49 protein-coding genes and 1 pseudogene (1 of these 50 running past the window's edge) are annotated in these 50,772 nt (G+C 62.6%); 24 read left to right on the forward strand and 26 right to left on the reverse strand.

Annotation, left to right across the window (positions count from 1 at the left end):
- On the reverse strand, positions 1–100 hold the beginning of the coding sequence (locus RBH19_RS10205) for a hypothetical protein (RefSeq protein WP_306728745.1). The gene continues 161 nt to the left of window position 1, outside the view; the window shows 100 of its 261 coding nt (coding positions 1–100); its start codon is at positions 98–100; the stop codon falls past the left edge of the window.
- A gap of 195 nt (positions 101–295) precedes the next feature.
- Here RBH19_RS10205 and RBH19_RS10210 point away from each other — a divergent pair, with 195 nt between their 5' ends.
- Positions 296–1,024 carry a sulfite exporter TauE/SafE family protein gene (locus RBH19_RS10210; RefSeq protein WP_306728746.1) on the forward strand — a complete coding sequence of 243 codons (729 nt, stop codon included), beginning with the start codon at positions 296–298 and terminating at the stop codon, positions 1,022–1,024.
- On the opposite strand, the gene RBH19_RS10215 is transcribed toward RBH19_RS10210, so the two are convergent.
- The 5 genes and pseudogenes from RBH19_RS10215 to RBH19_RS10235 all read right to left on the reverse strand — a co-directional run bounded on the left by RBH19_RS10215 (position 972) and on the right by RBH19_RS10235 (position 8,056).
- Positions 972–1,832: a glutamine amidotransferase-related protein gene (locus RBH19_RS10215; protein ID WP_306728747.1), complete on the reverse strand. Its 861-nt coding sequence runs from the start codon at positions 1,830–1,832 to the stop codon at positions 972–974. The two genes, RBH19_RS10210 and RBH19_RS10215, sit on opposite strands and share 53 nt — an antisense overlap.
- Before the next feature lie 72 nt (positions 1,833–1,904).
- Positions 1,905–2,681: an ABC transporter permease gene (locus RBH19_RS10220; RefSeq protein ID WP_306728748.1), complete on the reverse strand. Its 777-nt coding sequence runs from the start codon at positions 2,679–2,681 to the stop codon at positions 1,905–1,907.
- Positions 2,678–3,616, reverse strand: coding sequence for an ABC transporter ATP-binding protein (locus tag RBH19_RS10225; RefSeq protein ID WP_306728749.1), 939 nt, complete (start codon positions 3,614–3,616; stop codon positions 2,678–2,680). Before RBH19_RS10225 ends, RBH19_RS10220 begins: the two co-directional genes overlap by 4 nt.
- A gap of 513 nt (positions 3,617–4,129) precedes the next feature.
- Positions 4,130–5,692 (reverse strand): annotated as a pseudogene (locus tag RBH19_RS10230) (S8 family peptidase); the annotation flags it as partial.
- A 381-nt stretch (positions 5,693–6,073) separates the two neighbouring features.
- The gene (locus tag RBH19_RS10235; protein WP_306728751.1) at positions 6,074–8,056 is read right to left on the reverse strand and encodes a S8 family serine peptidase; all 1,983 of its coding nucleotides are present in this window, start codon (positions 8,054–8,056) and stop codon (positions 6,074–6,076) included.
- Between the two features lie 563 nt (positions 8,057–8,619).
- Here RBH19_RS10235 and RBH19_RS10240 point away from each other — a divergent pair.
- On the forward strand, positions 8,620–8,862 hold the full coding sequence (locus RBH19_RS10240) for a hypothetical protein (protein ID WP_306728752.1): 243 nt from the start codon (positions 8,620–8,622) through the stop codon (positions 8,860–8,862).
- A gap of 35 nt (positions 8,863–8,897) precedes the next feature.
- On the opposite strand, the gene RBH19_RS10245 is transcribed toward RBH19_RS10240, so the two are convergent.
- The 5 genes from RBH19_RS10245 to RBH19_RS10265 form a co-directional block, all read right to left on the reverse strand.
- Positions 8,898–9,926 carry a metal-dependent hydrolase gene (locus RBH19_RS10245; RefSeq protein WP_306728753.1) on the reverse strand — a complete coding sequence of 343 codons (1,029 nt, stop codon included), beginning with the start codon at positions 9,924–9,926 and terminating at the stop codon, positions 8,898–8,900.
- Between the two features lie 14 nt (positions 9,927–9,940).
- Positions 9,941–10,543, reverse strand: coding sequence for a TetR/AcrR family transcriptional regulator (locus tag RBH19_RS10250; protein ID WP_306728754.1), 603 nt, complete (start codon positions 10,541–10,543; stop codon positions 9,941–9,943).
- Positions 10,543–10,836, reverse strand: coding sequence for a DUF3775 domain-containing protein (locus RBH19_RS10255; RefSeq protein ID WP_306728755.1), 294 nt, complete (start codon positions 10,834–10,836; stop codon positions 10,543–10,545). The genes RBH19_RS10250 and RBH19_RS10255 overlap by 1 nt, the downstream gene beginning before the upstream one ends.
- 103 nt (positions 10,837–10,939) lie before the next feature.
- The gene (locus RBH19_RS10260) at positions 10,940–13,090 is read right to left on the reverse strand and encodes a S9 family peptidase (protein WP_306728756.1); all 2,151 of its coding nucleotides are present in this window, start codon (positions 13,088–13,090) and stop codon (positions 10,940–10,942) included.
- Positions 13,091–13,113: 23 nt separating this feature from the next.
- Positions 13,114–13,623, reverse strand: a complete 510-nt coding sequence (locus RBH19_RS10265) for a PaaI family thioesterase (RefSeq protein ID WP_306728757.1) — start codon at positions 13,621–13,623, stop codon at positions 13,114–13,116.
- Positions 13,624–13,715: 92 nt separating this feature from the next.
- Here RBH19_RS10265 and RBH19_RS10270 point away from each other — a divergent pair, with 92 nt between their 5' ends.
- Complete coding sequence (locus tag RBH19_RS10270) at positions 13,716–14,198, forward strand: Mpo1-like protein (protein WP_306728758.1); 483 nt, start codon at positions 13,716–13,718, stop codon at positions 14,196–14,198.
- Positions 14,199–14,234: 36 nt separating this feature from the next.
- Here the strand turns inward: RBH19_RS10270 and RBH19_RS10275 are convergent, their stop codons facing one another.
- Together RBH19_RS10275 and RBH19_RS10280 are read right to left on the reverse strand one after the other, a co-directional pair.
- A complete protein-coding gene (locus RBH19_RS10275; RefSeq protein ID WP_306728759.1) occupies positions 14,235–15,545 on the reverse strand; it encodes a malic enzyme-like NAD(P)-binding protein in 1,311 nt (436 codons plus the stop codon).
- 208 nt (positions 15,546–15,753) lie between these two features.
- A complete protein-coding gene (locus RBH19_RS10280; RefSeq protein ID WP_306728760.1) occupies positions 15,754–16,827 on the reverse strand; it encodes an HD-GYP domain-containing protein in 1,074 nt (357 codons plus the stop codon).
- A gap of 254 nt (positions 16,828–17,081) precedes the next feature.
- On the opposite strand from RBH19_RS10280, the gene RBH19_RS10285 reads away from it, so the two are divergent.
- The 5 genes from RBH19_RS10285 to RBH19_RS10305 all read left to right on the forward strand — a co-directional run bounded on the left by RBH19_RS10285 (position 17,082) and on the right by RBH19_RS10305 (position 23,039).
- A complete protein-coding gene (locus RBH19_RS10285) occupies positions 17,082–18,248 on the forward strand; it encodes an acyl-CoA dehydrogenase family protein (RefSeq protein WP_445353979.1) in 1,167 nt (388 codons plus the stop codon).
- Positions 18,249–18,458: 210 nt separating this feature from the next.
- Positions 18,459–20,732 carry a thiamine pyrophosphate-dependent enzyme gene (locus RBH19_RS10290; protein WP_306728762.1) on the forward strand — a complete coding sequence of 758 codons (2,274 nt, stop codon included), beginning with the start codon at positions 18,459–18,461 and terminating at the stop codon, positions 20,730–20,732.
- Positions 20,733–20,782: 50 nt separating this feature from the next.
- Positions 20,783–21,289 (forward strand): GNAT family N-acetyltransferase, encoded by a 507-nt coding sequence (locus RBH19_RS10295; protein ID WP_306728763.1) that lies wholly within the window; start codon positions 20,783–20,785, stop codon positions 21,287–21,289.
- Between the two features lie 44 nt (positions 21,290–21,333).
- Entirely contained in the window at positions 21,334–21,783 is a 450-nt protein-coding gene (locus RBH19_RS10300; protein ID WP_306728764.1) for an SRPBCC family protein, read from the forward strand.
- Positions 21,784–21,833: 50 nt separating this feature from the next.
- Complete coding sequence (locus tag RBH19_RS10305; RefSeq protein WP_306728765.1) at positions 21,834–23,039, forward strand: DUF418 domain-containing protein; 1,206 nt, start codon at positions 21,834–21,836, stop codon at positions 23,037–23,039.
- Here RBH19_RS10305 and RBH19_RS10310 read toward each other — a convergent pair.
- The 3 genes from RBH19_RS10310 to RBH19_RS10320 all read right to left on the reverse strand — a co-directional run bounded on the left by RBH19_RS10310 (position 23,032) and on the right by RBH19_RS10320 (position 25,042).
- Positions 23,032–23,586: an NnrU family protein gene (locus tag RBH19_RS10310; protein ID WP_306728766.1), complete on the reverse strand. Its 555-nt coding sequence runs from the start codon at positions 23,584–23,586 to the stop codon at positions 23,032–23,034. The genes RBH19_RS10305 and RBH19_RS10310 overlap by 8 nt on opposite strands.
- A 54-nt stretch (positions 23,587–23,640) precedes the next feature.
- Positions 23,641–24,174, reverse strand: coding sequence for a putative outer membrane beta-barrel protein (locus RBH19_RS10315; protein WP_306728767.1), 534 nt, complete (start codon positions 24,172–24,174; stop codon positions 23,641–23,643).
- A gap of 76 nt (positions 24,175–24,250) precedes the next feature.
- Positions 24,251–25,042 carry a sulfite exporter TauE/SafE family protein gene (locus RBH19_RS10320; protein ID WP_306728768.1) on the reverse strand — a complete coding sequence of 264 codons (792 nt, stop codon included), beginning with the start codon at positions 25,040–25,042 and terminating at the stop codon, positions 24,251–24,253.
- Between the two features lie 183 nt (positions 25,043–25,225).
- Between RBH19_RS10320 and RBH19_RS10325 the strand changes: the two genes are divergently transcribed.
- Positions 25,226–25,657, forward strand: a complete 432-nt coding sequence (locus RBH19_RS10325; protein ID WP_306728769.1) for a DUF2914 domain-containing protein — start codon at positions 25,226–25,228, stop codon at positions 25,655–25,657.
- Between the two features lie 101 nt (positions 25,658–25,758).
- Here the strand turns inward: RBH19_RS10325 and RBH19_RS10330 are convergent, their stop codons facing one another.
- Complete coding sequence (locus RBH19_RS10330; protein WP_445353976.1) at positions 25,759–27,123, reverse strand: NAD-dependent succinate-semialdehyde dehydrogenase; 1,365 nt, start codon at positions 27,121–27,123, stop codon at positions 25,759–25,761.
- A 191-nt stretch (positions 27,124–27,314) separates the two neighbouring features.
- On the opposite strand from RBH19_RS10330, the gene RBH19_RS10335 reads away from it, so the two are divergent.
- From RBH19_RS10335 to RBH19_RS10390, 12 genes are all read left to right on the forward strand, one after another.
- A complete protein-coding gene (locus RBH19_RS10335; RefSeq protein ID WP_306728770.1) occupies positions 27,315–29,285 on the forward strand; it encodes a lytic transglycosylase domain-containing protein in 1,971 nt (656 codons plus the stop codon).
- A gap of 141 nt (positions 29,286–29,426) precedes the next feature.
- A complete protein-coding gene (locus RBH19_RS10340; RefSeq protein ID WP_306728771.1) occupies positions 29,427–30,383 on the forward strand; it encodes a complex I NDUFA9 subunit family protein in 957 nt (318 codons plus the stop codon).
- An 858-nt stretch (positions 30,384–31,241) separates the two neighbouring features.
- A complete protein-coding gene (locus RBH19_RS10345) occupies positions 31,242–32,837 on the forward strand; it encodes a putative bifunctional diguanylate cyclase/phosphodiesterase (RefSeq protein WP_306728772.1) in 1,596 nt (531 codons plus the stop codon).
- Between the two features lie 76 nt (positions 32,838–32,913).
- Complete coding sequence (locus RBH19_RS10350; protein ID WP_306728773.1) at positions 32,914–33,567, forward strand: flagellar brake protein; 654 nt, start codon at positions 32,914–32,916, stop codon at positions 33,565–33,567.
- Between the two features lie 256 nt (positions 33,568–33,823).
- Positions 33,824–35,359: a BCCT family transporter gene (locus tag RBH19_RS10355; protein ID WP_306728774.1), complete on the forward strand. Its 1,536-nt coding sequence runs from the start codon at positions 33,824–33,826 to the stop codon at positions 35,357–35,359.
- 14 nt (positions 35,360–35,373) lie between these two features.
- A complete protein-coding gene (locus tag RBH19_RS10360) occupies positions 35,374–35,823 on the forward strand; it encodes a hypothetical protein (protein ID WP_306728775.1) in 450 nt (149 codons plus the stop codon).
- Positions 35,824–35,848: 25 nt separating this feature from the next.
- Positions 35,849–37,087, forward strand: a complete 1,239-nt coding sequence (locus RBH19_RS10365) for a porin family protein (RefSeq protein WP_306728776.1) — start codon at positions 35,849–35,851, stop codon at positions 37,085–37,087.
- Positions 37,088–37,159: 72 nt separating this feature from the next.
- The gene (locus RBH19_RS10370) at positions 37,160–38,605 is read left to right on the forward strand and encodes a methyl-accepting chemotaxis protein (RefSeq protein WP_306728777.1); all 1,446 of its coding nucleotides are present in this window, start codon (positions 37,160–37,162) and stop codon (positions 38,603–38,605) included.
- A 57-nt stretch (positions 38,606–38,662) separates the two neighbouring features.
- Positions 38,663–39,334 (forward strand): SDR family oxidoreductase, encoded by a 672-nt coding sequence (locus tag RBH19_RS10375; RefSeq protein ID WP_306728778.1) that lies wholly within the window; start codon positions 38,663–38,665, stop codon positions 39,332–39,334.
- A 301-nt stretch (positions 39,335–39,635) separates the two neighbouring features.
- Positions 39,636–39,977, forward strand: coding sequence for an SET domain-containing protein (locus RBH19_RS10380; RefSeq protein WP_306728779.1), 342 nt, complete (start codon positions 39,636–39,638; stop codon positions 39,975–39,977).
- Between the two features lie 55 nt (positions 39,978–40,032).
- Positions 40,033–40,593, forward strand: coding sequence for an NADPH-dependent FMN reductase (locus RBH19_RS10385; protein ID WP_306728780.1), 561 nt, complete (start codon positions 40,033–40,035; stop codon positions 40,591–40,593).
- Between the two features lie 5 nt (positions 40,594–40,598).
- Positions 40,599–41,132, forward strand: a complete 534-nt coding sequence (locus RBH19_RS10390; protein WP_306728781.1) for a hypothetical protein — start codon at positions 40,599–40,601, stop codon at positions 41,130–41,132.
- A 65-nt stretch (positions 41,133–41,197) separates the two neighbouring features.
- Here the strand turns inward: RBH19_RS10390 and RBH19_RS10395 are convergent, their stop codons facing one another.
- The 7 genes from RBH19_RS10395 to pspA all read right to left on the reverse strand — a co-directional run bounded on the left by RBH19_RS10395 (position 41,198) and on the right by pspA (position 45,562).
- Positions 41,198–42,574 carry a KamA family radical SAM protein gene (locus RBH19_RS10395; RefSeq protein WP_306728800.1) on the reverse strand — a complete coding sequence of 459 codons (1,377 nt, stop codon included), beginning with the start codon at positions 42,572–42,574 and terminating at the stop codon, positions 41,198–41,200.
- 231 nt (positions 42,575–42,805) lie between these two features.
- On the reverse strand, positions 42,806–43,048 hold the full coding sequence (locus RBH19_RS10400; RefSeq protein WP_306728782.1) for a coiled-coil domain-containing protein: 243 nt from the start codon (positions 43,046–43,048) through the stop codon (positions 42,806–42,808).
- A gap of 48 nt (positions 43,049–43,096) precedes the next feature.
- The gene (locus tag RBH19_RS10405; protein ID WP_306728783.1) at positions 43,097–43,897 is read right to left on the reverse strand and encodes a hypothetical protein; all 801 of its coding nucleotides are present in this window, start codon (positions 43,895–43,897) and stop codon (positions 43,097–43,099) included.
- 23 nt (positions 43,898–43,920) lie between these two features.
- On the reverse strand, positions 43,921–44,328 hold the full coding sequence (gene pspC, locus RBH19_RS10410; RefSeq protein WP_306728784.1) for an envelope stress response membrane protein PspC: 408 nt from the start codon (positions 44,326–44,328) through the stop codon (positions 43,921–43,923).
- A gap of 5 nt (positions 44,329–44,333) precedes the next feature.
- Positions 44,334–44,615 carry a PspC domain-containing protein gene (locus tag RBH19_RS10415; protein ID WP_306728785.1) on the reverse strand — a complete coding sequence of 94 codons (282 nt, stop codon included), beginning with the start codon at positions 44,613–44,615 and terminating at the stop codon, positions 44,334–44,336.
- Positions 44,612–44,842: an envelope stress response membrane protein PspB gene (gene pspB / locus RBH19_RS10420; RefSeq protein WP_306728786.1), complete on the reverse strand. Its 231-nt coding sequence runs from the start codon at positions 44,840–44,842 to the stop codon at positions 44,612–44,614. The genes RBH19_RS10415 and pspB overlap by 4 nt, the downstream gene beginning before the upstream one ends.
- A 42-nt stretch (positions 44,843–44,884) precedes the next feature.
- Positions 44,885–45,562: a phage shock protein PspA gene (pspA, locus tag RBH19_RS10425; protein ID WP_306728787.1), complete on the reverse strand. Its 678-nt coding sequence runs from the start codon at positions 45,560–45,562 to the stop codon at positions 44,885–44,887.
- 168 nt (positions 45,563–45,730) lie between these two features.
- Here pspA and pspF point away from each other — a divergent pair, with 168 nt between their 5' ends.
- Positions 45,731–46,762: a phage shock protein operon transcriptional activator gene (pspF, locus tag RBH19_RS10430; RefSeq protein WP_306728788.1), complete on the forward strand. Its 1,032-nt coding sequence runs from the start codon at positions 45,731–45,733 to the stop codon at positions 46,760–46,762.
- Positions 46,763–46,921: 159 nt separating this feature from the next.
- Positions 46,922–47,482 carry a hypothetical protein gene (locus RBH19_RS10435; RefSeq protein ID WP_306728789.1) on the forward strand — a complete coding sequence of 187 codons (561 nt, stop codon included), beginning with the start codon at positions 46,922–46,924 and terminating at the stop codon, positions 47,480–47,482.
- Positions 47,483–47,589: 107 nt separating this feature from the next.
- On the opposite strand, the gene RBH19_RS10440 is transcribed toward RBH19_RS10435, so the two are convergent.
- Together RBH19_RS10440 and RBH19_RS10445 are read right to left on the reverse strand one after the other, a co-directional pair.
- Positions 47,590–48,063 (reverse strand): outer membrane beta-barrel protein, encoded by a 474-nt coding sequence (locus tag RBH19_RS10440; protein ID WP_306728790.1) that lies wholly within the window; start codon positions 48,061–48,063, stop codon positions 47,590–47,592.
- Between the two features lie 133 nt (positions 48,064–48,196).
- Positions 48,197–48,697, reverse strand: a complete 501-nt coding sequence (locus RBH19_RS10445; protein ID WP_306728791.1) for an outer membrane beta-barrel protein — start codon at positions 48,695–48,697, stop codon at positions 48,197–48,199.
- Positions 48,698–48,907: 210 nt separating this feature from the next.
- Between RBH19_RS10445 and RBH19_RS10450 the strand changes: the two genes are divergently transcribed.
- Positions 48,908–50,614, forward strand: coding sequence for an NAD-dependent malic enzyme (locus RBH19_RS10450; RefSeq protein WP_306728792.1), 1,707 nt, complete (start codon positions 48,908–48,910; stop codon positions 50,612–50,614).
- The last annotated feature ends 158 nt before the right edge of the window (positions 50,615–50,772 follow it).

Genomic DNA, 50,772 nt, shown 5'->3' on the forward strand with positions numbered 1-50,772 from the left:
AGAGGCATACACCGGTAAGCATTAGGAAAAGGCCACGACTGAACATTCTGCAGGCATCACGATCCATGTGATGGCAATCATCGTTATGCCTTTCTGACATGGTGACTCCCGTCAGCCGAATGCATCCGCCCCCCGACGAAACTGGTGGCCTATGATGCGCCAGCGGCGGGCATCAAGCAACTCCCTGATTTGCCTGACTGTTTTGGTTTTACATAAAAACATTCGCGCAAACCGCTCTTGCGTGAATCCACCCGCACGAGCGACCATCGCTTTCTTTCTGGATTGGAGACATGCTGTGGCCTTCCCCCTCTCCGGCAGCGAGTGGCTGTTGGCTTCCTTCATTGTGTTCGTCGGCGCCCTCATTCAAGGCAGTATCGGATTCGGGGTCGCCCTGCTGGGGGCGCCGCTACTGTTTCTGATTCACCCGCAACTGGTTCCGGCACCGGTAATCATCATCGGCATGAGCCTGCCCGCCCTGATCCTGGCCAGGGACTGGCGCGCCGTGGCGCCGCGCGACGTGGGCTGGGTACTGCCCGGAATGGCCGCGGGCAGCGGCCTCGCCGGTCTCCTGCTCGGGGTGATTTCGGAAGAGGCGCTCGGCCTGCTTTTCGGCAGCCTGGTGCTGATGGGCGTTGCCCTGAGCATCGGCATCCGACTGCCTCTACCGGGGCCCAGGCTGTTGCTGTCGGCCGGAACCGCTGCCGGCTTCATGGCCACCAGCACCTCGATCGGCGGACCACCCCTCGCACTGGCCTTCCAGACGGTGCACGGCCAGCGCCTGCGCGGGACGCTTTCCGCCTGCTTTCTGCCCGGTGGTGTCTTTTCCCTGCTGGCCCTGGCCTGGGCCGGCCGGTTCGGTTGGGTGGAAGTGTGGCTTGGCCTGAGTCTGTTCCCGGCGATCACTGCCGGTTTTCTGCTGTCGGGCCGCGTCAATCGGTTTCTGGATCAGGGCTGGCTGCGACCGGCACTGCTCACGGTTTCCGCGCTTGCTGCGGTGATGGCGATTGTTCGTGCTCTGCTTTGAGTGGCGGCGTGGTGGATTGGGGTGACGCCCCACGGTGGACGACTGGGTCCGTCCTGTCTCCGGAAACGGGCCACTCCGCCACGCTGGCGAGCCACTCCCGGAGCATGAATTCCGCACGCTGGTTCATCCAGTTCGCGCAGCGTCGGGTTTCCAGGCGCATGGACTCAAGGGACTGGGTGGGATGCGCATCCAGCTCATGGATGTGGCTTGCCAGCCACAGGGGCATCTGTCGCGGCCCTACCTCCGGGTGGAACTGCAGGCCCAGGGCATTACCCAGGGACAAGGCCTGAACCGGACAGGCTTCAGTATACGCCAGCCGCTCAGGGGTCGCTGGCGCGGACACCCCGTCCACACCGGAAGGCAATTCGATGGCATCCCGATGCCAGTGCAGCACGGGGACGGACTCCAGATAACGCAGACAGGACGCCTGGCCTTGCGGAGTCAATTGAATCGGTGACCAGCCCAGTTCCCGGGCCCCGTCCCGGTGAACCTGTCCACCCAGGGCCAGGGCAATCAACTGGGCCCCGAGGCAGATACCCAGGGTGGGCCGATTCGCCTCGAGACGGGCTTCAATCAGACGGCGCTGTTCACGAAGCCAGGGGAAACGCTGATCATCCAGCGCGCACATCGGCCCGCCCATGATCACCACGAGATCGGCCGCCAGTGCCGGCACGCCGGCCAGATCGTCTACCGGTGCGTCCATGCGGTCAATTCGGTAGCCCAGGTTGCGAAACAGGGGTTCCAGGGCACCCAGACCCTTGCCGGGAACCTGGCGAATGAGCAGCAACTGCGATTCAGCCCCGCTCATGAGCACCTTCTCCTTCCTGTCCATGAAAGTCGACCATCGTGCGCTCCCGGATTCCTGCGGCTGCAGCCTTCCTCATGCACGCAATCCCACGCCCCGCTTCAGCAGGAACAGTGCCGTGATGTATAGCACCACCAACAGCACGGCGATCAGCACAAAGGCCACATCCAGTCTCACGTCGGAAATGCCGTGAATACTGTATCGGAACAGGTTCACCATATACAGGATCGGATTGAACAGAGACAGCTCCCGCCAGATACCGGGAAGCAGATCCACCGTATAAAAGACGCCACCAAGATAGGTGAGTGGGGTGAGAATGAAGGTCGGGATGATGGAAATATCGTCGAATTTCTTTGCGAAAACGGCATTGATCAGCCCGGCAAGGGAAAACGCCGCGGAGGTCATGAGCACCACGGCCAGCAAGATGAAGGGGTGCTGAATACTGAGCGGCGTGAACAGCGAGGCGATGACCGCCACCAGAACCCCCACCAGCAGCCCCCGTCCCATGCCGCCGATGACATAGCCCGCGAGGATGAGTGAATTGGGCAGGGGCGAGACCAGCATTTCTTCGATGTGGCGGGCAAATTTCGCTCCGAAGAATGACGACACCACATTGCCATAGCTGTTCTGGATGATCGCCATGATGATCAGCCCCGGGGCAATGTAGGCCATGAAATCGATTCCGCCCATCTCGCCCACGCGCCGCCCGATCAACTGGCCGAAGATCACGAAATAGAGACTCATGGTGATGGCCGGCGGCACCAGTGTCTGCACCCAGATACGGATGACCCTGCTCAGTTCCTTGTGCACGATGGTGTAAAGGCCGACCAGGTTGGCGCGTGTACGGCTCATTCGGCTACCTCCCGACGTCCATCACGATCCTCATTGACCATGCGCACGAACAGCTCCTCCAGTCGATTGACCTTGTTGCGCATGCTGGTGACCTGAATACCGGCCGCGCTCAACTGTTCAAACAGACCGTTGACGGCCTTGTCGCGGTGGATTTCCACTTCGAGACACTCAGGATCAACAGCCCGTAGATCGTACCCTTCCACCTCGGGCACTTCGGGCAAGGGACGATCCAGGTTGAGCAGAAAGGTTTCCGTGCTCAACTTGTGCAGCAGACGCCGGGTGCTGGCTTTCTCAATGATCTTGCCGTGATCGATGATGGCAATATTGCGGCAGAGGTTCTCGGCCTCTTCCAGGTAATGGGTGGTGAGAATGATGGTGGTACCACGGGCATTGATGTCTTCCAGGAATCGCCACATGGATCGGCGGATCTCGATATCCACACCGGCGGTGGGTTCATCCAGAATCAACAACCTGGGCTCATGCACCAGGGCCCTTGCAATCATCAGACGCCTTTTCATGCCACCGGACAGATTTCGCGAAGGCTGATCACGCTTCTCCCACAGATCAAGCTGACGCAAATAGGTCTCCGCTCGAGGCACGGCCTGGCGTCGCGGAATGCCATAGTAGCCCGCCTGGTTGACAACGATGTCGAACACCTTCTCGAACTGATTGAAGTTGGTTTCCTGGGGCACGACGCCGATGCATGCCTTGGCGGCCTCCAGCTCACGATCCATGTCATGACCGAAAACCGAAATGCTTCCCGCTGTTTTGTTCACGAGAGAAGTCAGTATTCCGATGGCCGTCGTTTTCCCGGCACCATTCGGGCCGAGCAGCGCAAAGAAATCCCCTTCCGCAACGTCCAGATCAATACCTTGCAGCGCAACGGTGCCATTGGAGTATTGCTTGGATAGATTTCGGATGGATAAGGCGTGCATTCTGACTCACTATTGATTGATCAGAGGTTTCCGGACAACGCACACTTTAGCATGCCCTGAACAGCTTCCGGATTCGCGCTGCGGCAAGATGGCAAACAAAAAAGCCGCACCCCGAAGGGTGCGGCCTGGAACAGACAGTGAACCAACTGCCTGGTATTACGGTGTATCCATGCAGAAGGTGTAGTCACCGGAGCCAGTCCAGATCTCCAGGCGCCACACATAGTAGCCACTGTTGCCACTGTAGCTGATTTCGGCGGCTTCGGTCCCGCTGTTGGGCAGGGACGAGGCCACGTCACTCCAGCTACGGCCATTCCAGCGCATGAGATAGAGGTCGAAGATGGCATCATTCGGCGAAATCAGAATGCCGTTGTGGACACCGGCCGTGGCGTAATAGTACGTACCATTGGGCTCATAGGTACTGGTGCCACGACCGCCGCTCAGGGCACCGTTGAACTCTTCGTAACCGGCCGGGCAAGCGGCCGGCTCACTGCCACCGTCGTCGCCGGAGCCATCGTGGTTGCCCACCAGACTGACACCGGAGAAGGACTCATAGGCACGAACCATCACGTACCAGGTGCCGGCCTGCGGGTTGCTGAATTCGCAGGTTTCCTCATTGCCCCAACGGTAGGGGCGACAATCCCAGTCACTGGTGGTCGGCGGTGCACCAAAGCGCACATAAAGGTCTGCATCACCGGTGCCACCGCTGATCTGGAAGCTCAGGTTGCTGGCATTGGACGGAACCGACATGGTGAAGTGCAATTCCTGGCCAGTGCTGGCCGAGAGGTTGTTGACGGCCACGCCGTTCTGGAGCTCACCACCGGTGTCGCCACCATCATCGCCGCCGTCATCACCACCACCGTCGTCGCCACCGCCATCACCACTGGTGATGAGACTGTACAGCAACAGGTTGGGCGAGCCAGATCCGATACTGCTCAGACGGCCCTGTGTGGCGCCGTTCAGGATGGCATTCTCCACCTGACTGCGGCTGGCACCCGGGTTCTCTGCCAGATAAAGCGCCGCGACACCCGCCACATGCGGGGCAGCCATGGAAGTACCACTGATGGTGTTGGTGGCACTGTTGCTGGTATGCCAGGCGGCCGTGATGCTGGAGCCGGGTGCGAAGATATCCACGCAGCTGCCGAAGTTGGAGAAGTTCGAGCGACTATCGTTGCTGGTCGTGGAACCCACGGTGAATGCCTGAGACGCCCGTGCTGGCGAGACATTGCAGGCATTCTGGTTCTCGTTACCCGCTGCAACCACCATGGTGACGCCGGCATTGGCCGCGCCATTGACGGCATCATCCAGGGAGCTGGAGGCCCCACCACCCAGGCTCATGTTGGCAACAGCCGGTGCCTGGGCATTGGCAGCCACCCAGTCGACACCGTCGATTACGCCTGACAGGGTACCGCTACCGTTGCAATCGAGAACACGGACGGCCCAGAGGGTAGCGTTCTTGGCGACGCCATACACCTGGCCACCCACGGTACCCGCAACATGCGTACCATGACCGTTACAATCCCCTGTACCACGGCCGTCATTGATGGCGGTAAACCCTGACTGGACACGCCCACCGAATTCGTTGTGGCTGGCCCGAATCCCGGTATCCAGGATGTAGGCGTTCACGCCACTGCCGGTGTTGTCATAAGTGTAGGTATCGTTCAGCGGAAGATCACGCTGATCGATTCGATCGAGACCCCAGGTGGCCGGTGACTGGCTGTTCATCAGCTGGACGTGCCGGTCTGCCTCGATGTACGCGATCCGCGGGTCGTTGGCCAGCATGGCCAGAGCGCGCTCTTCGGCACCCTGCCCCTGGCCCATCAAGCTGTCATCCGCACTCAGGGTAAACCCGCGCACCGCGGTGCCATAGGTCGTACCCACACGGAAACCGCTTTGGCGGGCCACCTCGCGCGCAGTGGCCGCAATGGCGTGACCGCCAACCACATTGTCATTGAGAACCACAATGTAGCGGCCGGGAATGCGATCGGGATTATCCATTCCCTTGATGACAACAGAGCTGTCGATGCCGATGGCATTGGCCTGAAGACCGGACGCACCAGCCTGGGCCGCGCCAACCATGGCTGCCGACAAGAACAGGGCAGAGAGGCTGCCCCTGATCAAATGACGATGATTCATAAATCCCCCTCAGGATTCTCTATACCCCGAAACCCCCGTGGTCCGGGAATCATAAATAAAGTCGATTTCATGACCATTCGGCGTGAACTGCGTCACATTTTTCGAAAGAAATGCGCCGAATTCAGGGAAGCTCGCATTAGTTTTTAGGCCGGGCGTACCGCGAACGCCGACAGAAACGTTCGAGGCCCGATGACGCCGGGTCAGTGCTACGGAGCGACTCGCCTTTCCCCGAGGAGATAAACGTGGCAAAGCAGTCACGCAAAAAAAAAGCCGCACCCCGAAGGGTGCGGCCTTTCTTTCTTTCGGCTTTACCCGGAGCCGATCTTACGGCGTATCCATGCAGAAGGTGTAATCACCGGAGCCAGTCCAGATCTCCAGGCGCCACACATAGTAGCCACTGCTGCCGTCGTAGCTGATTTCAGCCACTTCGGTTCCACTATTGGGCAGGGAAGAAGCCACATCGGTCCAGCTGCTGCCATTCCAGCGCTGCAGATAGAGATCGAAGATGGCGTCATCCGGGGACACCAGGATGCCGTTATGGGTACCGGCGGCGCTGTAATAGTAAGTGCCATCCGGCTCGTAGGTGCTGGTACCGCGACCACCACTCAGGGCACCGGTGTACTCTTCATAGCCACTGGGGCAGGAAGTGGGATCAGAACCACCGTCATCACCACCACCATCGTCACTGGAACCGTCATGAGTGGCCGTCAGGGTCACGCCGGAGAAGGTTTCGTAGGCACGCACCATCACGTACCAGGTACCGGCCTGCGGGTTGTCGAACTCGCAGGTTTCCTCATTGCCCCAGCGATAGGGACGGCAGTCATAGTCACTGGTAGTGGGTTCAGAACCGAATTTCACATAGAGGTCGGCATCACCCGTGCCGCCGGTGATTTCCACCGTCAGCTCAGTGGCATTGGAGGGCACTTCAATGAAGAAATGCAGCTCTTCGCCAGTGCTGGCAGAAAGATCGGTCACCGGCTCGCCATTGGTGAGCTGGCCTTCCTCACTGCCGTCACCATTGTCGCCATCGTCACCACCGTCGTCGCCACCATCATCACCACCACCTTCGGTGATGAGCGTGTACAGCAGCTCATTGGGCGAACCGCTGCCGATGTTGCTCAGGCGGCCACTGGTGGCACCGTTGAGCATGGCGGATTCCACCTGCGCCGGGCTGGCGCCCGGGTTTTCCTGCAGATAGAGCGCGGCGCCACCGGCCACATGGGGAGCGGCCATGGAAGTACCGCTGATGGTGTTGGTGGCGGTGTTGCTGGTGTGCCAGGCGGCCGTGATGCTGGAGCCCGGAGCAAAAATGTCGACGCAGCTACCCCAGTTGGAGAAGCTCGAGCGACTGTCGTTGTCGGCCGTTGAACCGACGGTGAACGCCTGGTCGGCGCGCGCCGGGGAATAGTTACAGGCATCGGCACCGTCGTTACCCGCGGCCACGACCATGGTCATCCCGGCATTGGCGCCATTGTTGACCGCGTCATCGAGGGCCTGGGAGGCACCGCCACCGAGACTCAGGTTGGCCACCGCCGGGCCATTCATCTGCTGGATTGACCAGTCGATGCCATCCAGGATGGCCTGGGTGGTGGTACCACCGGAACAGCCGAAGACACGCACGGCGTACAGGGTGGCTTCCTTGGCGACACCATAGGTGGTACCGGCCGCGGAACTGGCCACGTGGGTGCCATGACCGTTGCAGTCACCGTAACCGTCACTGTCGACGGTGTTCACACCACCAGCCACGCGGCCACCGAAATCCTGGTGGGTATAGTTGATGCCGGTATCGATGATGAACACATCCACGCCGGCACCGGTGGCGTTGTAGTTGTATTCACCGTCCAGGGGCAGATCGCGCTGGTCGACACGATCCAGGCCCCAGGTGGCGTTGGTCTGGGTATTCTGCAGCCAGATCTGACGGTCGGCTTCGATGTAGTCGACCCGGGGGTCCGATGCCAGGGCCTGCAGGTCGGCATTGGATGCCATCATGCGATCGCCGGTCTGCACCACGAAACCGCGCACGGCGGTGCTGAATTCACGAGCGACACGCATGCCGACGCTATCGGCCATGGAGCGGGCGGTGTGGGCAACACTGTGGCCGGCCATGGCATCGTCCTTGAGAACGACGATGTAGCTGCCCGGCACGCGATCAGGATGATCAAGACCGTGAATCTTTCCAGCGGCATGATCAATGCCGATGCCGTGGGCGCCACCGAAATTCGGCTGCCCGCCATCAATGCCCGAGGCCGCGACCGGACTGGCCGCCAGCGCAAGCGCAATGGAACTTCCCAACAAGAACTTCTTCATCAAAACCCTCCGGAAATTTTCCGTAAGACCGCAGCCGCAAAACGGTTCATGGGTGAATGGTCAGGTATCCGCGGATACCCGGATCTTTCTCCCTCATCGACTCCCACCTCCTGGGCTCCTGCCCTGGGGTGTGCGACTTCCCTGGAGCCGACGCGACCTGCTTTGGCCACGATTTCCCGGTGAAGGCAGGCCTTCCGTTCCGGGCGACGTATTCACCCTAGGCACTGAGGGGCTGTTTCGTTGTGATCTGGTTCACAGTTTGGGACATCGCTCGGTGACGTTCCGCAACACTATCGACAAGCCAAGAGATCGATAAGATGCTGAATAAAAAGGGGGAAATCGGCCTTACGCTTTTCTGATGTTTTTTCACAACAAAAAGACCAGAGAATTCCACCCTCGTCGGGTCTTGTTTGAGCAGGAAAGGCGTGTAGGAAAATTCTGATAGTCGTGCAGGACAGGGCCGAGACCACCTTTCAATGGCTAGGCGGGCCTGAAAGTCGGAACTAGAATGGATCCACAACGGACATGAAATGGAATCTGGCTCTGCCAGGAGGGCAAGCAGGATGGATGCACGAGTCTACCGGGCCGAGTCCCACCGCAACCCGCAGGACTACTCCGAGGTGTCGGAGCTTCAGGTCCTGTCGGACATACAATACTTCCAGGATCAGCTGGCCGAGCTGCCGGTTGACGACGATCCCTACAATCGGGCCCGGCGCCACGTCTACGTCACTCTGCTGCAACAGCGCCGCCGCCTGCTGGCGGCAACAAGGGCGGGCCGACCGGCGGACTGGCCCGAGTTCAACTAGGACGAAAGCCCACAGCCCCGAAAACCGTCGGCCCCTTACCAGGGGCCGATTCGTTTTCGATACCACGCTCCATCCGGTCGCTGGCACATGGCGAATCGGAAGGGTGTGCGATCAAGACCCTCAATCCGGAATCGCAGGTCGGTGAAGACGGCACAGCGGTCGCCATCGATCACCCGCTCGCCCCAGAAATAGGGCAGGCCCGCAAACTCTCGAAAACCCTCGAATTCCGGCTGCTTCCAGGCCTGGAGGGTGAATTCCAGATCCTTGCCGAAACGCGGGTACCATTGCCATTCCAATGCCGATGGCGGCCGGAAGCTTTGCCAGTGTCGGCGGAGCACCCCGGCGTCTGCCTCCGGTCCCTGGCTGCGGCCTCGGAGAAATCCGAGGTGCGCCTCCAGGTGGCCGGTCTCCGTTTCAAGAATCAGGCGCCAGTGCAAGGGGCTGACTGGCTGGGGCATGGCATGGGCCGAGACCGGGGACTGCGGCCGCAGCGCCGCCTGCGACTCGGCCAGCTTGAGGGCGTGCAGTTTCATCACGCCCTGGAACAGCACCAGACTCACCGCCAGCCCCAGGCCGAGGCGAGCCGCCAGACGGCTGTCCCAGCGCCAGGCAAGCAAGACGCCGACCAACAGGGTCAGGGTGATCCAGGGGTCGATGATGAAGGTGGATGGGAAGGCCAGGGGATACCAGACCAGCGGGGCAAAGAGGTGGGTGCCGTAGTTGGTGATGAAATCCCCGGCAATGTGAATGCCGATACCCAGCCCGATGATGAAGGCCGCCTCACGCCAGTCACGCCGCCCACGCCAGAAACGGGCGGCCAGCCAGCCGAGCAGCAGGGCCCAGAGGGGCAGCATGAGAATGGAATGGGTGACCCCGCGGTGAAAATTCAGGTAGGTCAGGTCATCGGCGAACAGGCGGATGACCCAGTCGATGTCCGGAAACAGGGCGGCGCCGCCACCAAGCAGCAGTCTTTCACGGACACTGAACCGACCCTCGGCCGGCTGAGCCGGGGCCGTTGCCCGGGCGATGGCAGCGCCACTGAGCGCGTGAGTGAACGGGTCCATGCCTCAGTCTCGTTTCATTGTCCGGTGGATGGGGGCCGCCGGGGCCACCAGCGCCCCAGGGCAATGGCCTGGGCGAGCCGATCGCGACACCAGTCCCGGCTGCGCTGACTGCCGTGGCTGTCATCGCCGAGCCAGACCAGCAGGGTGGAGACGAAGACGGCGGTCAGGGCCGTCTCCTCGCTCGCCCGGCGCAGGAAGGTGGCGTCGCGGCCACACAGTTCACGCATCCACTGAACACTGCGACTGACCTGGAACAGAGTCGGGATCTGGATATGCAGGTGGCCCGGCTCCATGCGCACCTCCAGCATCTGGCGGAATGTCCGCCGGGCCGGCTGCAAGGCACCGAGCCAGGCCAGGACGCAGGCTTCGAACTGCTTGGGGAAATCCAGGGTCTGAAACGACTTGCCCCGGCAATCGGCCAGCAGGGTTTCATCGGCACGCTGCCAGAGCCAGTCCACCAGCTGTTCCTTCTCGGCCAACAGGGGCTGCAGATCCGCGAGGGTGACGCCGAGCTGCTCGGCCACGTCGAACAGGCGAACCGCCTCCCAGTGGCGATCCGCCGCCACTGCCAGGGCCGCATCCAGGATGCTGTCCCGACTGAGGGGCGCGGAGGCCATCAGAGACGCCCCGATGCCTCCAGGATCTCCAAACCGCGGGTCAGGCTGTTGCCCAGTTCCGGATCTTCGGCGAACAGACCGGCGGTCTTTTCGTCCACCTTGAAACGGGCCTCGATCACCAGGGCCTCCCAGTGACGGGGTGACTCATCATCCCGTGCCAGCCACAGCAGTGCCTTGAGCTCTGCCAGGGCATCCCTGGACAGATCCCTCAACGCCGCGGACAGACCATCCCTGTCGCCCGTGCCCTGGAGATCCACCAGCTGTCTAACCTGATTCAGGGTCAGCTTCTTCATTCCATGACCTCGCCGTTTTCATTGTCATACCGCCCGGGTCTGTGCCCGGCTGCCTCCCTCTCCCGCAAGAATAGACCAGCCGTGGCGATGTGACATCAGGGAGTCACTGATTCATCAGGTGGTCATCGAACCATTCGCGGATGTGATTCAGACGTTCGATGCGCTGGCTGGGCCGGCCACCGCGGCTCAGGCCATGACTGGCCTCCGGGAAGATGACCAGCCGTGCAGTCTTGCCCTGCATGCGCAGCTGGGCATAGAACTGCTGGGTCTGCTCCAGCGGCGTGCGCCAGTCTTCCTCGCTGTGAATAAGCAGCATGGGCGTATCGACCCGATCCACATGGGCCAGGGGGGAGCGCTGTATGTAATGCATGGGGTCTTCCCAGGGCGGGGCCGGGAACCAGCGTTCGACAAAGAACAGGTTCATGTCGGCGGTGCCGACGAAACTGTGCCAGTTCATGACCGACCGCTGGGCGGCGGCCGCCGCGAATCGGTCGGTCTGTGTGACCGTCCAGGCGGTCAGCAAGCCGCCGCCACTGCCGCCGGTCACACCCAGGCGATCGGCATCCACGTAGCCCTGCTCCAGCAACCAGTCCACGCCCGCCATGAGGTCCTTGTAGTCGTGACCGGGGTAGCGGTACTGAATGATGTTGCCAAAGTCCTGTCCGTAGCCGGAAGAACCCCGGGGATTGGTGATCAGAACCACATAACCGGCATCGGCCAGGGTCTGGAATTCGTGAAAGAAGGTGGTGCCGTACATGGCGTGGGGCCCACCGTGGATGTAGAGAATCGCCGGATAGCTTCGGCGGGGGTCGAAATCATCGGGGCGAATGACCCAGCCCTGGATATCCTTGCCGTCAAAGGACTCATACCAGACCTCTTCGTAAGGCGCGAAGCGGCGACCCTGCAACAGGGCATCGTTGAGCGCCGTCAGGCGGTCCCAGCGCTCACGTTCCGGCAGCGAATCGCTGCCCGCCAGGTAGAGGTCAAAGGGCTGCTCGGGATTGCCCCAGAGCAGGGCAATCCGTTCTCCCGCCAGACTGAAGGCCTGCAGGTCACCGGCCGGGTAGTCGGTGAGCAGATGCACGCCCCCCTCCCGCTCAGCCCGGGCGAGCTGGGTCTGGCCGTCCTTCGCCGTGGTGAACCACAGGCTTTCGCTGTCCGGTGCCCACTGGATGCGTCGGCCGGTTCCGGCCGGGCTGGCCATGTCGCCACTGGTGCCATCGGCAACGCTGCGGTCGTAATCACCGCTCAGTTTGCGTTCCTCGCCGCCTTCTAGCGGCATGACATAGAGCTCGCTCAGGCTGTAGCTGAGTCCCGGCTCCCGGTGCTCGTTGCCGGTAAAGGCCAGCCAGCGCCCGTCGGGGGAGACCATGGGTGTGCCCCGGTTGCGACGGCCTTCGGTCAGCTGCTCGACGTCTCCCGCCCCGGCATCGATGGTCAGGCGGTAGATGTGACTTTCGCCAAATCGCCAGTCGGCATCCTCTTCCAGCAGGCCGGAAAAGAACAGGGCATCCCCATCCGCCGACCAGGCGGGGGTGCCGAAGTCCCAGTCGCCCTGGGTGATCCGGCGCGGGCTGGCCGGCCACTCCGCCTCCGGGTCCACATCCACCAGCCAGATGTGACGGCGCTCATCGGGAAGATAGTCCGAGCGGCCATCCGCCTGATAGCGAAGGCTTTCGATCACCACCGGGGCCGGTGCCCGCTCCATGGCGGCGTCGCTGTCCAGGCCGCGGGCTTCCCGCTCGGCCGCCCGACGCTGGCGCTCCTCTTCGCGCCGGGCCTCGCGCTCTTCGGCCGTCAGGGCCCGGGACAGGAAAGCAATGCGATCACCCTGCGGGGACCAGACCGGTGTTCCGGCACCCCCTTCCAGGGCCGTCAGCTGGCGCGCTTCACCACCTGACAGGTCGAGCAACCAGATCTGGTTGCCGTCCCGGCGCGAGGACAGAAAGGCAATCGACTGCCCATCCGGTGACCAGCGCGGGCTGCGGGCGCCGGCTTCGTGGGTGGTCAGGGCCCGGTGGCGGCCGGTGCTCAGATCCTTTATCCAGAGGTTGCTGCGATAGCGGTCGGCCGCCCGGTCCACTTCCGTTCGCACGTAGACCAGGCGCTCACCCTCCGGATCCAGCCGGGCGTCGCCCGCCCAGGTCCAGTGCCAGAGGCTTTCCGCTTCCAGTGGTCGCTGTTCATCAGGGGTGGCTGCGCAGGCGGGCAGGATGAAAAGCAGAATGCAGACGGTCAGGAAGGCACGTTGCATGATCTCTCCAGGTCAGGTCTGAATCAGAGGTCGCTCAGGTCCACGGCACGGGTATCCCTGCGCCGATAGCCCCTGGGGCGAATGGCGACCGTGTTGGTGATTTCGGTACAGCAGACCCCGTCCTCGCGGTAGAAACCGTATCGAAATCGGGGCGTGGCCCTGCCCCTGGCGGAAAGCTCGCGGGCAATGGCGGCTTCCTGTTCGGTCGTCATTTCGAAGCGAAGTTCCAGATGGGTGCTGCCGGGGTGATGAAATTCGATGGTCATGGCCCGGGTCCAGACGGAGTAGCCGCGAAAAACGCGGGCACAGGCCAGGGCAGCAATGGGGTCGGCCAGGGAGGCCTGCCAGCCACCGAACATGATGCCCCCGGGGTTGCGGGAAAAGGTGTTGAGGGGGAGACGGATGCGCATGCGACGCCAGTCATCCTCCATCTCCAGCACCTTGATGCGCATCATGAAGAAAGGCGGATACAGTTCCAGCTTGCGGGGCTCGCTGAGAAATCGCAGACCGGCAATGAATCGGAGCAGACGCATGTGCTTTCACCCGGGTGGCAATGCGGCGTGTATCCTACCACTCTCACTCCGGGGCAGCGGGCCCTGGCGTGAACGGCAACAGGACGTCAGGCATGCTGAAGCATTACGATGGGCGCCGCTGGCTGGAACGCTATGGGCAGAGCCGCCGTCAGCCCGGCAACCGGCGCATGCACGCCATCGGGCTCCCCCTGGCAGCGCTGGGTCTGTTGATGCTGCTCGCCTCCCTGCCCGTCACGACGCAACTGCCGCCGGAACTGCAACAGCTGAGCCCGGCCATGCTCGGCCTGATGACGCTGGTGGCCTACGGCTTTCTGATTGCGCCGCTACTGGCCGCCCTGATGGCGCCCCTCAGCCTTGCCGCCATGCTGCTGGTAACGTGGCTGGGGCAGGAAGGGCTGGCACTGGAATGGAGTGGTGCCGGTCTGCTGCTGGCCGGCTGGCTGCTGCTGTGGCGGGGGCATCGCCAGGAAGGGCCGGCCAGGCGACCGGCGGCTTACCTCAATGACCTTCCGCTTGGTCTCTACTGGCTGCTGGATCGTGCCGTGCACGGCCTGCTGCGAAAATGGGCTTCCTGAACCGAAGGCGAGCACCCGCCCGCCTCACTGCCCGCTTCAGTCCTGCCCGGCGGGGGGTTCGCACACGGCGGCTGCCACGGCATCCGCCACTGCGGCATGAACCTGCGGATCCAGACTGTCCGGCACCAGCTCGTCTTCCGGCGCCAAATCGGACAGGCAGCGGGCCGCGGCGAACAGCATATCGTCGGTGAAACCCGTGGCGTTGGCCTGCAGGGCACCCTTGAACAGGCCGGGGAAGCCCAGGGCATTGTTGATGCCCTTGCCATCGGCGGCGTAGGCCGCACCCCGAGCCAGGGCCACATTGGGCTCGATCTCGGCATCCGGATTGGACAGGGCAAACACGATCTGGCCTTCCCGCACCCACTCCGGACGAACCAGGCCACGTACACCGGTGCAGGCAATCACCACGTCACATTGCTGCATCAGATCCGGCAGTTCGGCGCGGCGGCCACCCATGGACTCCAGCCGCTGCAATGCTTCTTCATTGAGATCCGTTCCCACCACCTGCTGCACGCCGTAGGCCTGAAGCAGGCGTGCGATACCGATGCCGGCCGAACCAAGGCCGATCTGCCCCACAACGCTCTCGGTGAGCTCGCGGCCCACCCGCTTGGCCGCACTCATCAGAGCGGCGAGGGTAACCACGGCCGTGCCGTGCTGATCATCGTGCAACACCGGCTTGGTCAGGCGCTGGCGCAGGGCCTGCTCGATCTCGAAACAGGCCGGGGCGGCAATGTCCTCCAGCTGGATGGCGCCGAAGGATGGCGCCAGGGCGGTGATGATGTCCACCAGCTTCCCGGGGTCCTTTTCCTCCAGCAGGATGGGCACGCCGGACAGGCCGACGAACTTGTCGAAAAGAGCCGCCTTGCCCTCCATCACCGGCATGCCGGCCACCGGGCCGATATCACCCAGGCCCAGAATGGCCGTGCCATTGGTGATAATGGCCACCGACTGGTTCAGATAGGTGTATTCGCGGGCCAGCCAGGGATTGTCACGAATGGCCAGGCAGACCCGGGCCACACCCGGGGTATAGATATCCCGCAGCTCCTGCAGCGTGGCCAGGGGCAGGCGTGACTGCATGCGGATCTTGCCGCCGCGGTGCCGATTGAAGACGCGATCCGACTTGCCCAGCAGGCGGGCATTGGGCAGGGCCTCGATCTTTTCATAGAGGCCGTAATGGACGTCTTCGTCCATCTCCAGGGTGATTTCCCAGACCGTTCGATCCTGGTCCCTCCGAACCGCATTGAGATGCTCCACCACCAGGCCGCAGTCACCGATGACCTGCAGCACCTTGGCCAGGCTGCCGGGCTTGTGATGGGATTCGACGAGCAGAATCTCGGGTATTTTCATCGCTTCAGATTATTACCGCGGTGGAGAGGGTCGGACGGCCACATGTCAGCCCGAAAGGCCTGTGACATCAAGCCCGTGAGTATAACGCGATCCGCCCTGCGGGACGGAACCGCCAGTCGGGCTCAGGTCACCGGCAGGGAAGGCGGGTTTTCAACCCACAGATATTCCAGATCCTGGAACTTGGCCACCATGGAGGCAGCAGGGCCGGTTACATGGGAGTCCCGTTCACTGCATTCCACCGCCTGCAGGAAACGCTCCGTGGACTGCCGACCCACGTCCCGAGCGACTTGACGATGGCAATCAGTGGCTGGCTGGCGATACTGCGGCGGCGCACCACCATGCCCTGCTCGCCGCTGTCGAGATAGACACAGGCACCGGCCGGATTGACGCCGACCGCGGCAACGAAGGCATGGGTCATCTCGGGATCCCCGATCCGTCCGGCGAGCAGGAATATCTGACGCAGGCCGACCACGGGGTGAAGCCCCTTGCGGTAGGAGCGGGGCGAGGTCATGGCGACGTAATGATCCGCCAGAGTGAGGATGCGGGCCGCCTCGGTGATCCGCTTGCCCTTGAGCTCGGCCGGATAACCCCTGCCGTCCCAGCGCTCGTGGTGCTCGCGAATGGCGCGCAGAATGAAGGGGTCTTCGATGCCGCAGGACAAGGCTTTTTCCGCCGAGGCATTGGGATGGGCCCTGAGCTTGACCCGGGTTTCCTCATCAATCACACCCACCGAGGAGGCGAAGCGGTCCTGATCCTCGAGATAGCCGATGTTCTGCAGCAGGGCCGCCACCACCAGACCTTCCCGGCGGCGGCGATCGTAGTTCAGTTCTTCGGCCATGGTCGCCGACAGCAGACCGGTGAAGGCGGCATGACGGGCGCTGTAGTCGAAATCGCGAATCAGGTTGATGGCCGCGATCATTGCCTCCCGGTCTGCCCGAACCAGTTCGGTGAGGCGCTCGGCGACGGCGAACACCTCCTTCTGCGCACCCGACTGAATATCGAAGACAGACTGCTGCATGCGGCGAATACGTGGGATGAGGATGCTCAGGCGGGTGAAGGGCTCGCGCTCGCGCCGCATACCCACCTTCTTCTTGCGGTCTCCTTTCTCCGGTTCCGGCTCCGGCTCGTGCCAGGCCCCGCGGTCAATCATGCGGCGCAACTGCAGGGACGAGCGAACCACATGCCCCTGTCGCAACAGCATCACACCGCGCTCGTCGTACACGGCCCAGGGCAGAGGTTCGCCGATTCTGATGTCCTCCGCGCGAACGGGGATTTTCTCCATTCCCGGTGCTGCCTCCTTCACCGTATCGCTGACCGCCGAACCCGGCCCACCGCCCCATGCGGTGGGCGCCGAAATTGCCCATCCCAAACAGCCATTTAGGCAGCCGACCGGACGCCTGTCAAAGGAAAGACCCTGCAAATTTCGATATAATGCCGCCTTTTCCGGTCACGAAAGGGGAACACCGGCTGCTCTCGCTGCCGGCGACCGGCCATCGTCAACATCCACGCCCGCTCAGGCAATACCCGAGGTTCATCATCGTGCAAGCACTCAACCCGCTCGATCTCTATGACATCCGCTCCGAACTCAGCGACGAGGAACAGATGGTGCAGGACACCGTCGGCCGCTTCGTGGACGAGAAGGTTCTGCCCAATATCGGCGAATGGTTCGAACAGGGCTACTTCCCGAAGGAACTGATTCCCGAGATCGCCGAGCTGGGCCTGCTGGGCAGTTCCCTGGAAGGCTATGACTGCGCCGGACTGAACTCGGTCTCCTACGGCCTGATCTGCCAGGAACTGGAGCGTGGCGACTCAGGCCTTCGCAGCTTCGTTTCCGTGCAGTCCAGCCTGTGCATGTTTCCCATCCACGCCTATGGCTCCGAAGAGCAGAAGGAAAAATGGCTGCCGCCCATGGCCCGCGGCGAGAAGATCGGCTGCTTCGGTCTGACCGAGCCCCATGGCGGCTCCGACCCCTCCAACATGAAGACCGTGGCCAAGAAGAAAGGCGATGACTGGGTCATCAACGGCGCCAAGATGTGGATCACCAACGGCTCCATCGCCGATGTGGCCATCGTCTGGGCCATGACCGAGGACGGCGTGCAGGGCTTCCTGGTGGAGAAGGGCATGAAGGGCTTTGATGCCCCCGAGATCAAGCACAAGATGTCCCTGCGCGCCTCGGTGACCTCCTCGCTGTACTTCGACAATGTGGTGGTGCCGGAGGCCAACCGCCTGCCCAAGGCCAAGGGCCTCAAGGCGCCCCTGTCCTGCCTGACCCAGGCCCGCTACGGCATCACCTGGGGCGGCATCGGTGCGGCCCAGGCCTGCCTGCAGGAGCTGCTGGGCTATACCGCCGACCGCAAGCTGTTCGGTCGTCCCCTGAGCCAGACCCAGGCCACCCAGCTCCGCCTGGCGGAAATGGCCCGGCAGATCACCCTGGCCCAGCTGATGTCCCTGCGCCTGGGGCGCATCAAGGACGCCGGCAAGCTCAACCCCAGCCAGGTTTCCCTGGCCAAGTGGAACAACATCCGCATGGCCATGGACATCGCCCGCGATGCCCGCGACCTGCTCGGTGGCGCCGGCATCACGGTGGAGCACAGCCCCATCCGCCACATGCTCAACCTGGAATCGGTGATCACCTATGAAGGCACCGAAACCGTGCATCAGCTGATCATCGGTCGCGAGCTGACGGGGGAAATGGCGTTCTGAGGCAGGGGGTAGACAGATACACCCCGTAGGAGCGGATTCATCCGCGATTTCAATTCATCACCTGGCACGCCGTTACCCGGTCGCGGACTACGGTAGCGGCATCGGATGACGGCGTGCCAAGCGGACGATTGTAATCGCGGATGAATCCGCTCCTACGCTGTCTTTAGACCGCTATTGCAAGCCATTCATTAACACTGCTTCGAGTACACCATGAGCAAGACCGGCCTCGCCAAAAAAGGCACCCGCGCCATCAACCGGGCGGAGATCGTTGATCAGAACTTTCTCGAGTTTCTCGCCGACTGGGATGAAACGATCGAGACACGTGAAGATCGCTCCGCCCCGGTGAACGCCCAGAGTGATCTGTCCGTTGCCGATTTCATTGAGCTGTTCGAATCGCAGATGCTGTCCCGGCATCTGGATCTGGAGGCCCGCGCCATGCGCGCGCGCAATGAAGGCTTCTACACCATCGGCAGCTCCGGTCACGAGGGCAACACGGTGGTGGGCCGGGTGACCCGCCACACCGACCCGGCCTTCCTGCATTACCGCTCCGGCGGCTTCATGATGGAGCGGGCGCGCAAGTTGCCGGACATCGATCCGGCCTATGACACCGCCCTGTCCCTGGCCGCCTCCAGCGACGATCCCATCTCCGGCGGTCGGCACAAGGTCTGGGGCTCGCTTCCCCTGTGGGTGCCGCCGCAGACCTCCACCATCGCCAGCCATCTGCCCAAGGCGGTGGGCGCCGCCATTGCCATCGCCCAGGCCGGGCGTCTCAAGGGCGAGGCCCCGGTGCCGGCGGACAGCATCGTGGTCTGCTCCTTCGGCGATGCCTCCTCCAATCACGCCACGGCCCAGGCCGGCTTCAACGCTGCCGGCTGGACAAGCCACCAGAACCTGCCCTGCCCGGTGCTGTTCGTCTGCGAGGACAATGGCATCGGCATCTCGGTGCAGACCCCGGCGGGCTGGATCGAGGCCAGCTTCAAGGCCCGCCCCGGCATCAAGTACTTCAGCGCCGACGGCCTGGACCTGCTGGACACCTGGCGGGTGAGCCGCGAGGCGGAGGCCTATGTGCGCCGCACCCGCAAGCCGGCCTTCCTGCACCTGCGCCTGAAGCGCCTGCTGGGCCACGCCGGCACCGACGTGGAAACCGACTACCGTCCGGTGGAGGAAGTGGAGGCCATCGAGGCCCAGGACCCCCTGCTGATGTCGGCGGAAACGGCCCTGGAGGAAGGGCTGATGACGGCCGAGGAGATTCGTGAACTGTACGAATCCGTGCGCGAGCGGGTGCAGGCCGCCTCGCGCCGGGCCGCCGAGCGGCCCAAGCTGACCTCGGCCGAGGCCATCATGCAGCCCCTGGCCCCCTACAGCCCCGAGGCGGTCAACAACGAGGCCACCCGGGCCGATTACCAGGACCGCCGGCAGGCGGTATTCGGCGAGCGCCTGCCGGAGTCCCAGCCACCGCGTCATCTGTCCATCCAGATCAACCGCGCCCTGCATGATCTGATGGCCAAGTACCCGGAAATCACCCTGTTCGGGGAAGACGTGGCCCAGAAGGGCGGGGTGTACACGGTCACCTCCGGCCTCTACCGTCAGTTCAAGGGCCACCGGGTGTTCAACACCCTGCTGGACGAGACCACCATTCTCGGCATGGCCCAGGGACAGGCCATGATGGGTCTGCTGCCCATGCCGGAGATCCAGTACCTGGCCTACTTCCACAACGCCTGCGACCAGATCCGCGGCGAGGCGGCCTCCCTGCAGTTCTTCTCCAATGACCAGTACCGCAACCCCATGATCATGCGGATTGCGGGGCTGGCCTACCAGAAGGGCTTCGGCGGACATTTCCACAATGACAACAGCTTCACCGCCCTGCGTGACATTCCCGGCCTGGTGATCGCCTGTCCCTCCCGGGGTGATGATGCTGCCATGATGCTGCGCACCCTGGCGGCACTGGGCAAGGTGGATGGCCGGGTCAGTGCCTTCCTGGAACCCATTGCGCTGTACATGAGCAAGGATCTCTACCAGGCCAGGGACGGAGAATGGCTGTTCCCCTACCCGGAGCCGGATCGAGCCATTCCCCTGGGTGAGGGACGGGTCTATCATCCGGAAGCGGACGATCTGCTGATCGTCACCTTCGGCAATGGTGTGCCCATGTCCCTGCGGGTGGCGCGGGAAATCGAGCAGGATCACGGCAAGCGCATCCGCGTGCTGGATCTGCGCTGGCTGAAGCCGCTGAACCGGGCGCTCATCGCCCACCATGCCCAGGCCATCGGGCAGGTCCTGGTGGTGGATGAAAGCCGCCGGACCGGCGGTCTGGCGGAGGAAATATTCACGGCCATCGAGGAAGAGGCCGGCCACGGCATTCGCAAGCAACGGGTCTGCGGTGAAGACAGTTACATCCCGCTGGGTGACGCGGCCAATCGGGTTCTCATGGAAGAGAAGGCAATACGGGCGGCGGCAAGCGAAATGCTGGGTATCGAGGCGGTCTGACCGCGCCCCTTGAAGCCGCCAAGGCAAACCCTGTACAGGATCGAACAACCATGTTGAGCATTCGTCCGGAAGAACCCGGGGACATCAACGCCCTGGATCGCATCCATCGTGCGGCCTTCGGCCGTGAACACGAAGGCGATCTGGTTCGCCAGCTGCGGGAATCCGGGCTATTGATCATCAGCCTGGTGGCCACGGTGAGCGAGCACCCCATCGGCCACATCGCCTTCTCACCGTTGACGCCGGCCATTGATGGCGTGTCTGCCGCGCCCCTCGGGCTGGGGCCCGTGGGGGTGGATCCCGAGCATGAGCGTCGCGGGATCGCCTCACGCCTGGTGCAGGCGGGGCTGGAGGAAGCCGCGCGGCTCTCCACCCCTTATGTGGCCGTCCTGGGTGATCCGGCCTTCTACGGGCGCTTCGGTTTCCAGGCGGCGGCCGAGCTGGGCCTGGAAGACCCCTTTGATGCCGGCGATGCCTTCCGTGTCCTCGCCCTGGAGTGCGGACAGCTGCCGCCGGCCGGCAGCCATATCCGGTACCCGGATGCCTTCAGCGGTCTGTGACTATACTCTGGGACAGGCGCCGGCCTGTCACTCAGGGATCCGTCATGTCCGAATCGCTCTCACTCTGCCTGGAACGCACCATTGAACAACCGGTGAACTGGGTCTACGCCGCCTGGATCCGGACGACCATGCTCAAGGCCTGGTTCGGCTTCCAGCCCGAAGATCGCCTGGAAGAAGCGATCATGGAACTCAGGCCCGGCGGCGCCTTTCACTGGCAGCTGCATCAACAGGATGGTCACCAGGTGCATTATCGCGGCCGCTTCGAGGAAGTGGTGCCTGAACGCCGTCTCTGCTTCACCTGGCCGGCCTACGGCATCGCGGACTTTCGCACGCGGGTCGGACTGGATCTGGCACCGGAGGGGCGCGGCTGCCTGCTGGTTCTGCTGCATGACGGTCTCAGAGACCGCAAGATGCACGACCATTATCAGCGTGGCTGGGGGCACGCCCTGGATCGCCTGGTCGCCGAGCTCCCCGGTATTCGTCAGCGCCAGTAAAACTTCTGTTTCATCGTTTCCCCGCATCGTACTGAAGGAGTTACGCCACCATGAGCAGCAGGCAACGTCACGACAGCCTGGACATGCTCCGGGGCTTTGCCATTCTCGGCATTCTGGTCATGAACATTCAGGCCTTTTCCATGCCCTGGCCAGCCTATGCCAACCCCTTTGCCTACGGTGACATGAGCGGACTCAATGGAATCGTCTACTTTGCCAGTCACGTCTTCTTCGACACCAAGTTCTACAGTCTCTTTGCAATGATGTTCGGCGCCGGGCTGGCCTTGATGGCGGAACGGGCCAGCCATGAAGGCGTCTGGGCCAGCGGCCGACATTACCGTCGCATGCTGTTTCTGGCCATTGTCGGCCTGCTGCATGGCTTTTTCATCTGGTATGGCGACATCCTGTTCATCTATGCCGTCTGCGGCAGCGTGGCCTGGCTTTTCCGTCGCCGCCGGACCGCAACCCTGCTCATCGTTGCGGCCCTGTTCCTGATCATCCCCATTCTGCTGGCACTGTTCGTCAACTGGAGCATGCAGTTCTGGCCTGAGGAAACCGTGCGGGGACTGGAAATGTGGTGGGGGGCCGCCTCACCGGCCGTGGCCGCCGATCTGGCCGCCTACAGTGGCGCGTACAGCGAGCAGCTGGCGGTTCGAGCGGAAACCTATCTCTCGGTCATCACCTGGGGACTGGTGACGACGGTCTTCTGGCATGCCACCGGGTTGATGCTGCTGGGCATGGCCCTGTATCGCCTGGGCCTGCTTACGGCACAGGCCAGCAGCCGTCACTATCTCTTGATTGCCATTATCGGCAGCGCCATCGGCTTGCTGATGACGCTATGGGGGCTGCAGGAAATCGGCGCTCGGGACTGGGCCTTTCCCTGGACGAAGTTTGTCGGCCGGCAATTCAACAACATCGGCGCGCCCTTCATGGCCCTCGCCTATCTGTCACTGTTGATGTTGCTGTACCGCTCCGGCCTGGCCCGTCGCCTCCAGGCCGGCCTGCAGGCCGTCGGTCGAACGGCTCTGAGCAATTACCTTCTGCAGAGCCTGATCTGCACGACCGTGTTCTACGGTCATGGTCTTGGCTTGTTCGGCGAGGTCTCCCGCAGCCAGCAGCTACTGGTGGTGTTCGCCATCTGGCTGGTTCAGATTCTGTTGTCAAGCTACTGGCTGCGACATTTCAGACAGGGCCCGGTTGAATGGGTGGCGCGAGGATTCAGCCACTTGCAAATCGCCCCCCTGAGGAAGGTCAGATGATTGCCGGCCCGAACAGTCGGGGATGCAGCCAGAGCAGGGCTCCATAGATGATGGCCGCCAGCACGACGGTGAGCAGATCCAGAGGCCAGGGGCGTGGCTCGGCTGACTGCCAGTGACGGCGCCCACCACGAAAGAAGATGGCATACAGAGCATAGCCGCCGATGCCGCCAAACAGGAGCAGTGCCGCCAGATGCCCGGCCACCAGAAGATGCGCCACCGCCCAGAGTACCACCCCCCACAGCATGGGGTTGCGAATCAGGCGGCGCAGGTTGTTTGGCACATAGGCGGCCGTCACCAGCAGAACGGCGGCAGCCATCAGCAGCGGCGACAGGTCGCGCCCGTAAGGCAGCTCACCCCACAAGGGAATGTATTCAGCCCGCCCCATGCCGGCGGCCAGCAGCACTACCGCCAGAACGGAGACAAGGGAGAACAGCAGCAGATAGGTTTTCTCCCCCAGGCGCTCGACCAATGCACTTCGAATGGCCGGCATGGCCGGCAGCAAATGAATGAGAACAATCAGAAACAGGCCGGCAATCAGAAGGATCATGGCATTCCCCTTTCCACTGAGCCCCAGTGAGCATCTGCCCGACTGGCGATCGAATCAGAAGCGCCAGTGCAGCGTGAGTGTATTGACGTCACCATCCACGGCCGTGAAATGCAGCTCCAGTGGCTGCCCCAGAAACTGAAAGCCAATGCCTGCACCACCGGCCAGGCCGGTGTCACTCCCCGTGTAATTACCAATTTTCACCCGGTTGGACGACAGGCCGCCCCGCAGCTTGAGGTAAAGACGCTCACTGCCGGTATAGGTGCTCAGGTAGAACGCTCCCGAGATCATGGACCAGTCCTCGCCCAGCCAGCTACCATCCGTTACGGTGGTAGCCAACTCGGCTTCCATGCCCATCCAATCGGGCATGAAACCGAAATGACCTCCCCAGCCACCACTCAGCCAGGTCGCCACATCGTTGCCATTGAAATCCCGGAAGGCATGCTCGTCCCAGGCATAGGCGATACCGAAGTTCAGCGACCAGAAATCACGCTGGTCCGGCCCACTGTCGTTGGCAGCCTCGGCCCTCGGAACAGCCAGCAGCAGGCAGGCGATGAAGATCAATGGAACGGACTGGCTGGTCAGGCGCATGGATTCTCCCCTCGTGCGCGGCAATGCAATCGGATTCAGACACTGGTTTCAGTGTAGCCTGTGCCAGTGTCAGGCTCTAGAGCAACATGCTCAGACCCACCAGCAAGAGCATGACGGCAAACAGCCGACGCAGTGTGCGGTCCGGCAGTCGCCGGGCGAGACGACTTCCCAGGGGGGCAGTGAACATGCTGACGGCCGATATGGCCAGCACGGAGGGCCAGTGCACCAGACCGATGGTGCCTGGCAGCTCGCTGGCGTTGCCCGCCAGTGCATACACCAGACTGGCGAATACGCCAATGACCAGAACCGCCGTCACCGACACCCCGACGGCCTGTGCCATGGCAAGGCCCCGCCATTGCAGCCATGGCACAGTGAGGATGCCACCCCCGACACCCAGCATGGCCGAAAGGGTGGCGACCAGGGTGCCCCCCAGCATGAGTTCCATACGGCCGGCCCGCCCGGCCTTCTCGGGCTGTCGGTAGGGCAAGGCCATGCGCAGGGCAACGAAGAACATGAAACCGGCAAACAATGCCGTGAGCAGACTCACGGGGATGCGAGTCACCAGAAAGGGCGCGATGAGCGCACCCAGCACCACACCCGGCAGCAGCCAGGGCAGCATGTCACGACGGGTGGTTCCCTGACGCCAATGACTTCGAACGGCACTTAGCGTGGTAAGCACCATGGTGGCCAGGGAGGTGGCCACGGCCACCGGCATGGCAATCTCGTCCGCGACACCCTGCCATCGCATCAACCAGAACAGGGCCGGCACCACCACCAGGCCACCGCCCAGGCCCAGCATGCCGGCCATCATGCCGGCCAGCAGACCGATCAGCAGCAGGAGCGGAAGCACGCTGATGATGTCGGGCATTGGAGCACCTTCTCTCGATTCAGGGGGCCTCTGTACAGAGAGGTCCTCGGGCCTGCGCCCGCACAGGGGCATCGTCGGCGGACATTATAAGGGCCTGCCGATGACAGGCATGCCCCTTCACTTCGAATCACCATGATCTATCCTTGACGGGGTCTGCAAGCAACCCGAAGGAGGGATCGCCCCATGAACAGGAACAAGATGGTGCTGGCACTCGCGATGCTGGCACTGGTCTGGAGCGGCAGCCTGCTTGCCGCGGACAGCGGCATCCACCGGGCCCAGTTCACCACAGCCGTGGAAGACCGGGAACCGATCGACAGTGTGACCGAACTGGGTACCGACCATGATCGCATCATCTTCTTCATGGAAGTGCGCGGCATGGAGGGTGCGGAACTGGTTCACCGCTATCGCTTTGATGGCGAAGTCCAGGCGGAAGTGGATCTGGCCATTGGCGGTCCACGCTGGCGGACCTGGTCCAGCAAGCGGCTCGTGCCGGAATGGCAGGGAACTTGGACGGTGGATGTGGTTGATTCGGAAGGCGAGGTTCACGGCAGCTGGTCATTCGAATACAGCGATGACCATGTTCCCGAATACCCGGCGGAGAACGGAGACGACTGATACCGCTGGATCCTTAAGGCCCCTTGCCGCACTTCTCCGTGACCGGCAAGGGGCCCGCCCTTCGCGGTGCCCGCGAATGAGATGCCGGTGCACCCCGTCGTTCAGGCCATCCAGACGGTTCGAATGTTCACGAACTCCCTGAGGCCGAATACGCCCAGCTCCCGCCCGTAACCGGAACGCTTGATTCCGCCGAAAGGTGTGCGCGGATCACTCTTGGTCATGGCATTGACATAGGCACCGCCACTGGCGAGCTTAAGGGCCAGGCGCTCACCCCGTGCGAGATCACGGGTCCAGATGCTGCCCCCGAGGCCGAAGGGGCTGTCATTGGCCACGGCCAGCGCCTCTTGATCATTGGCCACGCGAATGACAGTCGCCACTGGTCCAAACAGCTCTTCAGACCAGGCGCGCATGCCAGGACGGATGCCGTCCAGAATCGAGGCCGGATAATACCAGCCGCGGCCACTGGGCCGTTCGCAACCCAGAACGGCTTCGGCACCCTGGGCAAGGGCATCTTCCACTTGCGCGTGGAGCTCATCGCGCAGATCCCGCCGCGCCATCGGCCCAAGCGTGGTCGCCTCGTCCATGGGATCACCCATGCGCAGCTCCGCAGCCGCCGCCTTAAAGCGTTCGAGAAAACTGTCGGCAATGCGTTCGTCCAGGATGAAGCGCTTGGCCGCTATGCAACTCTGGCCATTGGCCTGAAAGCGTGCCTTCACTCCCCATTGCACCGCCTCGGCAAGATCGGCGTCATCCAGGACGATGAAGGCGTCGGAGCCACCCAGCTCGAGCACCGTCTTCTTCAGGGCACGGCCCGCCTGGGCGGCGACCACGGATCCAGCCCGTTCGCTGCCGGTCAGGGTGACGGCATGCACCCGCTCATCTTCGATGATGGCTCGAACCTGCTCGGTCTCCACCGGCAAATGCAGAAAGACACCCTCGGGATAGCCGGCCCCCCGGAACAGGGACTCAAGCTTCCGGGCACAGCCGGGCACGTTGCCGGCGTGCTTGAGCAGCGCCGTGTTGCCGGCGGTGACTGCGGGGGCGGCAAAACGGATGACCTGCCAGAAGGGGAAATTCCAGGGCATGATGCCAAGTACCGTGCCCAACGGTGCATAGTGGACATAACTGCGGCGGGCATCGGTATGCACGACCTCGTCCGCCAGCCCCTGGGCGGCCGTATCCGCATAGTAATCGCAGAGCCAGGCGCACTTTTCGATCTCGGTTCGGGCCTCGGCGATGCATTTGCCCATCTCGCGGGTAATCAGCTCGGCACATTCATCGCGATGGCGGCGCAGCAGATCACCCAGCTTGCCCAGCAGTTCGGTTCTTCGGTCAATGGACAGGTCGGCCCATGCCGCTGCGGCCAGCGCCGTCTTTTCCAGCGCCTGCTCTATGGCCGGGCCGTCCCAGGCGTTGATGACGTCGACATCTTCTTCGCTGGCGGGATTGATGCTTCTCATGCTCACGCCAATCTCCTTGCAGTCGCTCAATGACCACGGGTGACCGGAAAAAAACGATTCGGCTTGAGGCTACTATGCACGAACGGTGTTGACGTGCAATACAAAAGGTCACGCGAACCGGCGCAAATACGCCTACAATGCGCGGAAAAGCACATGGCGGCGACAGAACAGCCGGGCCTGGAGCGAGTCAAGACGACATGGATAGGCAATCAGGGACAGTGAGAAAGCTGGCGTGGGGGATCGGCCTGCTGTTGTTGCTTTCGGGGAATTCAGCGACGGCGAATCTGGCAGAACCGGTGTCGTCGGTCGAGGACTATCGCTTCGCCCTCGAGCGTGGTGAATCACTGCCCTGGCCCGCACTGGTGCTGGACGATCACGCCGCGCTTCCCTGGCTGAAGATGCTCTGGCTGCGTTCACGTTTTGACAGCCTGCCGGCGGAAGACGTTGCCCGCTTCATTTCTCGTCACCGGGATCGACCCTTTGCCGCCGAGTTCCGCCGGGACTGGCTGCTGGCCCTGGGGCGAGCCGAACGCTGGCGGGAGTTTTCCCGTCACTACCGGGGCGAGCGTGACCAGGCCCTGCAATGCCTGGCGGATCGGGCTCGTCTTGCCGCCGGGCAGCAGGAGCGGGCAAATCGGGCCGCGGCGGCCCTGTGGCTGAGCGGTCGAACCCTGCCGGCAGAATGCGAACCCCTGTTCGACAGTGCACGGCAGACTGGTGCGATCAGTGACTTCATGCTGCGCGAGCGTTATCGCATGGCCCTTGCGCGTGGCAATCTGTCACTGGCCGAGCGTCTCGCCACGGACATTGGCCCCGAAGCCGAAGAAACCGTCGCCCGCCGTCAGGCCATTCTCAATGACCCCGCCGCGCTGCTGGATCGCCTGGACCCGGCTGATCAGGGCGTCAGGGATGACATTGTCGCTGCCATCAAGCGCCTGGCCCGACGCGATGTGCTCGCAGCCATCCGTCGCTGGGAAGTCATGCACGGCCAGGGCCTGGAGGTCAACGGCCAGGATCGTTTCATGGTCACGCGCCGGATCGCGCTTGAAGCGGCCCGCGCCCACCGGCCGGAAGCCCGCGAATGGCTGGACAGAAGCACCGCCAATGACCGCTTCATCCGCGCCTGGCGCATCCGCGATGCCCTGCGCACCGGAGACTGGGAGGCGGCCCTCTCGGCCATTGACAGCCACCCCCGCGATGACAGCCGGCAATGGCGCTACTGGCGTGCCAGGGCCCTGGAAGCGCTGGATCAGCCGCAGGCCGCCACAACGCTGTATCGGCAACTCGCTTCCCACAGGGACTATTACGGTCTGCTGGCGGCTCGCCGCCTCGGCCAGCCACTGTCGACCGATTCCAGGCCGATTGAAGTGGAGACGGACACGCTGGAACAGCTGCGCCGGCACGAAGGCCTCCGCATTGCCCGGGCGCTGCTGGAGAGTGGCTGGGAATCGGCCGCCCGTGATGAATGGCGACAGGCGCTGGCCGATCAACCCCGTCCCGCCCGGTGTCAGGCCGCCTTGCTGGCTGCCGAATGGGGCTGGGCTTCGGAATCCATCATCACGGCCGCCCGCTCCGGCTGCCGCGGTGATCATCAGCTTGACTATCCCCTGGCTTTCGCCGATCAGCTCAAGGCCCACAGCGAGCGACTGAATCTGGATCCGGCCTGGGCCTGGAGCATCATGCGTGCGGAATCCCTGTTTGCCACGGAGGCCCGCTCCCGGGTCGGGGCGCTGGGCCTGATGCAGCTGATGCCCGGAACCGCCGCGCATATGGCAGACAGGCTGGGGATGGCAATCGAGGGTGAACGGGACATTCTCGACCCGGCACACAATATTGCCCTCGGCACCGCGTATTTGCGCGAGATGCTGGATCGCTTTGATGGCCACCCCCTGATTGCCACGGCGGCCTACAATGCCGGGCCGCACAGGGCCGAACACTGGTTACCGCGCAATGGCCAGATCGCCGGGGATATCTGGGCAGAAACCATTCCCTTCCAGGAAACCCGCCGCTATATCCGCCGGGTGATGACCCATAGCCTGGGATTCGATCAACGGCTCGGACGGGAAGATACGGGCCTGCACGAACGACTGGCAGCGGTGGGGCATCCGGCCATCGGTGAATGCCTTCTGGCCGGCCTGCCCGAGGAAAGTGAATCGGCCAGCTGTTGAGGCCCGTTCACTGGCCTGGCCGTCACAGCCACTATAAAATGGCGGTTTGTCCGGATCCGCTCCTGACATGAATCACGTGACACTGGGCCGGGCCTGCATCCACGTGGCCGCGTCCGGCATTGGCATTCCCGAGGAGTCATCATGAAATATCGCAGCGTCTGCATGCTTGGCGGCAGCGGCTTTGTCGGCAGTCATCTGGCCGCAAGGCTGGCCGGTGAAGGCATTCAGGTGCGGGTCATCACCCGCAATGCCGATCGTGCCAAGCACCTGAATGTCCTGCCAACGGTGAAGCTCATCCAGGGGAACTGTCATGATTCGGCCCTGCTGCAAGAGGCATTCACGGGCGTCGATGCGGTCATCAATCTGGTCGGTATCCTCAACGAGAAAGGCCGCAAGGGTGACGGTTTCCGTCATGCCCATGTAGAACTGACGCGCAAGGTGCTGGATGCCTGTGAAGCGACCGGCGTCAAGCGCCTGCTGCACATGAGCGCCCTCAACGCCGATGGCGGTGGCCCCAGCCATTACCTGCGCAGCAAGGGCGAAGCGGAAAGCCTGATCCAGGTACACGGGCGGCGTGGACTGGATGCCACCATCTACCAGCCATCCACCATTTTCGGCGAGGGCGACAGTTTCACCAATCGCTTTGCCGGCCTGCTTCGCCTGTTGCCGGTCTTTCCCCTCGCCTGCCCCGACAGCCGCATGGCTCCCGTGTATGTGGGCAATGTTGTGGACGCCTTCATGCGAGGCCTGCAGGATCGTGACACCATCGGGCAGCGCTACCAGCTGTGCGGACCGAATATGATGACCCTGAAGGAGATCGTTCGCTATCTCGCCGATACCATGGGTCGGCGGCGCCTGATCATCGGCCTGCCCGATTTCCTGGCCCGCCTGCAGGCCAACGTCATGGAATTCGTGCCCGGCAAGCCCTTCTCGAAGGACAATTACAATTCCCTGCAGAAGGACGCCGTCTGTCGCACCGATGGCCTGGCCAGGCTCGGGATCACCCCCGTGGGTATGGATGCCGTGGTACCCCGCTACCTGGCCCACCGCGATCTGCGTGGCCGCTACCCGGACATGCGCAAGGCCGCAAAACGCTGATGGAGAGGGGGCGTTTGGCCCCCTCGTTCGTTGTCGTTATTCGTCTCATCCATGAGACTTACCCCTCCCTGCGGTCGGGGCCTCGCGCAGAGCGCGAGTTCAAATACGTTCCCTACGCATTTGTGTCGTTGTCGTTGTCGTTGTCGTTGTCGGCATTATGCTGCGCCGTTCAAATGCCGATTACGATTACGATTACGGCGGTTGACCGCCTTGGCCGCCCCTCCCCTGTAGGCGTGGATTCATTCGCGCCTACAGGGGGCGATAGCAGGTTGAGGGGGGTCCCGCCGAGTGAAGCCCAAGCGACAGGGCCCCACCTACCCAGAACCCACCGGAGCCGGGTCAGCATCAGGGGTCGCTGGCCTGGGGTAGCGGTGAGCGTCTGGCGGCGTGTGGGGTTCTGTCGCGCCGGGCTGGAGCGAGGTGCGTAGCAGGGCTACGTGCCGAGTGAAGCCCAAGCGACAGGGCCCCACACGCCGCCAGACGCCACCGATACCCCAGGTCAGCGACCCCCAAACCAAAAAAAAACGGCCCAGGCCTTGGCCCGAGCCGTAAGCAGAGTCGTCTTTGCGGACCCCCCACTGTCCTGATTCTTATTGACTCCCATCACCCTGAGTTGATGGTGACCTGATTATCGCCGGGAATTTGGTCCATTTCTGTGAACTGGATCACAGCGCCCCATGAGCAAATTGGCAGCTTTTTGCCAAAAGCAGGGCGTCGACCGCAAAAAGCGAGGGACTTGTCTATACTCAAGGCAGCATGCCCGGGTCGCGGTGATGTACAGGAAACGCCCTGCACCGATCCGCAAGGGCATCGGCGACGTTCGATGACATCGCGCCAGACAACCATGGATGGGTCGAAATGTCCTTACAACGCTTTCTCTGGAATCGCCAGCCTGCTGCTTACGCCCTTATCCTGGCCATTCTGTATGTGGTCATTGGCTGGCTCTGGATTGCCTTCTCGGATCAGGCCGTGGCCCGCTTGACGGACGATCCCGCCACTCTCAGTCAGCTACAGAGCATCAAGGGTTTCTTCTTCGTCCTGTTCACCGGTGCGCTGTTCTTTCTCTTTGCCTACTGGATGGGCAACCGACTGCTGCGCAGTCATCGCCTGGCCGAATGGTCCCGCAGGGATCCCATGACCGGCCTGGCCAGCCGTGCGCAGCTGATCGCCAGCCTGCGACAGCTGCTGGACGACCACCGGCAGGATCGCCCCCAGGTGGGTGTCATCATTCTGGACATCTCCCGCTTTCGCCGCATCAACGAAGGCTTCGGCATCCGTGCCGGGGATGGTGCGCTGCTGCAGATCGCTCACCGGCTGCGCGGTGAAGCGCCGCCGAGAGTGGTTCTGGGCCGACCGGGCTCTGATCATTTCGTGGCACTGGTGCCGCCCCCCTGCGACAGCCAATCCATGCGCGACATGGCGGATCGCCTGCTTCAGGCCACCAGCAGCCCCTTCGTCATCGGCGGCCGCCCAATCCGGCTTCGGATCGATGCGGCCATTGCCATGGCGCCACAGGACGGCAGCGACCCCCAGACCCTTCTGCAGACCGCCAGCACCGCCATTTATGATGCGAAACGGGAGGAGGAGCGCGGCATCGCCTTCAGCCGCACGGTCGGCTCGCAGGAGCGGAGTCATGCCGTCAGCCTGGAATCGGATCTGTCCGGTGCCCTGGAACGGGGTGAGTTTGCGCTGCATTTCCAGGCGCAGACGGATCTCATGGACGGACGCATCACCGGCTGTGAGGCGCTGCTGCGCTGGCAGCACCCGGATTATGGCCTGGTGGGACCGGATCGCTTCATTCCCCTGCTGGAGGAAACCGGTCAGATCGTTGAGGTCGGTCAATGGGTCATGGACGAAGCCTGCCGTCATCTGGCGGAATGGCAGACGATCGCCGGTGATGACTTCCGAATGGGCATCAATCTTTCCCGCCGCCAGTTGTGGGAAAGTCAGCTGCCGCAACGACTGGAGAACGCACGCCGGCCCTTCGGCCTCGAGAGTCATCAGCTCCTGCTGGAAGTCACCGAGACCCTCGCCATGCGGGAACCCGCCATCACCCGCTCGGTGCTGGACGAGCTGCACGGAATGGGCTACGTCCTGGCGCTGGATGACTTCGGTTCGGGCTACTCCTGTCTCGCCTACCTGAAGGAATACCCGCTGAACGTGGTGAAAATCGATCGGGCGTTCGTTTCCGGCATCCCGGGCAATCGCAAGAACCTGGCATTGATCGAGATCATGATGGGAATGGAGCGCCCCTTTGACATCGCAATGGTGGCCGAGGGAGTGGAAACCGCCCAGGAAGCGGAGGCCTTGCTCAGTCTCGGTTGCCGATCCGCCCAGGGTTACTGGATAGCACGGCCGGTTCCCGCGAATGAGTTCGGGAAACTGCTGAACTCATCGCCCCTGTCCCTGGAGACCGCGTCACGGCCCACGCGAATGCGGGTCGGGGAGAGCTGAAGACCCGATCGCCGGTGACCCACACGGTCAGAGGCGCTATCATCGGCTCAGACATCCATTCACAGGGAAGAGGGTCATGGTTGAACTGGCGCTGCCGGTCGGGGGTGTGCTCAATATCCAATTGTCCAGGCGCAACAACGGAAAGCGCTGGCAAGCACGCATGGTGGGCTACCTGGAAGGCGAGAGTCTGCTGGTGACCACGCCCCGCAGCCAGGGCACGCCCGTGCCCTTTTACATGGATGATGAGGTGACCATCCGCTATCTCTCGGGGCGCGAAATCCACGGCTTCACCACCTGGGTACGCAAGGTCGCCACCCAGCCCTTCCCCTATCTTCACCTGGCCTTTCCCCGGGAAATTGAACGGGTGACCATTCGCCAGGAAGAGCGCGTGAACATGGAACTGCCATGCCAGTTCCGATCGCTGAAACAGCCGGATGTCCAGGGTGAAGGCAAACTACTGGATCTCAGCGCCGGGGGCGCCCTGCTCGCCACGGATCAGGCGCTGGGACAGATCGGCGAAGAAATCGAACTGGCTTTCGAGGTGGAGTTCGCCGGCAGCAAGACACATATCGAAGTTGGCGCCACCATTCGCAGCGTCAAGGACGAAGAGCGGGGAGAAGAACAGACCCGCTGCCTGCACGGTCTGCAGTTCAGCGATCTGGGTGAACAGCATCGTCTTTTCGTGAAGGGCTTTGTCTACGAATCCATTCTTCAGCAGCGCAGCAGCTGACATCTCACCCGACGACAGGCGGCTGAAAGCGAATATCTTGGAAAGCGCTGCGTGCGGCTGCTACGCTGAACCCATGGCGCCCAACCAGTCCGGCAGGCGCCTTGCTACCGAAATCAAAGCAGAAGAAACACACCAGTCGGTGCTGATCCGGCTCTTCCATCATCCGGGCTGCTGCCGCCAGCACAAGGCGACGCCAGGCCGAACGCCATTGGCTGGATGAACGGCCCTTCCGCAGCCTCGCCACAGGAGATGCCGAATGAAAGTCAATCCGGTCATTTTCTTCGTCTCCGCCATTGTCGCCATTCTGTTCGTCGTCTATACGGCGACCTTCACTGCACAGGCGAGCGAGGTCTTCGGTTCGGTCCAGACCTTCATCGTGGAACAGCTCGGCTGGTTCTATGTCATGAGCGTGTCCATCTTTCTGGCCTTTGTCATCTACATACTGTTCAGCCGCTTCGGCAATATCACACTGGGCAAGCCGGGGGATGAAGCGGAATACTCCCTGTTCAGCTGGTTTGCCATGCTCTTCAGTGCCGGCATGGGAATCGGCCTGCTGTTCTTCAGTGTGGCTGAACCGCTCTTTCACTACGGCGCACCCCCCAGCGGAACGGAGGACAATGTGGAAGCGGCCCGTGAGGCCATGCGGATCACCTTCTTCCACTGGGGACTGCACGCCTGGGCCATCTACATCGTCATTGGCATGTCTCTGGCCTACTTCGCCTATCGACACGATCTGCCGCTGACTATCCGCTCTACCCTCTACCCCCTGCTGGGCAAGCGCATTCACGGCCCCATCGGCAACACGGTTGAGATCATTGCAGTCTTCGGCACCCTGTTCGGCATTGCCACCTCCCTCGGTCTCGGGGTGACACAGATCAATGCCGGCCTGGCTCACCTGGGCTGGTTCGAGTTCAACATTACCAATCAGATCATACTGATCGTGGTGATTACCCTGGCGGCCACCGTCTCGGTGGTAACAGGGCTGGACAAGGGAATCAAACGCCTGAGTGAAGTCAACCTTGTTCTCGGGCTGGGCCTGGTGCTGTTCGTTTTCCTGATGGGCCCGACGGCCTTCATCATGATGAGTTATGTGCAGGGCACCGGGCAGTACCTTTCCAATCTGGTCAGCATGAGCTTCCAGACCGATGCCTATCAGGGGCCGGAGTGGCAGGCGGCCTGGACCATGTTCTATTGGGGCTGGTGGATCTCCTGGTCTCCCTTCGTCGGGATGTTCATCGCACGCATATCGCGCGGGCGGACTATCCGGGAATTCGTTGGCGGTGTGTTGCTGGTGCCCACACTGCTGACCTTTGCCTGGCTCACGGTCTTCGGCAACACGGCAATCTATTTCGAGCTGAATGATATTGCGGAGATGGTCGGGGCAAGTACGGAGACGGCCCTGTTCGTGCTGCTGAGCGAATTCCCCCTGGCCCAACTGACCTCGGTCATTGCCGTTATCGTCATCGCGACCTACTTCGTCACCTCCTCCGACTCGGGCTCCCTGGTGATCGATACCCTGACATCGGGCGGGGAACTGGATCCACCCAAATGGCAGCGTGTCTTCTGGGCGCTGACCGAAGGTGCCATCGCCGCTGTCCTGCTTCTGGCTGGCGCCCAGGCAGTGGCCGCCAGGGGAGAGGATGCCGATGTGGAAGCCACCACAGGCCTGGAAGCCCTCCAGGCGGCGGCCATCACCACCGCATTGCCGTTCTGCATCATCATGCTGGTGATCTGCTGGAGCCTGCATCGAGGGCTCAGCCGTGACCGTGCGGCCGCCATGACCCACCGCTGAGAAGGAGCCAAGGCATGAGCAACTGGCAGGACAAACTCAGGCAGCTGGTCGAGGAAGCCCCGGGGTCAACGGCCGACAAGCTGGCCGCACAGGAGAAGGTGGAGCGGCGACGCGCCGAGATCATGCACTTCATCCAGGAGACCGTTCGGCCGGCCTTCGAGGACATCAAGCGGGAACTGGAGAAGTATGGACGCGAAGTGGAGATCGTGCCCGGCAAATACAAGGCCCGGCTGATGGTCTACCTCAATGAGGCGGAGGAGTTCTCCTACGTCATTCGGGGTGACGCCTCGCACCACATGTCCTTCGCCTGGCCCGTCATTCGTCCCGGTGACGATGACAATGAAGTGGCGCGTGCGGAAATTCAACGGCCGGGTGCCCTCAAGCGGGCATTCAAACTGGATGAATTCACTCGCGAAGGGATCATCGAGGATTTCCTGGAGGGGTACAGGAACTGGGTGCAGTAAATTGACAGCCCGGGGAGGCCTAACGATGCGAAAAGACCGCTTCATCCCGGTGATGATGCTGCCTATGTTGCTGCTGCCGTTCAGCAGCACGGTACTGGCTGATGACAGCGAAGGCAGCGAGGAAGAAGAGAAGATCAGGTCGCTTGAAGAGCGGCTTGAAAAGCTGGAGGCGCAGAACCGCGGATTCAGTGTCGGTGGTGCGGCCTGGCTGAATTACGAGTACAGCAGCTACAACGACCAGCAGAAAGAGCGCCTGGGTGATTTTCGTTTTGACCTGTTCCGGGTGGAAGCCAGAGGCGAGTCCGGACCCTGGGAAATCAGCGCCCAGTATCGCTGGTATGAATACATGGATGTCATTCACCATGCCTGGGTGGGGTACACACTCGAGAACGGCGCGCAGGTGCAGACGGGCATCAGTCAGGTTCCCTTCGGCCTGCAACCCTACGCCTCACACAGTTACTGGTTCGGCATCCCCTACTACCTGGGCTTCGAGGATGATTACCAGGCCGGCATCAAATACGTCGGTGGCGGTGATCAATGGGATGTCCAGGCAGCCTGGTATCCCAACCCGGCCCTGGCCAATCCCTCTGCCAATGACCGATATGCCTGGAATATTGTCACCAATACGGCCCTGGATGCGCCTGCCGGCTTCGAGACACAGGCCAATCGGCAGAATGACCAGTTGAACCTGCGCCTTGCCCGGGAAGTGGGATCGGATGGCGCCCTGCCGACGGAAGTGGGACTGTCCACGCAGTACGGGCGACTGTACAACGAAATCACCGAGCGTCATGGTGATCACTGGGCAGCCGCCCTGCACTCGAGGACACGCTTTGGCGAGTCGGAGCAATGGGGCCTCGAGTTGCAGTGGATTCGCTATCAATACAATCCGGAGAATCCGGATGGGGTCAGTGATGAGGCGGTGTTGTACGGCGCCTTTCGATTCGACAGCCTGGCGGCCTCCAGCGGCAATATCCATGTCATCAATGTGACGCGGGATTTTGAGGTGAACTGGGGGCCGATCAGCTTCCTCAACTGCTATACCAACTACAGTGTGCTTAAAAAGGATCCGACGGGCTTTGCCGATTCCAGTCTGCACACCACCGGCTGTGGTGTGACCGCCGGCCCCACCTACACCTTCATCGATCTGATCCGTGGCAGGAATCACAATTTCATGGGTGTGGATCCGGTGACCGCCTTTGCCCAGGGTGACCCGAACGCAAGTTGGGAAAACCGCTTCAATATCAACATCGGTATCTACTGGTAGGAATCCGGCGTATTCATGATTCATTCAATCTTGCCGATACAGGGGGAGGGCAGGCCGGACAGAGGCTGAAGCATGAAGCAGGATCAGGGGCTGCTGGATCGATTCCTTCCGGCTCGTTCACTGGGCACGGAACAGCGCAGTCGTGCGCTTAACCTGGTCGGGATCAGCCTGGCACTGGGCGTGGCCGGTCTGTTCTTCACCCTCCGCTACCATTTCCTTGGCATGCCGCAGGGCGCCCTGGGTGTGTTGCTGGCCAGTCTCATCGCCTTGAGCTGTCCGCTGGTGCTGCGTTTCAGCGGTCAGCTGTGGCTGGCGCAGACGCTGGCCCTGACAACCCTGCTGGCTCTCCTGTTCTGGCTTTGCTTCGTCGCCAATGGGGTCATGTCTTCTCCGCTGTTCTGGTTCGCAACGGTACCGGTTGCCGCCATTTTCACCGGCGGCTGGCGGCATGGCTGGATCTGGCTGGGCGCCACGGTGGCCACCATTCTCCTGATCCATTTCGGCGAGCAGGGCGGCTGGTTGATGCCACTAGGCCAGCTGCCGGAGTCCGCGGTGCGACCCATGCAGTTGAGCTCGGCACTGGTACTGGTAGTGGTGATGGCCATCCTCGCCAGCCTGTTCGAGCGCGCACGGCGACGCAGCGTGATCGGGCTGCAGGCCATGAGCCGCGAACTGGAAGCAGCCGGTGTGTTGATGGCCGAACGCAGCCAGCATATCGCCGTGCAGGCGGCTCAGGTGAGCGAGCTGCTGGCGCGACAGGCTGGCAGCCGACAGGCGCTGGAAGGCATGCTGGCGGATCTCGACAGCACGGGCGCGCAGGCGCGCAGCGAGGCCGGGCAAATGGCCGACAGCGCCGGCCAGGCGGAAGACAATGCGCGCACCGCCGGCCAGCTGATGCAGGAATCGGTCACCGAACTGGAACAGCTGGCCGGTGCGGTGAATGAGTCCGGCCGCGAGCTGACCCGGCTGAAGGAGGAAAGCAAGGCACTGCTGGATGTGGTCGGCATGATCGAGAGCATCGCTCGACAAACCCATCGCCTGGCACTGAATGCGTCAATCGAGGCGGCGCGGGCGGGCAGCGAGGGCCGTAGCTTTGGCGTGGTGGCCGAGGAAGTGCGTGCGCTGGCGGAGAGAAGCCAGGCGGCGGCCCGGGAAATCGGGCAGCACATTGGACGGCTCGTCGAGGGCCTGAGTCTTGGTGCCGAGCAGATGGGTTCGGCCGCTGAGAGCATGGAATCCGGCCGGGAGCGGGCGAATCAGGCCAACGTGGCCCTCGGTCAGATCCTGGCGGCTGCAGTCAGTCTTGCCGAGCAAAGCCAGGTGGTGGCCCGCGTGAGTGATGAACAGGGTCAGATCCAGACCCGGCTTGGACAGGAGTTCGAGGGCCTGCACTCCAGTCTTGAGCGCATTGGCGGGGCCTCGGAGAGCATTGACGAAGCCTCCCGCGCGGTCCGGCGTGCCCTGCGGGACATGAAGGAGCGGCTGGCGGCCACCCATGCCAGCGGAAACGCGGATTGATATTTGATCACGCGCCTGTCCGTCCTGTTGGTAACGGATCAATGTGGAGGATGGAGAATGCACAGGGTTCTGATAACCGGTGGCAATCGCGGCATTGGCCTGGCGCTGGTACGCGCCTTTCTGGCTGCCGGGTGGCAAGTGACGGCAGCCTGCCGCCAGGCCAGCCCGGCGCTGGAAGAGAGCGGTGCCGGCATCATCACGGGTGTCGACGTCAGTGATCCCGACAGTGTGGCCGAGCTGGCTGAACGTCTGCGCGGTTCGCCCATTGATCTGCTGGTCAACAATGCCGGGCGTCTGAGCCTGGATCAGCTGGGAGAAATCGACGCGGACACGGCCGCTGAAATCATCAGGCAATTCAGGGTGAATGCACTGGGACCATTGCTGGTTTCCCAGTCGCTGTCCGCCCACATGACCGCGGGTGGGCGAATAGCCATCATCACCAGCCGCATGGGTTCGATTGCCGACAATACCTCCGGTGGCGCCTATGGATATCGCATGTCCAAGGCGGCCGTTAATGCGGCCGGCGTTTCCCTGGCCCATGACCTGCGTGATCGGGGCATCGCGGTGGGCCTGTTTCACCCCGGCTTTGTGCGCACCGAAATGACCGGCGGACAGGGCCATGTCGAACCCGAACAGGCGGCGTCAATGCTGCTGTCGCGGTTCGAGGAACTCAATCTGGAGAACAGCGGCAGTTTCTGGCACGCCAATGGGGAAAAACTGCCCTGGTGACGGGCTGCTGCTCGCGTTCAGCCCACCGGACGGTGCCTGCACCCGGTACTGGGACCAGGCGACCATCATGCAGACAACCATGATCACCAGCGCCAGCAGGCACTCGGTGGGGCGTCGCCGGATCAATTTGCGCAGTGCGGTCAGTTTCATCCCTGGGGGTGAAGCAATCCACATGCCAGGCAGGGTCGGGGGCGGGTGGCCCGGGAACAGACGGTTCAGGGCGCAAAACGCAGACAGTCTGTGACAGCTCATGGCACAATCTGCCGTCTTTTGTCAGTGACAGTGTGCACCCGAGGAAGCGATGAGCCGAAATTACAACGACGAAAACCCCCTGGTCTACGCGGCCGACTCTCCCATTCACGGCAAGGGCCTGTTTGCCCGCAAGACCATCCGCAAGGGCCGCCACATCGGCACCTATGAAGGCCCGGCCACCCAACGGGATGGCATGCATGTGCTCTGGGTCTACGATGAGAATGATGAGAACCCGGTCGGGCGCAACGGCAAGAATGTGCTCCGCTTCTGCAATCACAGCAGTGACCCCAATGCGGAATTCGACGGCTTCGAACTCTATGCCCTGAAAACCATCCGAAAGGATGAGGAGATTACCTTTCACTATGGCGAGGACTGGGACGATCAGGAATGACTCCGGGCCTGCCCGCCTGATTCGGCCGATACTCGCCAGATAACGGGAGAGAACAATGCAGATCGTGGGTATTGCCGGCAGCCTTCGGAAGGGTTCCTTCAATCGGCAGCTGCTCGAGGCCATGGCGGCCCTCGCACCCGAGGGGGTGACCATTGCCTGCCATGGCATCGAGGGGATTCCCGTCTACGACGGCGACGTGGAGAATGACAGCGGCATTCCGGCCGCCGTGGAGACGCTCAAGGAGGCTTGCAGCAAGTCCGACGGCCTCCTGCTCGTGACGCCCGAGTACAATCAGAGCGTGCCGGGCCCACTGAAGAACGCCATGGACTGGATGAGCCGCCCGCCCAAGGACATCGGCAAGGTCTTTCGCGGCCTTCCGGTCGCGCTCACCGGGGCATCCGCCGGTCCCAATGGCAGTCGTGCGGCACAGTATGCCTGGCTGCCGGTCTTCCGCGGTCTCGGTCTTCAGCCCTGGTTCGGCGGGCAGCTTTACCTGCCCAGGGCGGGTGAGGCCTTCGACGAGGTGGGCCAGTTCAGTGATCCGGATATGCGGGATCGTGCTCAGCAATTCGTTTCAGGTTTTGCCCGATTCGTCGATCAGAACGGGAGGCAGTGAAGCGCATGAGACACTCGATGGTGGCCACCTCCATGCTGGCTGTCGCTCTGCTGCTGCCGCTTCTCTTCGCACCGGCCCATGCCAGTGTGCAGATTCACGGCTACCAAGAGGTCAGCTCCACCGCAGCCGGCACCATCCGGGGCACCGGCCTGCGCCTGCGCTGGCTGGCAACTCCGGGAACGCCGCTCGGGGGTGACTGGTACTTTCGTCCCGGCGCCGAGGTCACGGCGGGCCAGTTCCAGGACAGTCGTGAAACCCGGCGCTACTGGGAAGCGACCGGCCTTGGCCGACTGGAGTTTCGCGGCGAGTCCGTCGGCTTCTACGCCCAGGGGGGCATTGGTCGGCTGGAAATCAGCGGTGAGTATCAGGATCCGCTCAGCCCCGGCGCCCGGGTTTTCGAGGACAATGACACCCTGCTCAGTGCGGAAGTCGGTTTACGGCTCTATGAAGGCGTACGCATGGATGTGGGCCTGCGCTACCAGCGCTATCAGGAGGCCGGGGTCGAGTTTCGCGGCGTCGTGGTCGGGCTGGGTTTCTGAGTTAAAAAAACCCGCAGCGCCGTTAAGGCACTGCGGGTTTTCCATCCGTCGGGCCGGATGGAGTATCAGACCAGTTTCTTGCCTTCCAGGAAGGTGCGTGCCTCTTCGCACATCTGGCGATACTCGGCTTCGAAGAAGAACTCCTTCTCACCGAAGGCCGGTTCCAGCTGATCCAGCCAGGTGGCTTCCGGATCGTACTTGGCGAAGAAGGGGCGCTGGACCCAGTCCGGATTGCGACCCTGGATGAAACGCAGCACGATCACCTTTTCGCCCTTCACTTCGGTCACGCCCTGAATTTCCACCTTGCCGGGCCCGGCGCTCATGGACGGTCCGCGAGCGGTGCGACCAAGGCCGGATACCTGTTGCATGGCTTCGCGGTAGATCTCCCAGGCCCGCACCAGCGGCACCTCGAAGTAGGCCTTGGCGCCGGTGTCCCGCTCCACGAACATGTAATAGGGAATCATGCCCAGGCTGACCTGCTCCTTCCACATGCGCGCCCACACAGCGGGATCATCGTTGATGTTGCGCAGCAGCGGCCCCTGGGTGCGAATCTCGGCACCGGTTTCGCGAATGCGGCGAATGGCCTCCCTGGCCACGTCCGTCTGCATTTCCTGCCAATGGTTGTAATGAGCCATGATGGCGACATGCTTGCCGGCATCCACCAGCTCCCGGAACAGGGCGAGCACGTCATCGGCGTCCTTGTCGGTGACGAAGCGATAGGGCCAAAAACTCAGGGCCTTGGTGCCGATGCGAATGGTCTGGATGTGCGCGTAGGCATCGGTGGTGAGCGGCTCCAGGTACTCCCGCAGCTTGCGGGTCTTCATGATCATCGGATCGCCACCGGTCATCAGCAGGTCGCTCACCTGCTTGTTCGACAGCAGGTAGCTCTGCATCCGGGCGGCGTCATCGGCCGCGATCTTGAATTCCTGATCACCCACGAACTGCGCCCAGCGGAAGCAGAAGGTGCAGTAGGAATGGCAGGTCTGGCCATTGGACGGAAAAAACAGCACGGTCTCGTTGTACTTGTGCTGCAGACCGTCGATCACTTCACCGTCGTCATCGGTGGGCAGGTTCATTTCCTTCTGCCCGGCCGGGTGCGGATTCAGACGCTCGCGCAGCTCGCGGGCCTTCTCCTTGATGGCCACCTTGTCCGCACCGTCACGATGCAGCGCCGCCATTTCCTCGTACATCTCCGGCGGCAGCATGTCCCGCTGGGGAAAGGTCAACTGATACAGGGGATCGGCCGGCACCCTGCCCCAGTCGATAACGTCATTGATCATGTACTCGTTGACCCGGAAGGGCAGCACGCTGGACACCACCTTCATTTCGAAGACGGTATCCTCATCGAGCTGCGACAGATGCTCGATCTTGTCGAGATTCTTGTCGGTAAAGACCTTGAATCGACGCGGCTCGAAATCGCTTTCGGCGGTTTCACGGGCCATGCGCCCTTCCTCGATACTGGTCACCCTGGACATGGTCACCCCCATGCGTTCAGCAGTAAGCGGCTTTTTTTCAGCCGGAAACAACACCGCGGACCGGTGGCCCGCGGAAAAAGACGGAATATGGTAACAGCCGGGAGGGGCTCCCGGCCAATCCGAGTACTCACCTTGTTGGACAAGGCCTTGCAGCCCGGGTTCGCCGGGAGATTCCAACACGCTGTTTATTAACGGATTTTAAAAGCGACTGCGCTCCAGATCGGAAAAACGGCGGCGCAGGTCCTCACGGCCGTCGGTAACGATGGTCTCCAGCGCCTCCACCCGGCGACGCAGCTGTTCCAGCTCCGCGAGCAACGCCTCCCGGGCCGCGTCATCGGGCTGGCGCCGACGTTCCTTCATCCAGTCCCTGATCAGTCCAGCCCCCAGGGCAGCGATCACAATGAACAGCACCATTTCGAATGGGCCGATTCCAATACTCATTTTCCTTTTTCTCCGTGGTTCGTGATGCCGATGTGGTAATCGCCTGTTCTACTCCTCCGCCGACGACACCCTGTCCAGCATTCCGTCGAGCGCAAGGCTGAATTTGCGCCGCTCGCGCCGCAGGGACCGCCGAATGTCCAGCAGCGCGACCACGCCGGCCGTGATGCCCAGCAGTGCCAGCAGCGACCAGCTCCACCACGCGCCGCCCAGGAAACTCCAGAGTACCAGCAGGCCGATGCCAATGCCGATGCCCCAGCCGCCCATCCACCCGGATCGCTTGTCGCTCAAGTCGGCGGCAAGTCGAACCAGTACATTATCCCGGTCCCAGCGAATTAGATTGAGACTGACGGTCTCTGCCTCCACCAGCCTGTAGCGGCGACCACTGAAATCCGTCATTCGCTGAACCATGTCCCCCAGGTCACCGGAGGGCTCCCACACGGAAAGCCCGGGTGCACGACGGACGGGCTGCAGACTCTGCTCCTGTTCGAGCTGCTGCTCGAGGTCGGCCTGGACCTGCTCCCGGGTGCCCGATATCCGCCGCGTCACCGTGGCCATGGCGCCACCGAACAGCCAGGTCAGCAAGGGATGGTCTTCTTCATCGTCATGGAGCTGGCTACGGGCCTGCAGCTCGCTGAGCGCGGCCTGCACATGCTCCGCGGCAATACCCACGTCCGCACCAATCCGAATCAGCTCGGCTTCACTGAAGGCCGGTGGCTCACCGTCACCCGTCAGACTCTGCAATTCGGCCGCGCGACGTATGATCCTTTCCAGTTCATCCGCCGTGTAGCGCGGGGCGACGGGATTCTCGGCAGCTGCCGCCTTCAGGTGACCGTCATCGATCGTGCTCATTTCCCCTCCCCCTCAGTGGCCCGTCAACGATCAAGGTGTCGGAATTCCCGGTCCAGCTCATAGCGATCGGAGGTCACATAGCGCTCCATGCGCTGCAGCCGCCGTTCCAGGTCGCGGAAGCGGCTGCGAACCGTGTCCAGGGTACGGCTGGGTGAGTCACGCATGGATCGCCACATGGCCTCTTCCTCCGCACCCTGGTACAGGGCCTGGGGCCGGCGCGGCAGGATCAGGGCCAGGACGATGTAGGTCACGACCACGAAGGGCGCAAAGAAGAACAGGGCCACAATGGTGAGAAAGCGCACCCCGGCCACACTGATACTGAAATAGTCGCCCAGACCGGCGCAGACACCGGCGATCCAGCCGTTCTGCGGATCCCGGTAGAGCCGGGTGGGGCTTTGCTCGTCGCCATGAATATCGCGGATGCGGGTCATGTCATTTACTCCTGTTCCAGGCCTTCGCGGGCCGCGGTTCGCCAGAAATCACGTTCTTCGCGCCGCCCGCGCCAGATCAGGCCCCGGCGCGGCAGCAGAAAGGCGGCCAGCAGGTAGGCGGTGACCGTGATGGCGGTGAAAAACACCAGACTGATCAGTGCCAGTACGCGAATTCCCCAAGGGTTGACGCCGATGCGGCCCGCCAGGCCGGCACAGACACCGAAGACCACACCCCACTCGGGGTCACGATAAAGGCCCAGCGGCCCTCTTTCCCTTGCCTGTGTCATGGCTCCCTCCTTCGCCACTCGCGATTGTCCCGATCCAGAATCTCTTCCAGCGCCTGCATGCGGTCTTCCATGCGGTTGGCGCTTTCCCACAGATCCGCGAGCATCTTTTCGTCGTCCCGCGACAGCCCCCGGGTCTGTTTCCACTGGGTGATGTAGTGGAGCAGCAGCCACAACGGTGCCACCAGCCCCACGAAGATGATCATCACCACCAGCATCAATTCCGACATGACTTGCTCTCCCCAGATGATTGTTCATGCCCGCGCCGCCGTTCACTCCGACTTCGCGCGTCCCTTCACTCTGGCCTTGAGTGCTTCCAGCTCGCTTTCCACCGACTCGCTGCTTTCCAGGTCGCGGAAGGCCTGGCGCACCTCGGACTCGCCACGCCCCATGTCCAGGGCCTCGGCTTCACCTTCCAGATGATCCAGGCGCTGCTCGTAACCCTCGAAGCGCGACAGGGCATCATCCAGGCGACGATCATGCACATGGCGGCGGGCCTCAAGGCGAGTGCTGGCGGCCTGACGCCGCTGGATCAGCGACTTCTGACGGCTGCGGGCGTCATCCAGCTTGCTCTGCAGCCGCGCAATGTCCTCATTGAGCTGCTCCAGGGTAGCCCCCAGACGACCATCCTCCTCGTCGAGCGACACCATCTGCTCATCCGCCTGCTGCTTCTCCACCAGGGCGGCGCGGGCCAGGTCTTCCCGATCCCGGCTGACGGCCAGTTCGGCCTTTTTCGCCCAGTCGGCGGCTTCCTCGCGCCAGTGTGCAATGTGGCGCTGAACCGCCTTGCGATCGGCAATGGTGCGCGCAGCCGTCGACCGCACTTCAACCAGAGTATCCTCCATTTCCTGGATGATCAGGCGAACCATCTTCTCCGGGTCTTCCGCCTTGTCCAGCAGGGCGTGAAGGTTGGAGTTCACGATGTCACTGAAGCGGGTAAAGATGCCCATTGTTCGAATCCTCATTTCGTGCAAAACGGTTGTTGATCTGTCGCTACTGTTTGCAGGAGCCGTGCCAATCCGTATTGCATTGATTTTTAAATGATTTTTATTATTCGCCTCCCGGACGCTTCGGTGTAGAATACCGATGATTGGTTAAATTGACCGGGAGATGGCGAAATGGATCGGGAACGGAGCCAGGCCGACAGCGCCCTCATCGGGCAGTCCGCGGCCTTCCTCGATACCCTGGAGCACGCCTCGCGGGCGGCACGGCTGGACAAGCCCGTGCTGGTGATCGGAGAGCGTGGCAGCGGCAAGGAACTGATCGCCGAGCGCCTGCACTTTCTCTCATCCCGCTGGGATCAGCCCCTGGTCCGCCTCAACTGCGCCACCCTGAGCGAGGGTCTACTGGAAACCGAGCTGTTCGGCCATGAGGCGGGCGCCTTCACCGGGGCCACCCGCCGCCACGCCGGGCGTTTCGAGCGGGCCGACGGCGGCAGCCTGTTTCTGGACGAACTGGCCACCATCTCCCAGCGCATGCAGGAGCAGCTGCTGCGGGCGGTGGAATACGGGGAGTTCGAACGCGTGGGCGGGGACCGCAGCCTGCAGGCCGATGTGCGCATCATCGCCGCCACCAATGCCGACCTGGTGGCCATGGCCCGACGTGACGAATTCCGCCCCGACCTGCTGGATCGCCTGGCCTTCGATGTGATCCGCGTTCCGCCCCTGCGTGAGCGGCGGGAAGACATCCTGCTGCTGGCCGAGCATTTCGCCCTGGGCATCACGCGTGAACTGGGGCGGCCCTATTTCGCCGGTTTCGCCGAGTCGGCCCGGCAAGCCCTGCTGGATTACCCCTGGCCGGGCAATGTGCGCGAACTCAAGAACGCCGTGGAGCGTTCCGTCTATCGACAGGCCGAGCCGGAGGCGGAAGTGGACACGGTGGTTCTGCACCCCTTCGGCTCTCCCTGGCGGGAACCGGCGTCCGAGGCATTGAGCGAGGCGCCGGCGGCGGCCAGGGAGGATTTGGGCGCAGCGACGGCGGAACCGCTCCCGGCCCGGCTGGTGGAGCACCTGCAGAACCTGGAGAAGGGCTATCTTGAACGGGCCCTGGAGTACAGCCGCTTCAATCAGCGCCAGGCCGCGGAAAGGCTGGGGCTGAGTTATGACCAGTTCCGCGCCCGCCTGCGCAAGCATGGTCTGCGCCCGCGCTAGCGGCCGACGCGAATCGCCCGGCAATGCTCAGACCCACCGAGCTGCCCGCGTGATCCACGCTTTTCTGCTAGCCTTCACCAGACCCGCCTGCACGGGTTCGCTTCCACAAGGGGGAGTGGAAGCACACGGAAAACAACGATCTGCACTAAGGAGTAGGGAATGAATAGAATGGGACGTTTACTCGCCGCCCTGGCGCTCACCCTGGCCATCCCGGGAACCGCCAGCGCCGTCAGCATCGGCTTCAATGTCGGTTTCGGCAATGGCACGCTGGAAGTGGACTATGACGCCTGGTACGGGGGTGGTGTCGAGGAATGGGACACGGATTACTTCCAGTTCGGCTTCACTCTGGATACCGGCCGCAAGGGGAGCCTGTTCAAGTATCGCCTGCATGCCGGCATCCACAACCTGGGAGATGGCACGGTGCCGGATGATCAGACCGGTATTGGCCTGGACAACCATTTCGGTTTCGTGCTCAACCGCAACGCGGACGTCAGGGTTTGGGCGGGGCCCTCGATCTATCTCGGTTTCAACGACGGCGATCTGGGCAATGGGGCCTATTTCGGCTTCGGCCCCACCCTGGGCCTCGACCTGCCGGTGGGTGGCAGCACACTGGGCCTTGAGCTCAGCTACCGGGTGGCCGGCCATGTCTTCGATGACCTGGATGACTTCGCCAACACCACCTCGGAAGACGTATTCCTGCGCGCAGCCTTTCTGTTCTGAAGTCGACGCGTGATCAATGATGGGGTCCGGCCCTCCACGGAGACGCCGGACCCGTTTTCATCGTGCTGGCCCGCTGCGTTGGCTGGCCAGACCGGCAGCATGCCCGATCAGAAACGGTACAAGGCGTTGAACTGAAAGGAGTCGGTATTATCCCGGGCGACGATCTCGCCGCGCAGCTCCCACTGACGATCAAGACGCCAGGCACCGCCAAGGCCGACCATCAGGCCATCGTCATCACCGAAATCCAGGCCGGCGCGCCCCAGCAGGGACCACTGCCCGGTCAGGGGCAGGCTAATCACGGCAGTGCCCCACAGGCCCTTTGCCTGTGGCCGCCCGGGCTGACCGGAACGACTGAAGCGACCGGAGTTCCAGTATCCCGCCTCGGCCATGACATTGGCCTCCCCCAGCACCTGGCCGAAGTCATAGCCGCCGAAGACCTGGTGGCCAACGGCATTGCTGAATCCGGTCAGGGAATTGCTGGAAAGCCCACCCCCAAGGTAATAACCCTCCAGCTCATTGCCGGACGACACCGACGGAGCAAGGCACAACAGGGAAAAGAGAATGAAACCTGGCTTGTGCATGACAGCCTCCTGTCGAATGGCGGCGCGAAGAACGGGTGCCGGGAAAATACCAGAAGGTCAGGCAGCTGAACACAGAAAAAAGCCGGCCAGCGATTACGCTGACCGGCTCACGATCCCGTAGTAAAGAGATGATTCAGAAGTGGTAGGCGACGTTGAACTGAACCGAAGTGATGTTGTCGCGCTCGACCAGCTCGCCACGCAGTTCGAGATTCTCGTTCAGATGATAAGCGGCACCACCGCCAATCATGAAACCATCGTCATCACCGAAGTCCAGACCGGCACGGCCAAAGAAGGACCAGTCCGGGTTGAAGCGATAGGCGACGCCACCGGTGGTCCACAGACCGGAATGGCTGGTGGTGACGGTACCGAAGAATGTGTTGGCCTCGAAATCATCCGTATTCATGAAACCGGCTTCGACGATGAAGTCCAGCTGATCCACACCGAAGATTTCACCGAAGTTGTAGCCACCGAACACCTGGAAGCCGAAGGCGGAATCGAACCCGGAAACCGAATTGTTGCTGACACCACCACCGAAGTACATGTTGCTTTGATCGAATTCAAAACCATCCGCCATCACGGAGGTGGAAAGCATCAGACCGGCCGCAGCCGCCAGACCCAGATGAATCTTCTTCATGCCTCTCTCCTTCGAGTCATTATGATTGTGCTCAAAAACCCACGATTTCAGTGTAGCCTGTCCGCTTGCCTGCTGCCAAAGCGGACGGCGAAAATACCCTCTGTCCGACCCAGGGAACACTAGCAGACTTAGCCCTTGCGGGCGAACCCCCTGAATGAGGGGCCCCGTCCCGGCATCCATCCAATCCGAATTCACTGAAAGAGGTCACACATGCAGACATTCCGGCTCCATCGCCGCCCGGGGAAGCAGGATCAGCTTGAGGTGCCCCTGCGGGGGCGTGCCCTGCTGGCCCACCCCATGTACAACAAGGGCACGGCCTTCACGATGGAAGAACGCCGGGCCTTCGGCCTGGAAGGCATGCTGCCGGATCGCACCTCCAGCAGCGAGGTGCAGAAGAAGCGCACTTACCAGGCGATCGTTCGGAAAAGTGACGCCATCGAGCGCTACATCGGCCTGGCCGCCCTGCAGGATCGCAACGAGGTGCTGTTCTACCAGCTGCTGGAAGACCACCTGGACGAGTTCCTGCCCATTGTCTACACCCCCACGGTGGGCCAGGCCTGCAAGAAATACAGCCACATCTTTCGGCGCGGGCGTGGCCTGTGGATCACGCCCCGGGACCGGGGCCGGGTCGACGAGATCCTGGCCAATGCCCCCTACGAGGATGCCCGTCTGATCGTGGTCACCGACAATGAGCGCATCCTCGGCCTGGGGGATCTTGGCGCCGGCGGCATGGGGATCCCCATCGGCAAACTGGCCCTGTACACAGTGGCCGCCGGCATTCATCCCAGCCAGTGCCTGCCCATCAGCCTGGACGTGGGCACGGATAATGAAGAACTGCTGAACGACGAATTCTACGTGGGCTTTCGCGAACGCCGCCTGCGCGGCGAGGCCTACGACGAACTGGTGGAAGAGTTCGTGGAGGCCGTCCGGGCGCGCTTCCCGAAGGCCCTGCTGCAGTGGGAGGACTTCAAGAAGGCCAATGCCTTCCGCCTGCTGGATCGCTATGCCGACCGCCTGCTGTCCTTCAACGACGACATCCAGGGCACGGCGGCGGTGACCCTGGCCGGTGTCATGGCCGGCTGCCGCATCGTCGGCCAGTCCGCCCGGGAACAGCGGGTGCTCATCCTCGGTGGCGGGGCCGCCGGCATCGGCATTGCCCGCCAGCTGCGGGAATGGCTGCGCCGGGACGGGGTCGAGGGCGAGGACCTGACCCGCGCCATCGCCGTACTCGACAGCCGCGGCCTGCTGATCGACGACGGCAAGCTGTCCGATGAATACAAGAAGGAGTTTGCCTGGCGCCCGGAAGACGCGCGTGCCATCGGCATTGATCCGGAGGGCGAGCGCGACCTGGCCGCCGTGGTGCGGGCCCTGAAACCCACGGTGCTGCTGGGCACCTCCGGCCAGCCGGGCATCTTCACCGAGGACATCATCCGCGACATGCAGGCGGGCACGAAACGCCCCATCATCCTGCCCATTTCCAATCCGACGGCGAATACCGAAGCCCGCCCCGAAGACCTGATTCAGTGGACGAAGGGCCGGGCACTGGTGGCCACCGGCAGCCCCTTCGATGCCGTGGAATACGAGGGCAAAACCCATGAGATCGCCCAGGGCAACAATGTCTACATCTTCCCCGGCGTCGGTCTCGGAGCGCTGGCCGTGGAAGCCCATCGCATCACGGATCGTCTGTTCACCGTGGCCGCCGAGTCCCTGGCCGAATGCATTTCCGAGGATGACCTGGCCCGGGGCCGCCTGTATCCACCCATGAGTGGCCTGCGCGACATCACCCGCCACATCGCCATCGCCGTGGGCCGCGCCTGCATTGACGAGGGCCTGGCCGACAGCGACCGGTCGGCGGTGGAAAAACGCGTGGACGAAATGATGTGGCAAGCGGAATACCCGGAGTACGTGCCGATCTGAGCCAAGCCCGTCCCGCCGATCAGGCCGGAGGCCGAGTGGCTGGGTGGCTGTGGTGGTCTCTCGCGCCGCGCTGGACTGAGGCGCGTAGCAGCGCTACGTGCCGAAGGAAGCGCAAGCGAGAGGCTTTTTCCAAGAAGTGGCCCCGCCTGATCGGCGTC

Origin of the sequence: Natronospira bacteriovora (assembly GCF_030848495.1) — a bacterium.
Taxonomy (GTDB): Bacteria; Pseudomonadota; Gammaproteobacteria; order Natronospirales; family Natronospiraceae; genus Natronospira; species Natronospira bacteriovora.

What these genes read in the sequence shown, in the direction of transcription:
- RBH19_RS10435 (WP_306728789.1), top strand. Translation starts at nt 46,922, where the DNA reads ATGAATAGAATGGGACGTTTACTCGCCGCCCTGGCGCTCACCCTGGCC.
- RBH19_RS10440 (WP_306728790.1), bottom strand. Translation starts at nt 48,063, where the DNA reads ATGCACAAGCCAGGTTTCATTCTCTTTTCCCTGTTGTGCCTTGCTCCG.
- RBH19_RS10320 (WP_306728768.1), bottom strand. Translation starts at nt 25,042, where the DNA reads ATGCCCGACATCATCAGCGTGCTTCCGCTCCTGCTGCTGATCGGTCTG.
- RBH19_RS10270 (WP_306728758.1), top strand. Translation starts at nt 13,716, where the DNA reads ATGCTGAAGCATTACGATGGGCGCCGCTGGCTGGAACGCTATGGGCAG.
- RBH19_RS10315 (WP_306728767.1), bottom strand. Translation starts at nt 24,174, where the DNA reads ATGCGCCTGACCAGCCAGTCCGTTCCATTGATCTTCATCGCCTGCCTG.
- RBH19_RS10325 (WP_306728769.1), top strand. Translation starts at nt 25,226, where the DNA reads ATGAACAGGAACAAGATGGTGCTGGCACTCGCGATGCTGGCACTGGTC.
- RBH19_RS10390 (WP_306728781.1), top strand. Translation starts at nt 40,599, where the DNA reads ATGAGACACTCGATGGTGGCCACCTCCATGCTGGCTGTCGCTCTGCTG.
- RBH19_RS10365 (WP_306728776.1), top strand. Translation starts at nt 35,849, where the DNA reads ATGCGAAAAGACCGCTTCATCCCGGTGATGATGCTGCCTATGTTGCTG.
- RBH19_RS10345 (WP_306728772.1), top strand. Translation starts at nt 31,242, where the DNA reads ATGTCCTTACAACGCTTTCTCTGGAATCGCCAGCCTGCTGCTTACGCC.
- RBH19_RS10375 (WP_306728778.1), top strand. Translation starts at nt 38,663, where the DNA reads ATGCACAGGGTTCTGATAACCGGTGGCAATCGCGGCATTGGCCTGGCG.
- RBH19_RS10360 (WP_306728775.1), top strand. Translation starts at nt 35,374, where the DNA reads ATGAGCAACTGGCAGGACAAACTCAGGCAGCTGGTCGAGGAAGCCCCG.
- RBH19_RS10220 (WP_306728748.1), bottom strand. Translation starts at nt 2,681, where the DNA reads ATGAGCCGTACACGCGCCAACCTGGTCGGCCTTTACACCATCGTGCAC.
- RBH19_RS10250 (WP_306728754.1), bottom strand. Translation starts at nt 10,543, where the DNA reads ATGGCCTCCGCGCCCCTCAGTCGGGACAGCATCCTGGATGCGGCCCTG.
- RBH19_RS10405 (WP_306728783.1), bottom strand. Translation starts at nt 43,897, where the DNA reads ATGAGCACGATCGATGACGGTCACCTGAAGGCGGCAGCTGCCGAGAAT.
- RBH19_RS10340 (WP_306728771.1), top strand. Translation starts at nt 29,427, where the DNA reads ATGAAATATCGCAGCGTCTGCATGCTTGGCGGCAGCGGCTTTGTCGGC.
- RBH19_RS10335 (WP_306728770.1), top strand. Translation starts at nt 27,315, where the DNA reads ATGGATAGGCAATCAGGGACAGTGAGAAAGCTGGCGTGGGGGATCGGC.
- RBH19_RS10225 (WP_306728749.1), bottom strand. Translation starts at nt 3,616, where the DNA reads ATGCACGCCTTATCCATCCGAAATCTATCCAAGCAATACTCCAATGGC.
- RBH19_RS10255 (WP_306728755.1), bottom strand. Translation starts at nt 10,836, where the DNA reads ATGAAGAAGCTGACCCTGAATCAGGTTAGACAGCTGGTGGATCTCCAG.
- RBH19_RS10290 (WP_306728762.1), top strand. Translation starts at nt 18,459, where the DNA reads ATGAGCAAGACCGGCCTCGCCAAAAAAGGCACCCGCGCCATCAACCGG.
- RBH19_RS10450 (WP_306728792.1), top strand. Translation starts at nt 48,908, where the DNA reads ATGCAGACATTCCGGCTCCATCGCCGCCCGGGGAAGCAGGATCAGCTT.
- RBH19_RS10235 (WP_306728751.1), bottom strand. Translation starts at nt 8,056, where the DNA reads ATGAAGAAGTTCTTGTTGGGAAGTTCCATTGCGCTTGCGCTGGCGGCC.
- RBH19_RS10310 (WP_306728766.1), bottom strand. Translation starts at nt 23,586, where the DNA reads ATGATCCTTCTGATTGCCGGCCTGTTTCTGATTGTTCTCATTCATTTG.
- RBH19_RS10280 (WP_306728760.1), bottom strand. Translation starts at nt 16,827, where the DNA reads ATGGAGAAAATCCCCGTTCGCGCGGAGGACATCAGAATCGGCGAACCT.
- RBH19_RS10265 (WP_306728757.1), bottom strand. Translation starts at nt 13,623, where the DNA reads ATGCGTCTGCTCCGATTCATTGCCGGTCTGCGATTTCTCAGCGAGCCC.
- RBH19_RS10395 (WP_306728800.1), bottom strand. Translation starts at nt 42,574, where the DNA reads ATGGCCCGTGAAACCGCCGAAAGCGATTTCGAGCCGCGTCGATTCAAG.
- RBH19_RS10355 (WP_306728774.1), top strand. Translation starts at nt 33,824, where the DNA reads ATGAAAGTCAATCCGGTCATTTTCTTCGTCTCCGCCATTGTCGCCATT.
- RBH19_RS10240 (WP_306728752.1), top strand. Translation starts at nt 8,620, where the DNA reads ATGGATGCACGAGTCTACCGGGCCGAGTCCCACCGCAACCCGCAGGAC.
- RBH19_RS10400 (WP_306728782.1), bottom strand. Translation starts at nt 43,048, where the DNA reads ATGAGTATTGGAATCGGCCCATTCGAAATGGTGCTGTTCATTGTGATC.
- pspC (WP_306728784.1), bottom strand. Translation starts at nt 44,328, where the DNA reads ATGACCCGCATCCGCGATATTCATGGCGACGAGCAAAGCCCCACCCGG.
- RBH19_RS10245 (WP_306728753.1), bottom strand. Translation starts at nt 9,926, where the DNA reads ATGGACCCGTTCACTCACGCGCTCAGTGGCGCTGCCATCGCCCGGGCA.
- RBH19_RS10380 (WP_306728779.1), top strand. Translation starts at nt 39,636, where the DNA reads ATGAGCCGAAATTACAACGACGAAAACCCCCTGGTCTACGCGGCCGAC.
- RBH19_RS10275 (WP_306728759.1), bottom strand. Translation starts at nt 15,545, where the DNA reads ATGAAAATACCCGAGATTCTGCTCGTCGAATCCCATCACAAGCCCGGC.
- RBH19_RS10385 (WP_306728780.1), top strand. Translation starts at nt 40,033, where the DNA reads ATGCAGATCGTGGGTATTGCCGGCAGCCTTCGGAAGGGTTCCTTCAAT.
- pspB (WP_306728786.1), bottom strand. Translation starts at nt 44,842, where the DNA reads ATGTCGGAATTGATGCTGGTGGTGATGATCATCTTCGTGGGGCTGGTG.
- pspF (WP_306728788.1), top strand. Translation starts at nt 45,731, where the DNA reads ATGGATCGGGAACGGAGCCAGGCCGACAGCGCCCTCATCGGGCAGTCC.
- RBH19_RS10260 (WP_306728756.1), bottom strand. Translation starts at nt 13,090, where the DNA reads ATGCAACGTGCCTTCCTGACCGTCTGCATTCTGCTTTTCATCCTGCCC.
- RBH19_RS10300 (WP_306728764.1), top strand. Translation starts at nt 21,334, where the DNA reads ATGTCCGAATCGCTCTCACTCTGCCTGGAACGCACCATTGAACAACCG.
- RBH19_RS10415 (WP_306728785.1), bottom strand. Translation starts at nt 44,615, where the DNA reads ATGACACAGGCAAGGGAAAGAGGGCCGCTGGGCCTTTATCGTGACCCC.
- pspA (WP_306728787.1), bottom strand. Translation starts at nt 45,562, where the DNA reads ATGGGCATCTTTACCCGCTTCAGTGACATCGTGAACTCCAACCTTCAC.
- RBH19_RS10350 (WP_306728773.1), top strand. Translation starts at nt 32,914, where the DNA reads ATGGTTGAACTGGCGCTGCCGGTCGGGGGTGTGCTCAATATCCAATTG.
- RBH19_RS10370 (WP_306728777.1), top strand. Translation starts at nt 37,160, where the DNA reads ATGAAGCAGGATCAGGGGCTGCTGGATCGATTCCTTCCGGCTCGTTCA.
- RBH19_RS10295 (WP_306728763.1), top strand. Translation starts at nt 20,783, where the DNA reads ATGTTGAGCATTCGTCCGGAAGAACCCGGGGACATCAACGCCCTGGAT.
- RBH19_RS10445 (WP_306728791.1), bottom strand. Translation starts at nt 48,697, where the DNA reads ATGAAGAAGATTCATCTGGGTCTGGCGGCTGCGGCCGGTCTGATGCTT.
- RBH19_RS10305 (WP_306728765.1), top strand. Translation starts at nt 21,834, where the DNA reads ATGAGCAGCAGGCAACGTCACGACAGCCTGGACATGCTCCGGGGCTTT.
- RBH19_RS10215 (WP_306728747.1), bottom strand. Translation starts at nt 1,832, where the DNA reads ATGAGCGGGGCTGAATCGCAGTTGCTGCTCATTCGCCAGGTTCCCGGC.